Annotated in this window: 54 protein-coding genes, 4 tRNA genes and 1 other RNA gene (2 of these 59 only partly in view); 34 read left to right on the forward strand and 25 right to left on the reverse strand. The window is 63.7% G+C overall.

All coding sequences use genetic code 11. The features are described 5' to 3' along the window. On the reverse strand, positions 1-270 hold the 5' portion of the coding sequence (locus tag ACUJ47_RS01395) for a VOC family protein (protein ID WP_445536688.1). 114 nt of this gene lie to the left of the window's left edge; 270 of the gene's 384 nt are visible here — the first part of the coding sequence; its start codon is at positions 268-270; its stop codon lies off the left edge, out of view. Positions 271-399: 129 nt separating this feature from the next. Between ACUJ47_RS01395 and soxR the strand changes: the two genes are divergently transcribed. Beyond that, the gene (soxR, locus tag ACUJ47_RS01400) at positions 400-852 is read left to right on the forward strand and encodes a redox-sensitive transcriptional activator SoxR (protein ID WP_445536689.1); all 453 of its coding nucleotides are present in this window, start codon (positions 400-402) and stop codon (positions 850-852) included. Here the strand turns inward: soxR and ACUJ47_RS01405 are convergent. Then, positions 849-1376 carry a SixA phosphatase family protein gene (locus ACUJ47_RS01405; protein ID WP_445536690.1) on the reverse strand — a complete coding sequence of 176 codons (528 nt, stop codon included), beginning with the start codon at positions 1374-1376 and terminating at the stop codon, positions 849-851. The two genes, soxR and ACUJ47_RS01405, sit on opposite strands and share 4 nt — an antisense overlap. A gap of 15 nt (positions 1377-1391) precedes the next feature. Then, positions 1392-4139, reverse strand: a complete 2748-nt coding sequence (locus ACUJ47_RS01410) for an ATP-dependent DNA helicase (RefSeq protein ID WP_445536691.1) — start codon at positions 4137-4139, stop codon at positions 1392-1394. 124 nt (positions 4140-4263) lie between these two features. Here ACUJ47_RS01410 and ACUJ47_RS01415 point away from each other — a divergent pair, with 124 nt between their 5' ends. Together ACUJ47_RS01415 and ACUJ47_RS01420 are read left to right on the forward strand one after the other, a co-directional pair. Further along, on the forward strand, positions 4264-5895 hold the full coding sequence (locus ACUJ47_RS01415; RefSeq protein WP_445536692.1) for a lysine--tRNA ligase: 1632 nt from the start codon (positions 4264-4266) through the stop codon (positions 5893-5895). Between the two features lie 10 nt (positions 5896-5905). After that, positions 5906-6439, forward strand: a complete 534-nt coding sequence (locus tag ACUJ47_RS01420) for a DUF1003 domain-containing protein (RefSeq protein ID WP_445536693.1) — start codon at positions 5906-5908, stop codon at positions 6437-6439. A 19-nt stretch (positions 6440-6458) separates the two neighbouring features. On the opposite strand, the gene ACUJ47_RS01425 is transcribed toward ACUJ47_RS01420, so the two are convergent. Then, on the reverse strand, positions 6459-7130 hold the full coding sequence (locus tag ACUJ47_RS01425; RefSeq protein ID WP_445536694.1) for a prolyl hydroxylase family protein: 672 nt from the start codon (positions 7128-7130) through the stop codon (positions 6459-6461). A gap of 118 nt (positions 7131-7248) precedes the next feature. On the opposite strand from ACUJ47_RS01425, the gene ACUJ47_RS01430 reads away from it, so the two are divergent. Further along, the gene (locus tag ACUJ47_RS01430; RefSeq protein ID WP_445536695.1) at positions 7249-7806 is read left to right on the forward strand and encodes a cytochrome b; all 558 of its coding nucleotides are present in this window, start codon (positions 7249-7251) and stop codon (positions 7804-7806) included. A gap of 83 nt (positions 7807-7889) precedes the next feature. Here ACUJ47_RS01430 and ACUJ47_RS01435 read toward each other — a convergent pair whose 3' ends face one another. Together ACUJ47_RS01435 and ACUJ47_RS01440 are read right to left on the reverse strand one after the other, a co-directional pair. Then, positions 7890-8906 carry an RcnB family protein gene (locus ACUJ47_RS01435; protein WP_445536696.1) on the reverse strand — a complete coding sequence of 339 codons (1017 nt, stop codon included), beginning with the start codon at positions 8904-8906 and terminating at the stop codon, positions 7890-7892. 134 nt (positions 8907-9040) lie between these two features. Then, positions 9041-9700, reverse strand: a complete 660-nt coding sequence (locus ACUJ47_RS01440; protein ID WP_445536697.1) for a DUF3108 domain-containing protein — start codon at positions 9698-9700, stop codon at positions 9041-9043. Between the two features lie 357 nt (positions 9701-10057). Here ACUJ47_RS01440 and ACUJ47_RS01445 point away from each other — a divergent pair, with 357 nt between their 5' ends. After that, positions 10058-10567 (forward strand): YybH family protein, encoded by a 510-nt coding sequence (locus ACUJ47_RS01445; protein ID WP_445536698.1) that lies wholly within the window; start codon positions 10058-10060, stop codon positions 10565-10567. Positions 10568-10611: 44 nt separating this feature from the next. On the opposite strand, the gene ettA is transcribed toward ACUJ47_RS01445, so the two are convergent. Next, positions 10612-12285: an energy-dependent translational throttle protein EttA gene (ettA, locus tag ACUJ47_RS01450; RefSeq protein WP_445536699.1), complete on the reverse strand. Its 1674-nt coding sequence runs from the start codon at positions 12283-12285 to the stop codon at positions 10612-10614. Positions 12286-12410: 125 nt separating this feature from the next. On the opposite strand from ettA, the gene ACUJ47_RS01455 reads away from it, so the two are divergent. Further along, on the forward strand, positions 12411-13817 hold the full coding sequence (locus tag ACUJ47_RS01455) for a M20/M25/M40 family metallo-hydrolase (RefSeq protein WP_445536700.1): 1407 nt from the start codon (positions 12411-12413) through the stop codon (positions 13815-13817). 215 nt (positions 13818-14032) lie between these two features. Next, entirely contained in the window at positions 14033-16306 is a 2274-nt protein-coding gene (locus ACUJ47_RS01460; protein ID WP_445536701.1) for a TonB-dependent receptor, read from the forward strand. Between the two features lie 56 nt (positions 16307-16362). Here ACUJ47_RS01460 and ACUJ47_RS01465 read toward each other — a convergent pair whose 3' ends face one another. From ACUJ47_RS01465 to ACUJ47_RS01480, 4 genes are all read right to left on the reverse strand, one after another. Beyond that, the gene (locus ACUJ47_RS01465; protein ID WP_445536702.1) at positions 16363-17697 is read right to left on the reverse strand and encodes an MATE family efflux transporter; all 1335 of its coding nucleotides are present in this window, start codon (positions 17695-17697) and stop codon (positions 16363-16365) included. 76 nt (positions 17698-17773) lie between these two features. After that, a tRNA-Pro gene (locus ACUJ47_RS01470) sits at positions 17774-17850 on the reverse strand. Positions 17851-17888: 38 nt separating this feature from the next. Then, positions 17889-17964, reverse strand: a tRNA-Ile gene (locus ACUJ47_RS01475). A gap of 72 nt (positions 17965-18036) precedes the next feature. Beyond that, positions 18037-19890, reverse strand: coding sequence for a histidine kinase dimerization/phospho-acceptor domain-containing protein (locus tag ACUJ47_RS01480; protein WP_445536703.1), 1854 nt, complete (start codon positions 19888-19890; stop codon positions 18037-18039). A 174-nt stretch (positions 19891-20064) separates the two neighbouring features. Between ACUJ47_RS01480 and ACUJ47_RS01485 the strand changes: the two genes are divergently transcribed. Both ACUJ47_RS01485 and ACUJ47_RS01490 read left to right on the forward strand, forming a co-directional pair. Further along, complete coding sequence (locus ACUJ47_RS01485; RefSeq protein WP_354144666.1) at positions 20065-20529, forward strand: Lrp/AsnC family transcriptional regulator; 465 nt, start codon at positions 20065-20067, stop codon at positions 20527-20529. 3 nt (positions 20530-20532) lie between these two features. Further along, positions 20533-20979, forward strand: coding sequence for a GFA family protein (locus ACUJ47_RS01490; RefSeq protein ID WP_445536704.1), 447 nt, complete (start codon positions 20533-20535; stop codon positions 20977-20979). Positions 20980-20995: 16 nt separating this feature from the next. On the opposite strand, the gene accC is transcribed toward ACUJ47_RS01490, so the two are convergent. From accC to ACUJ47_RS01520, 6 genes are all read right to left on the reverse strand, one after another. Then, entirely contained in the window at positions 20996-22345 is a 1350-nt protein-coding gene (gene accC, locus ACUJ47_RS01495; RefSeq protein WP_445536705.1) for an acetyl-CoA carboxylase biotin carboxylase subunit, read from the reverse strand. A 3-nt stretch (positions 22346-22348) separates the two neighbouring features. Beyond that, positions 22349-22837 carry an acetyl-CoA carboxylase biotin carboxyl carrier protein gene (gene accB, locus ACUJ47_RS01500; protein ID WP_445536706.1) on the reverse strand — a complete coding sequence of 163 codons (489 nt, stop codon included), beginning with the start codon at positions 22835-22837 and terminating at the stop codon, positions 22349-22351. A gap of 68 nt (positions 22838-22905) precedes the next feature. Beyond that, on the reverse strand, positions 22906-23355 hold the full coding sequence (locus ACUJ47_RS01505) for a type II 3-dehydroquinate dehydratase (protein ID WP_445536707.1): 450 nt from the start codon (positions 23353-23355) through the stop codon (positions 22906-22908). A 25-nt stretch (positions 23356-23380) separates the two neighbouring features. Further along, entirely contained in the window at positions 23381-23794 is a 414-nt protein-coding gene (locus tag ACUJ47_RS01510) for a holin family protein (RefSeq protein WP_354144282.1), read from the reverse strand. 61 nt (positions 23795-23855) lie between these two features. After that, on the reverse strand, positions 23856-24776 hold the full coding sequence (locus ACUJ47_RS01515; protein WP_445536708.1) for an HpcH/HpaI aldolase/citrate lyase family protein: 921 nt from the start codon (positions 24774-24776) through the stop codon (positions 23856-23858). A gap of 76 nt (positions 24777-24852) precedes the next feature. After that, positions 24853-24929: transfer RNA gene (locus ACUJ47_RS01520), tRNA-Pro, on the reverse strand. 237 nt (positions 24930-25166) lie between these two features. Here ACUJ47_RS01520 and yajC point away from each other — a divergent pair. The 3 genes from yajC to secF are packed head-to-tail and all read left to right on the forward strand — an operon-like array spanning position 25167 to position 28121. Beyond that, on the forward strand, positions 25167-25487 hold the full coding sequence (gene yajC / locus ACUJ47_RS01525; RefSeq protein WP_445536709.1) for a preprotein translocase subunit YajC: 321 nt from the start codon (positions 25167-25169) through the stop codon (positions 25485-25487). Between the two features lie 41 nt (positions 25488-25528). Beyond that, the gene (secD, locus tag ACUJ47_RS01530; protein ID WP_445536710.1) at positions 25529-27127 is read left to right on the forward strand and encodes a protein translocase subunit SecD; all 1599 of its coding nucleotides are present in this window, start codon (positions 25529-25531) and stop codon (positions 27125-27127) included. Positions 27128-27140: 13 nt separating this feature from the next. Then, positions 27141-28121: a protein translocase subunit SecF gene (gene secF, locus ACUJ47_RS01535; protein WP_445536711.1), complete on the forward strand. Its 981-nt coding sequence runs from the start codon at positions 27141-27143 to the stop codon at positions 28119-28121. 4 nt (positions 28122-28125) lie between these two features. Here secF and ACUJ47_RS01540 read toward each other — a convergent pair whose 3' ends face one another. Then, complete coding sequence (locus tag ACUJ47_RS01540; RefSeq protein WP_445536712.1) at positions 28126-28698, reverse strand: helix-turn-helix domain-containing protein; 573 nt, start codon at positions 28696-28698, stop codon at positions 28126-28128. A gap of 104 nt (positions 28699-28802) precedes the next feature. Here ACUJ47_RS01540 and ACUJ47_RS01545 point away from each other — a divergent pair, with 104 nt between their 5' ends. Further along, positions 28803-29276, forward strand: coding sequence for a DUF6456 domain-containing protein (locus ACUJ47_RS01545; RefSeq protein ID WP_445536713.1), 474 nt, complete (start codon positions 28803-28805; stop codon positions 29274-29276). Positions 29277-29285: 9 nt separating this feature from the next. Here ACUJ47_RS01545 and ACUJ47_RS01550 read toward each other — a convergent pair whose 3' ends face one another. Together ACUJ47_RS01550 and ACUJ47_RS01555 are read right to left on the reverse strand one after the other, a co-directional pair. Beyond that, entirely contained in the window at positions 29286-31094 is a 1809-nt protein-coding gene (locus ACUJ47_RS01550; protein ID WP_445536714.1) for an ABC-F family ATP-binding cassette domain-containing protein, read from the reverse strand. Positions 31095-31142: 48 nt separating this feature from the next. Then, positions 31143-32732, reverse strand: coding sequence for an amidohydrolase family protein (locus ACUJ47_RS01555; RefSeq protein WP_445536715.1), 1590 nt, complete (start codon positions 32730-32732; stop codon positions 31143-31145). A 146-nt stretch (positions 32733-32878) separates the two neighbouring features. On the opposite strand from ACUJ47_RS01555, the gene ACUJ47_RS01560 reads away from it, so the two are divergent. The 4 genes from ACUJ47_RS01560 to ACUJ47_RS01575 all read left to right on the forward strand — a co-directional run bounded on the left by ACUJ47_RS01560 (position 32879) and on the right by ACUJ47_RS01575 (position 36204). Next, on the forward strand, positions 32879-33577 hold the full coding sequence (locus ACUJ47_RS01560; RefSeq protein ID WP_445536716.1) for an SIMPL domain-containing protein: 699 nt from the start codon (positions 32879-32881) through the stop codon (positions 33575-33577). Positions 33578-33653: 76 nt separating this feature from the next. Then, complete coding sequence (locus tag ACUJ47_RS01565) at positions 33654-33962, forward strand: PepSY domain-containing protein (protein WP_445536717.1); 309 nt, start codon at positions 33654-33656, stop codon at positions 33960-33962. Between the two features lie 102 nt (positions 33963-34064). Beyond that, the gene (locus ACUJ47_RS01570) at positions 34065-34742 is read left to right on the forward strand and encodes a response regulator transcription factor (protein WP_354144658.1); all 678 of its coding nucleotides are present in this window, start codon (positions 34065-34067) and stop codon (positions 34740-34742) included. A 124-nt stretch (positions 34743-34866) separates the two neighbouring features. Then, positions 34867-36204, forward strand: coding sequence for a sensor histidine kinase (locus ACUJ47_RS01575; protein ID WP_445538835.1), 1338 nt, complete (start codon positions 34867-34869; stop codon positions 36202-36204). A gap of 19 nt (positions 36205-36223) precedes the next feature. On the opposite strand, the gene ACUJ47_RS01580 is transcribed toward ACUJ47_RS01575, so the two are convergent. Further along, positions 36224-36541, reverse strand: a complete 318-nt coding sequence (locus ACUJ47_RS01580; protein WP_445536718.1) for a chorismate mutase — start codon at positions 36539-36541, stop codon at positions 36224-36226. A 67-nt stretch (positions 36542-36608) separates the two neighbouring features. Between ACUJ47_RS01580 and ACUJ47_RS01585 the strand changes: the two genes are divergently transcribed. From ACUJ47_RS01585 to ffs, 5 genes are all read left to right on the forward strand, one after another. Further along, positions 36609-37622 (forward strand): polyprenyl synthetase family protein, encoded by a 1014-nt coding sequence (locus ACUJ47_RS01585; RefSeq protein ID WP_445536719.1) that lies wholly within the window; start codon positions 36609-36611, stop codon positions 37620-37622. Continuing rightward, a complete protein-coding gene (hrpB, locus tag ACUJ47_RS01590; RefSeq protein WP_445536720.1) occupies positions 37619-40051 on the forward strand; it encodes an ATP-dependent helicase HrpB in 2433 nt (810 codons plus the stop codon). The genes ACUJ47_RS01585 and hrpB overlap by 4 nt, the downstream gene beginning before the upstream one ends. 15 nt (positions 40052-40066) lie before the next feature. After that, positions 40067-40345, forward strand: a complete 279-nt coding sequence (locus ACUJ47_RS01595) for an ETC complex I subunit (RefSeq protein WP_354144653.1) — start codon at positions 40067-40069, stop codon at positions 40343-40345. Between the two features lie 124 nt (positions 40346-40469). After that, positions 40470-41096, forward strand: coding sequence for a hypothetical protein (locus ACUJ47_RS01600; RefSeq protein ID WP_445536721.1), 627 nt, complete (start codon positions 40470-40472; stop codon positions 41094-41096). Positions 41097-41151: 55 nt separating this feature from the next. After that, an RNA gene (ffs, locus tag ACUJ47_RS01605) (signal recognition particle sRNA small type) lies at positions 41152-41246 on the forward strand. 14 nt (positions 41247-41260) lie between these two features. Here the strand turns inward: ffs and ACUJ47_RS01610 are convergent. Continuing rightward, complete coding sequence (locus ACUJ47_RS01610; protein WP_445536722.1) at positions 41261-41746, reverse strand: DUF4188 domain-containing protein; 486 nt, start codon at positions 41744-41746, stop codon at positions 41261-41263. 87 nt (positions 41747-41833) lie between these two features. Between ACUJ47_RS01610 and ACUJ47_RS01615 the strand changes: the two genes are divergently transcribed. The 6 genes from ACUJ47_RS01615 to ACUJ47_RS01640 all read left to right on the forward strand — a co-directional run bounded on the left by ACUJ47_RS01615 (position 41834) and on the right by ACUJ47_RS01640 (position 48757). Beyond that, positions 41834-43639 carry a DNA polymerase III subunit gamma/tau gene (locus ACUJ47_RS01615; RefSeq protein ID WP_445536723.1) on the forward strand — a complete coding sequence of 602 codons (1806 nt, stop codon included), beginning with the start codon at positions 41834-41836 and terminating at the stop codon, positions 43637-43639. A gap of 1 nt (position 43640) precedes the next feature. Further along, entirely contained in the window at positions 43641-43982 is a 342-nt protein-coding gene (locus ACUJ47_RS01620) for a YbaB/EbfC family nucleoid-associated protein (protein ID WP_445536724.1), read from the forward strand. A 47-nt stretch (positions 43983-44029) separates the two neighbouring features. Then, positions 44030-44824: a class II aldolase/adducin family protein gene (locus ACUJ47_RS01625; protein WP_445536725.1), complete on the forward strand. Its 795-nt coding sequence runs from the start codon at positions 44030-44032 to the stop codon at positions 44822-44824. 63 nt (positions 44825-44887) lie between these two features. Beyond that, positions 44888-45703: a hypothetical protein gene (locus tag ACUJ47_RS01630; RefSeq protein WP_445536726.1), complete on the forward strand. Its 816-nt coding sequence runs from the start codon at positions 44888-44890 to the stop codon at positions 45701-45703. Positions 45704-45828: 125 nt separating this feature from the next. Beyond that, positions 45829-48225, forward strand: coding sequence for an endopeptidase La (gene lon, locus ACUJ47_RS01635; RefSeq protein WP_445536727.1), 2397 nt, complete (start codon positions 45829-45831; stop codon positions 48223-48225). A gap of 148 nt (positions 48226-48373) precedes the next feature. Then, the gene (locus ACUJ47_RS01640; RefSeq protein WP_445536728.1) at positions 48374-48757 is read left to right on the forward strand and encodes an HU family DNA-binding protein; all 384 of its coding nucleotides are present in this window, start codon (positions 48374-48376) and stop codon (positions 48755-48757) included. A 103-nt stretch (positions 48758-48860) separates the two neighbouring features. On the opposite strand, the gene ACUJ47_RS01645 is transcribed toward ACUJ47_RS01640, so the two are convergent. Together ACUJ47_RS01645 and rlmB are read right to left on the reverse strand one after the other, a co-directional pair. Next, positions 48861-49736: a hypothetical protein gene (locus ACUJ47_RS01645; protein ID WP_445536729.1), complete on the reverse strand. Its 876-nt coding sequence runs from the start codon at positions 49734-49736 to the stop codon at positions 48861-48863. Between the two features lie 22 nt (positions 49737-49758). Beyond that, complete coding sequence (rlmB, locus tag ACUJ47_RS01650; protein WP_445538836.1) at positions 49759-50553, reverse strand: 23S rRNA (guanosine(2251)-2'-O)-methyltransferase RlmB; 795 nt, start codon at positions 50551-50553, stop codon at positions 49759-49761. 138 nt (positions 50554-50691) lie between these two features. Here rlmB and ACUJ47_RS01655 point away from each other — a divergent pair. The 4 genes from ACUJ47_RS01655 (at position 50692) to pssA (ending at position 53875) form a co-directional block, all read left to right on the forward strand. After that, positions 50692-50777, forward strand: a tRNA-Tyr gene (locus ACUJ47_RS01655). Between the two features lie 314 nt (positions 50778-51091). Beyond that, the gene (locus ACUJ47_RS01660; RefSeq protein WP_445536730.1) at positions 51092-52222 is read left to right on the forward strand and encodes a beta-ketoacyl-ACP synthase III; all 1131 of its coding nucleotides are present in this window, start codon (positions 51092-51094) and stop codon (positions 52220-52222) included. 55 nt (positions 52223-52277) lie between these two features. Next, positions 52278-53030: a phosphatidylserine decarboxylase gene (locus tag ACUJ47_RS01665; protein WP_445536731.1), complete on the forward strand. Its 753-nt coding sequence runs from the start codon at positions 52278-52280 to the stop codon at positions 53028-53030. Positions 53031-53101: 71 nt separating this feature from the next. Beyond that, on the forward strand, positions 53102-53875 hold the full coding sequence (pssA, locus tag ACUJ47_RS01670; protein WP_445538837.1) for a CDP-diacylglycerol--serine O-phosphatidyltransferase: 774 nt from the start codon (positions 53102-53104) through the stop codon (positions 53873-53875). Here the strand turns inward: pssA and ACUJ47_RS01675 are convergent. Next, the gene (locus tag ACUJ47_RS01675) at positions 53832-54269 is read right to left on the reverse strand and encodes a hypothetical protein (RefSeq protein WP_445536732.1); all 438 of its coding nucleotides are present in this window, start codon (positions 54267-54269) and stop codon (positions 53832-53834) included. The genes pssA and ACUJ47_RS01675 overlap by 44 nt on opposite strands. Before the next feature lie 118 nt (positions 54270-54387). Here ACUJ47_RS01675 and rpsB point away from each other — a divergent pair, with 118 nt between their 5' ends. Together rpsB and tsf are read left to right on the forward strand one after the other, a co-directional pair. Further along, entirely contained in the window at positions 54388-55137 is a 750-nt protein-coding gene (gene rpsB / locus ACUJ47_RS01680) for a 30S ribosomal protein S2 (RefSeq protein WP_445536733.1), read from the forward strand. Between the two features lie 102 nt (positions 55138-55239). Next, positions 55240-55785, forward strand: partial view of a translation elongation factor Ts gene (gene tsf / locus ACUJ47_RS01685; protein WP_445536734.1) — the 5' portion only. The gene runs 381 nt beyond the window's last position; the window shows 546 of its 927 coding nt (coding positions 1-546); it begins with the start codon at positions 55240-55242; the stop codon falls past the right edge of the window.

Raw genomic sequence — 55785 nt, forward strand, 5'->3', positions numbered from 1 at the left:
TTCGATCACTACCTGCTCGGCAGCGTCCAGATCGTCGACCAGCAGGCCCACGTGATTGAGCGGGGCGCCCTTTGCATAGCCGCCCTTGGCCTTCTCATTGGTGTAGACCGCCAGATAGGTCGTCTCGTCGCCGACATGTATGGTCCAGCCGCCGAGCTGCGAAGGCCCGCGCCAGCGTTCGTGCCAGCCGCACAATTTCTTGAGCAGCTCCGCGCTGCGATCGGGATCGGTAACGGTCAGATTGGCGTGTTCGAGTTGGCCCTTGGGCATTTCAAATCTCCTTTTGATCGATGGCGAGCCGGCGAATGAAGAGGCGGGCCGAATCACCTTGCTTGCCCATCGTGCAATCTTAAGCTAACTTGAGGTCAAGGAATAAATTGACCCCGTTTGGAGAACTTCATGCAACGCCGTTTGCGCACCACCGACCTCTTGCCGATCGGCGATCTCGCACGCCGCACGGGCCTGTCGGTCTCGGCAATCCGTTTCTACGAGGATAAGGGGCTGGTCGAACCGATCCGCACGAGCGGGAACCAGCGCCGCTTCCTGCGGAGCGACATACGGCGGCTCAGCTTCATCCTGATCGCGCAGCAACTTGGCCTCGCGCTGTCGGAAATCGAGACCGAACTGGCCAAGCTTCCTCATGGCCGCACGCCTACGGCGGGCGACTGGCAGGCCATCAGCCAGTCGATCAGGGGGCAGCTCGACGCCAAAATCACGCAGCTCGAGCGGACGCGCGACAAGCTTGACGGGTGCATCGGCTGCGGCTGCCTGAGCCTCAAGCACTGCAAGCTCTACAATCCGGATGACGAGCTCGCCGCCGAAGGGCCCGGTCCGCGAAAGCTGTTGGGCTAGTCTTCCGGGCCGAGTTCGGGATCGAGATCGCGCGGGCGGGCGAGATAGACCAGCGTCCCGCAGCCACTCGCCAGTTCCGACCAGTCGTCGATATCGAGTTCGAGCACGGCATAGGCCGCGGTCGGGAACTTGCGCGCGGCTTCGAAGAACAGCGCGTTCTCCTTGGCATGCGGCACAAGCTCGAACAGCACCTCCTGCAGGCCGGGATTGTGGCCTGCGACGAGCACGGCCTTTGCATCGCCCGCCTTGTCCATCACTGTTTCCAGGATGGTATCCGCACTCGCGAGATAGATCCGCTGGTCATAAACGGGCTCGATCTCGGGCAACGCCGCTTCGAGCGTCTGCTTGACCCTTTCGGCAGGACTGGCGACCAGCACGTCCCACTTGATGCCGTGATCGCGAATGTGCTCTCCCATCAGCACTGCGCCCCTGCGCCCGCGATCGTTCAGCCCGCGGTCGAAATCGCGCTTCGCCAGATCGTCCCAATCGGACTTGGCATGTCGGAAGAGGCCCAGAATCTTCATGTCTGCGGTTTCACCTCAGGCAGGTTCCTCTCCGACGGATTCGTTCACGCCAGTGGCGGGATTGCCCGCACCGAAAACACCACTGGCGATGCGTTGTAAAGCCTCCTCAAGTGTCAGCCTGAGGACAGGGGTGCCGGGCGGGAAGGCGGTCAGCAAGCGAGTGGGGAAGGCGGGTGAGAGCACCACGAAATGCCCGGCATCCTCCTTGCTGCGGATCAAACGACCGAACGCCTGCGCCAGCCGCGCACGGATGATCCGGTCGTCATAGGCATTGCCGCCGCCCGCCAGCCGCCGCGCCTTGTGCAATATGTCGGGGCGCGGCCAGGGCACTTGCTCCATCACCACGCAGCGCAGCGAATGGCCGGGCACGTCCACCCCGTCGCGCAGCGCATCGGTGCCAAGCAGCGAAGCGCGCGGATCGTCGCGGAAGATGTCGACCAGCGTGCCGGTGTCGATCGGGTCGACATGCTGGGCGTAGAGCGGCAGGCCTTCGCGTGCGAGCCGGTCTGCAATGCGGCCATGCACCGCGCGAAGCCGCCGGATTGCGGTGAACAGGCCCAGCACGCCGCCGCCCGATGCCTCGATCAGCCGGGCATAGGCCCCGGCCAGCGCGGGCAAGTCCCCCTTGCGGATATCGGTGACGATCAGCACTTCGGCGCGGCTGGCATAGTCGAAGGGGCTGTCGGCGGCGGTGAGCCGGGGAGGTACTTCAAGCCATGCCGCGCCGGATCGCGCAACGGCGCTGCCCCATTCCGGCCCGGCTTCGCTGCGGTCGGTCAGCGTGGCGCTGGTCAGCATCACCCCATGCGCGGGCTCAAGCACCACCTTGGCGAATGGCTTCATCGGGTCGAGCCAGTGGCGATGGATGCCGACGTCGAATTCGCGCGCTTCGCTTCGATCTACCGCAAGCCAGTCGACGAATTCGGGGTCGGTCGGCCCGCCGAGCCGCTCCAGCAGGGCTTCCCACGCCGCGAGAGTGTCGATCCGCCATGCGAGCGAATGGCGCGCGCCTTCGATCCGTGCGCGGCCCTGCGCGTCGAGCCAGTCGGGCGCATCCGCCAATATCGCTTCGAGCCGTGTGCCGAGCTTCATCAGCGGGGCACGGATTGCAGCAAGCGCTTCTTCCGCATCGCCTGCGGCCTCGATCAGCTCGCCCGGTAGCCCTGCGGCTTCGGTCTCGATCCCGTATCCGGCCTCCTGCCCGCCCGATTCATCGCGCGCATAGGTGGCGGTGCGCACTTGCGCCAGCAGGGCCTCGACCGGGCCCGATGGCGCGCCTTCATGGATGCGCTGCAGCCAGCCGTCCGAAGGCAAGGCATGCGCGGCTTCGAGTGCGGCCTCCACTGCGTCACCGCCCGCCTCGTCATAGCTAGAGACATCCGCAAGGCGCGCAGCGAGCCCGCGCCGCCGCCCGCGGCTGTTACGCTCGGGCCCGATGATCCAGCGCCGCAGCTCGATCGCTTCCTGCCCGGTGAGCGCTGCGGCAAAGGTCGAGTCCGCCGCTTCGAACACGTGATGGCCTTCGTCGAAGATGATCCGCGTCGGGCGCTGGCCGGTGTCGCGCCCGCGCGCGGAATTGACCATCACCAGCGCGTGGTTGGCGATGACCAGATCGGCCTGCGCGGAGGAGCGCGCGGCCCGTTCGATGAAGCACTTCCGGTAATGCGGGCAACCGGCATAGACGCATTCGCCGCGCTGGTCGGTCAGCGCCGCGACACCGCGCTTGCGGAACAGCGTGCCGAGCCAGCCGGGCAAGTCGCCGCCGATCATGTCGCCGTCTTGCGAATAGGCCGCCCAGCGCGCCACAAGCTGCGCCAATATGGCGGCGCGCCCTGCAAAGCCGCCTTGCAGCGCATCTTCGAGGTTGAGCAGGCACAAATAGTTCTCGCGCCCCTTGCGCACCACCACCGGCGGTGAGCCGTCGGGCCGCTCGGCGGGCCACGCCCGGCGGCTTTCCTGCCGCAATTGGCGCTGCAGATTCTTGGTATAGGTCGATACCCACACGGTGCCGCCCGATTCTTCCGCCCAGAGCGAGGCGGGGGCGAGATAGCCCAGCGTCTTGCCGATCCCGGTGCCCGCCTGCGCCAGTAGCAAGTGCGGTTCGCCGCGCTTGTCGCGCGGGGAAAACACCTGCGCAGCGTCGCGCGCATAGGCGCGCTGCCCCTCGCGCTGTTCGGCGCCCGCGCCAGTCAATTGATCGAGCCGGGCCAGCACCGCTGCGGGGGAAAGCTCCGTCTGGCGCGGGGCGGGGCGCTCGGGCGCTTCCTCCCATTCGGGCAGCTTCGAGAACAGCCAGCGTTCGGCCTTCGCCGGTCGCGCGAGAAATGGGCCAAGCACTTGCGCCCACGGCCAGCGCAGCCGGACGAGGTTCTGCAGCGCGCTCCATGCGCCTTCGCGCTCGGTCCATTCGGCACTTTCGCAAATCGCCATCAACGCCCCCGCAGCCGCTTGCAGGAAAGCCGGGACGTTCTCGTCGCCCTGCGGTTCCTCCAGCCCCAGCGCCTCGGCCAGGCCACGCGGCGTCGGCACGCAGAAACGGGCCGGATGCACGAATGCGAACAATTCGAGCAGGTCGAGCCCCGAGAGGTCGGGATAGCCCAGCCTGCTTGCGACCAACGGCGCATTGAGGAGCAGCACCGGCGTGTCCGCCGCCGCCATGATCGCGTCGCCTTTCGATACCGTGCTCGTCACGCCATTGGCGGGCCTCAGCCACGTGCCCGAATGGCTGGCATGGAGTGCGGGAAGGGGAAACGGCGAACTCACCCGACCAGCGTTAGAACGGATGCGGAACGGAGCGCAAGCGCCGGCGGGCCATTGTGCAGCGATCATTTGCGCTGGCTCTGTTCGCGCTTGCAACATGCGCCGCCTTGCGCATAGGGCGAGCCGCATGAGCATGAACGATCTTATCGCCGCCGCGCGCGTCAACAAGGCCTGGCCATTCCAGGAGGCCCAGCGGCTGCTCAAACGCTATCCCGAAGGCACGAAGCCCGATGGCTCGCCCGTGCTGTTCGAAACCGGCTATGGCCCGTCGGGCCTGCCGCATATCGGCACGTTCCAGGAAGTGCTGCGCACCACGCTGGTGCGGCGCGCATATGAAGCGCTGATCGGCGCGCGCCCGGAAGACGGCAAGACGCGGCTGGTTGCCTTCAGCGACGATATGGACGGGCTGCGCAAGGTGCCCGACAATGTGCCAAACCAGGCGCTGCTGACGCAGCATCTCGGCATGCCGCTGTCGCGCATCCCCGATCCCTTCGAAAAGGGGCATGAAAGCTTTGCCGCGCACAATAATGCCATGCTGCGCGCCTTCCTCGACCGGTTCGGCTTCGATTACGAATTCGTCGCCTCGAACGACATGTACAATTCAGGCCGCTTCGATCCGGCGCTGAAGCAGGTGCTGCGGCACAATCAGGACATTCTCGACATCATGCTGCCGACGCTGCGCGAAGAGCGTCGCCGCACCTATTCGCCGATCCTGCCGATCTCGCCCAGCACGGGCCGGGTGTTGCAGGTTCCGGTCGAAGTGGTCGATGCCGATACGGGGCTGATCCGCTTCGAGGACGAGGATGGCTCAACCATCGAGCAATCGGTGCTGGGCGGCATGGCCAAGCTGCAGTGGAAGGTCGACTGGGCGATGCGCTGGTATGCGCTGGGCGTCGACTACGAGATGTACGGCAAGGATCTGACCGACAGCGGCGTGCAGTCGGGCAAGATCGTCGAAGTGCTGGGCGGCCGCAAGCCAGAGGGCCTGATCTACGAGCTGTTCCTCGATGCCAATGGCGAGAAGATATCCAAGTCCAAGGGCAATGGCCTGACGATCGAGGAATGGCTAACCTATGGCTCCGAAGAGAGCCTGGGTTTCTACATCTTCCCCAATCCCAAGAGCGCCAAGCAGCTGCATGTCGGCGTGATCCCGCGCGCGGTCGACGACTACTGGCAGTTCCGCGAGCGGCTGGCCGAGCAGGACCTCGACAAGCAGCTCGGCAATCCCGTTTGGCACCTGCTGCGCGCCAATGGCGGCTGGCAGGCAGAGGAAGCACCCGGGGCAGGCGACACCCTGCCGGTGACCTATGGCCTGCTGCTCAACCTCGTTGGCGTGCTCGGCGCCGAGGCCGACCGGGATTCGGTCTGGTCCTATCTCGGCAATTATGTCGCGGATGCCGATCCGGCGAAGCACCCCGAGCTTGACGTGCTGGTGACGACTGCGCTCGCCTATAACCGCGATTTCGTGGCGCCCACGCTGAACAAGCGCGCGCCGAAGGAAAACGAGCGCGAAGCATTGCGGGCGCTCGACTGCGCGCTTTCCATCATGAACCCGGAGACGCCCGGCGAGGATATCCAGACGATCGTCTACGAGATCGGAAAGCGCGAGGAATTCGGCTTCGAAAATTTGCGCGACTGGTTCAAATGCCTATACGAAACCTTGCTCGGCAGCGAGCAGGGGCCCCGGATGGGCAGTTTCATCGCTCTCTATGGCGTTGAAAACAGCCGCAAGCTGATTGCCGAGGCGCTCGAGAGATAGGGAGTGGCGCATGACTCGCGAAGCCGATCCGCACAAGCTGGCGCGCGAGTTGCTCGGTCGCGATTACGACGATCTCGAAGCCGATGAACAGCGCGTACTGAAGCGTGTCGCGGCGGAAACCTTCACCGGGCGCGATGCCGACGAACTGGCCCATGCACATGAGACCGTCGGCGACCGGCTGGCCGATCGGGTGGCGGCGATCGGCGGCAGCTGGGGCTTCATCTCTGCCTTTGCCGTGGTGCTGTTCGTGTGGATGCTGATCAACAGCCGGACGCTCGAGCGCCTCGGCTTCCATCCCTTCGACCAATACCCCTACATCTTCCTGAACCTGATGCTGTCGATGCTGGCTGCGGTGCAGGCGCCGATCATCCTGATGAGCCAGAACCGGCAGGCCGCGAAAGACCGGATCACCGCGCGCCACGACTATGAAGTCAATTTGCGCACCCAGCTGGAAATCTTGCGGCTGTCACGCAAGGTGGACAAGCTGGTTCACAAACTGGATCACGCGGGCCTTGGGGCCACGCATTCGGAGCGCGAATCCTGACCTAGGGTAGTGCGCCGCTTCAGCGCCACTTGCGGGTGCGATACCATTTGGTGATCACATATTTGCTGCCCTTCACTACGGGCGTGCCTGCATGGATTGTGTCTTCATTGGGCGTGCCATCGGGCAGGGCGTTGTTCCACACCATCAGCACACCGGGCCGGGGCTGGATCTTGATCCCGACATTGGTGAAGTGGGTTTCCCCGCCTTCCTCGACATCGTTGAGGAAAGCCATGGCGGTCCAGCACCGCTGGCCGCCGCGCTTGCGCTCAAGCTCCCAATATTTCTCGGTCGTATAGAACCAGTCGTTATGCGGCTTGAACTGCTGACCGGGGAGGTAGCGTTGCCCCTGTATCGCCTCCCCCCATTCCGGGTTCAGGCCAAGCAAGTCGTCGATCCGCCGCGAAATTCCCATCACGAAGGGATCGTAGGGATCGAGATCGCCCGAATAGGAGGTACGAAAGCCGCTCGAATAATCCTGTTCGTGCAGGGTCGACGGCTTGGCCGTGTCGTCGATCATCATGCACAGTCGCACACATTCGGCGGCGGTCAGGAAATCGCCGAATGCGAAGATCTCGGCCAGGTCCGTATCCACCGTATAGGCTCCCGGATCGGCAGCGAGCCGCGTGCGCACTGCTTCGCCCGCGCTTTTCATCGCGTCTTGGTCGGGAATGATGTCCTGCTTGGGCGTCATGGCGCGGGCTTAGCAAAGCCGCCTCAAGGTGCAAGCCCGCGCGGTACAGGCCGATCGGCTTGCTCGCGTGGATCGAACCGTTACTATGGCGCTGCAAACTGACGGGGAGATACGCGTCATGACGGAAGGAAGTTCAAGGCGTTATAGTGGTGTTGCAATGTTGCTCCACTGGCTGGTCGCCATCGCGGTGATCGCCAACTGGCGGATTGCCGAAGCGGGCGAGCATGCCGCCACCCAGGAAGCGAAGAGCGAGATAATGAGCAATCACTTCTCGATCGGCGTGATAATACTGGCGCTGATCCTGCTCCGCTTTGTCTGGCGTTTCATCCGCAAGCCCCCCCCGCTTTCGAGCGGCCTTGCGGGATGGGAACGGATGCTGGCGAAGGGAACGCACATCGCGTTCTACGTGCTGCTGACCGTCATGCCGATTGCCGGCTGGTTCGCGATGTCGAAATATGGCGCACCGATCAGCGTGTTCGGCCTGTTCGAACTGCCGCCGCTGCCGGTCGCTCCCGACCCGGATGGAGCCAAAGCGATCTTCGAATCCCACGCGGCTGCGGGCACGGTGCTGCTCGTGCTGGTGGCAGTTCACATCCTCGGCACGCTGAAGCACACCTTCATCGACAAAGACGGCAATATCTTCCGGATGCTTCCTTTCGGCGAGCCCAAAGCCTGACCGAAACGCAAGAACCCCCGCTGGCCTGGGCTGGCGGGGGTTCCTCGTGGCCGGAATGCGCAACCGGCCGCTCGCTGAAGCGATTACCAGAAGAAGTCGTAAATCACGTCCACCACTTCGCCGGTGTAGATATCGACCAGCAGGACATCGTCGTAATAGCGCACCCAGCGATAGGGTCCGTAGACTGCTGGCAAGCGATATTGCCACGGATCGTTGATCCAGTAGCGCGATCCGAAGAACAGGCCGTCGAGGTAGAAACCTATGCTGATCCGGCTGTAATAGTGGCTGCGATAGGGGGCATAATAATGGCCCAGGCGGAAGACGCTCCGGTGCGAATGGCGATAGTTATACCAGTTGTACCGGTTGTTGTTGCGCCACCGCTTACGGTCCCAGCGGTCGTACCGGCCCGAGTAGTGGCCGCGGTCGTAATAGCGCCGGTCGCGATAGACATGACGCTGCCCGTCACGATAGCCGTCGCGATAGTCGCGCCGGTCTTCATAGCGGTCGCGGTTGCGCTCGTCGCGGCGACCGTCGCGATAGGCGTCCCGCCGAGCATCGCGCACCCTATCGTCGCGCCAGTCTGAACGCCGTTCGGCCTGCCGGTCATCGCTCTGGGCATCGCGCCGATTATCGCGATAGTCGCGGTTGCGGCTCCCGTCTGAATATGATTGGTTGCGCCGACCATCATTCGACTGCTGCTCGCGGCGTTCGGTGCGATATTCCTCGCGAGCAATGCGCCGCTCGCTGCCCGGCTGATTCTCGGCCGGACGGTAAGCTTCCCGCGTGCTGCGATTTTCGCGCTGCTGCTGGTACGAAGCGGCCCGCTGCTCGCGAGCCTGCTGTCTGTCGACTTGCTGGACGCGGCGCTCGCCTTCGTAATTCTGGCGCTGCGAGCTCTGGGGGCGAGCTTCGCGGCGCTCGCTGCGATTTTCCTGCCGGAATTCGCGGCGCTGGCCCGAGTTCTGCCGGGCTTGCTGGCGCTCTGATTTGCTTTCGGCCTGGCGTTCTTGCGCGGAAGCGGCGGTGGGGATTGCGGAGAAGGAAAGTGCAGCCGCAATGGCGGCAAAGGCGCTACCCTTCATCAGTCTGGCTATAGTCATGGATCGGCTCCTGTTGCTGCCGCTCCACCACCTGCGGCACCGTTCGATGCCTCTGGTTACGACTCGATCGCTGTCATCAAACTGAACCGGACGCGTAGCCTCCCGTTAATATTTGGGGTGATTTGACTGAACGTCTATTCGCCGGCCAGTGCGCTGCAATCGCCGCCGGGGCTCTGCACGATCGCCCCGCCGGAATAGCCCAGCTCTTCGGCAGCGTCCTTGGCGATCAAATAGCGCGCCTTGCGCCCGCTGCCGGGATCGGCCTCGACGACCCATGCCGCGCGCCCGGCCACATCCTCGCTTCCCACAACGTCCAGCGTGAAGTGGCCGAAGCCCTTGTCATAGTGGAAATATGGAAGCTCGAAATGGGCGCTGTCGGCCAGCGGCAGCGCGGCAAAGGTCAGGCCCCATAAATTTCCGTCCCACACCGGGCCTGGTAATGGCTCTACCATCGATGCGGTGCCGGGCCTGATCGTTTCGACCTGCTCCGCGCCATAAAGCACTCGTACCTGTTCTTCGCCCGATCTGAAGCTGGTCATGCGGATTGGGCGCAAGTCGGATCGGCGCAGTATGAATACGTCACGCATGTCGAATGACTTATAGGTCATAATTTGCCGTACGGTAATTTCCCACACTGGAATATCGCCGTCCTCCGCCGCGCGCACGCTTTGCCAGGTAAAGCCGAGTGGCTGATCGCCCGCGGAAAAGGCATAGCAAGCGTCGCCTTCTTTCAGCCGCGTGCCATCGGGGGTAGCATTGGCTGCCAGCGCGATCGGGGCGAGGAATTCGAGCATTAATTGGCACTTCCGCAATGTATCGTGGGCGAGGCTAGGCGGTGGTGCAGCTTTCAGACACGCGCAGCGGTGTAGCAGTGCGTCAAAGGGGCGAAAGCTGCACCGTAAGATGATGCCATTCCGGTTTTCCTACAGCTCCGCGATCTGGCAAGAGCGTAGCGCTCTTTGCCATCGTTATATCCCCACAGTCCAAGCAGTAGCGGCCAGATGCGGGAGGAGTTTTTTCTCTTTCAGGACTATGTCGCATGTGTCGCATGGGTCACCGATGTGACGGCCAAACATGGCGAGCATTGCATTCTACCGCTGCGGCGGATTCCGTGGTAATTTCGAGCCATCATGCTCTTGGGGAGGGATGCCATGAAAATCCGCCTGCTGCTGCTTACCGCGAGCGCCTTGCTCATCTCGTCATGCGATGCCGGAAAAGAGAACACGAACGCCGCGTCTAACGACGCCGCCGCAACCACTGCGAGCGCTGCCGACGAGGATGCCATTCGCGGCCAGGTCGCTCGTTGGCTCGAGCTTATCAAGTCCAAGGACGCCGCCGCAATTGCCCAGATGTATACCGAAGACGGCGCCTTCATGCCCGCCAATGCTCCGATCGGCAAAGGACGGGCGGCTATTCAGGAGAACTGGGCGGCGATGATGAGCACGCCCGGCTTCGACCTCACCTTCGCTCCGGAACAGATCATCGTGTCAGCGTCAGGCGACATGGCGCTCGATCGCGGAACCTATCGCCTTTCGGTTGCACCCGACGGCACGGAACAGATCGAAATCGGCAAGTACGTCGTCGTTTGGCGGAAGGTCGATGGCGAGTGGAAGGCCGCTGCGGACATAATCAACAGCGACCTGCCAGCCGGAGGAGGCTGACCCGGCCTGGCGCTCACAGGCCGCCAGCGTCCCCTAGCGCCAGATCACCGCGTCAGTTTCTTGTAGGCCAGCCTCGTCGGGCGATCCGCAGCATCGCCGAGGCGACGGCGCTTGTCTTCCTCATAGGCTTCGAAATTGCCTTCGAACCATTCGACATGGCTGTTGCCTTCGAAGGCGAGGATATGCGTCGCCAAGCGGTCGAGGAAGAAGCGGTCGTGCGAGATGACCACGGCACAGCCGGCGAAATTCTCGATCGCGTCTTCGAGCGCGGCGAGCGTTTCGACGTCGAGGTCGTTGGTCGGTTCGTCCAGCAGCAGCACATTGCCGCCTGCCTTCAGCATCTTGGCCATGTGCACGCGGTTGCGTTCACCGCCCGACAGCTTGCCGACATTCTTCTGCTGGTCTGCGCCCTTGAAGTTGAACGCGCCGACATAGGCGCGCGTGCTCATGTCCTGCCCATTGACCTTCATGTAATCGAGCCCGTCGGAGATTTCCTCCCACACATTGTGCTTGGGATCGAGGTGGTCGCGGCTCTGGTCGACATAACCCAGCCGTACGGTCGAACCGATCTCGATCGTGCCGCTGTCGGGCTGTTCCTTGCCGGTAATGATCTTGAACAGGGTGGATTTACCCGCGCCGTTCGGCCCGATCACACCCACGATGCCGCCCGGGGGCAGGGTGAAGCTGAGGTTCTCGAACAGCAGCTTGTCGCCATAGGCCTTTGAAATGTTCTTGGCTTCGATCACCTTGCCGCCGAGGCGCTCGGGAACCTGGATGACGATCTGGGCCTTGCCGACCGCGCGATTGTCTTGCGCGTTCTGCAGTTCCTCGAACTTGCGGATACGCGCCTTGCTCTTCGTCTGGCGCGCGGCGGGCGTCTGCCGGATCCATTCGAGTTCGCGCTGCAGCGCCTTCTGCTTGCCCGATTCCTCGCGGCTTTCCTGCTCCAGGCGCTTGGCCTTCTTCTCGAGATAGGTCGAGTAATTGCCTTCGTAGGGATAGTAGGAGCCACGGTCGAGTTCGAGGATCCAGCCCACCACATTGTCGAGGAAATAGCGGTCGTGGGTGATCATCAGCACCGCGCCGGCATATTCCTTGAGGTGGTTTTCCAGCCACTGGACGCTTTCGGCGTCGAGGTGGTTGGTCGGTTCGTCGAGCAGCAGGATCGAAGGCTTCTGGATCAGCAGGCGGGTCAGCGCGACGCGGCGCTTTTCACCGCCCGAAAGGGTTTCGACGCCCATGTCACCCGGCGGGCAGCGCAGGGCCTCCATCGCCACTTCGAGCTGGTTGTCGAGCGTCCACCCGTCGACCGCGTCGATCTTGTCCTGAAGTTCGCCCATTTCCGCGCCAAGCGCGTCGAAATCGGCGTCCGGCTCGCACATCAGCGCGCTGATTTCGTTGAAGCGCGCGACCAGGTCGGCGGTCTCCCTTGCGCCTTCGCGCACGTTTTCGAGCACGGTCTTGGTCGGATCTAGCTCGGGCTCCTGTTCGAGATAACCGACGGTGATGTTCTCGCCCGGCCATGCTTCGCCCGTGAAGTCCTTGTCGATCCCCGCCATGATCTTGATCAGGGTGGACTTACCCGCGCCGTTCGGGCCCACGATGCCGATCTTGGCGCCCTGGTAGAACTGCAGGTTGATGTTGTTCAGCACCGGTTTCTGCGCACCGGGGAAGGTCTTCGTCATGTTCTTCATGACGTATGCGTACTGGGCGGCCATTGGGGTTCCTTGGGGTCGTCCTTTAAGGGAATTTCGCGTGAACGGAATTTGGCTGCGCAGATAGGGACTGCGCAGGGCAAGGGCAAGCTGGACTTGGGGAACGCGCGGGATTAGCAGCACCGCATATGAAAACTCCGCTCCTCGCGCTTGCCGCGCTTTCGCTCGCCACCGCTGCCCATGCCACCAAGCCGACGCCTTCTCTTGAAGAGCAGGCCGACCATGCGCTCGCGGGTGATGGCTGGGCGTGGGACTTCGTCGAAGGCATCACCACGGAAGTGGGGCCGCGACAGGCGGGTACCGAGGCCGAAGCGCGCGGACGGGCATGGGCCATGCGTTGGCTGAAGGGGCATGGATTCGCCAATGTCGCCGACGAACCCTATGACATGCCGACCTGGGTGCGCGGCGAGGAACGGGCTTGGGTCATTGCGCCTTTCTCCCAGCCGATGCACATCACCGCGCTCGGCAATTCGGCTTCGACCGGAGCCGAAGGGATTGAGGCTGAAGTCGTCTATTTCCCGAGCTATGCCGATCTCGCCGCAGCACCGGCAGGCAGTCTTGCGGGCAAGATCGCCTTCATCAGCCATGACATGCGGCCCACGCAGGACGGATCGAGCTATGGCTTTGCCGGCCCCGCGCGCTGGACCGGGCCGAGCCTCGCCGCGACCAAGGGCGCGATTGCAACGGTGATCCGCTCGATCGGGACCGAGAACCACCGCACGCCGCATACCGGCGGAACCAATTTTGCCGAAGGCGTCGATCCGATTCCGGCAGGCGCGATCAGCAATCCCGATGCCGACAATCTGGAGCGGATTTTCGCCCGCGCTGATGGCAGGCCGGTCCGCATGAAGCTGGTGCTGACGCCGCAACTCCTCGGAACCACCAAGAGCGGCAATGTTGTTGGCGAGATTCTGGGGCGCGATCCTTCGCTGCCTCCGGTGCTGGTTGCGTGCCATCTCGACAGCTGGGATCTGGGCACAGGCGCGATCGACGACGGTGCTGGATGCGGGATCGTTGCAGCGGCGGCGCTTCATGTCCAGCGTAGCGGACAGCCGCTGCGGACTGTGCGCGTGCTCTTTGCCGGGGCTGAAGAGACCGGCCTGTGGGGCAGCAAGGCCTATGCCGCGGCGCATCGGGACGAACCGATCGGAGTAGGGCTGGAGAGCGACTTCGGGGCAGACCGGATCTGGCGCTTCGATAGCAATTTCAGCACCGCCAATGCCGGATTGCATCGGCGGATCGCGCAGGCCGTGGCGCGTTTCGGCGTAGCGACATCGAACAATGTCGCGAATGGCGGAGCGGATATCAACATTGCGCGCGAGCAGAACACTGCGATCATCGATCTCAAGCAGGACGGCACTCGCTATTTCGACCTGCACCACACGCCGGACGATACGCTCGACAAGATCGATCCGGTGCAGCTGCGGCAGAATGTGGCGGTGTGGACCCAGGTGGTCGGAATCCTCGCCAATGAGGCTGAACCGATCAAGCCGACGCCGGTCAAGCCCGACGCTCCGGCGATCATGGGCCAGTAATCGCTCGCTAATTCAGGTCTTGCAGCGCGGATTCGTGGCCATTTCGCAACGCGTGACAGAATAGAGACAGCGTTTCTCCCGCTGCAAATTGACCTCGCGCAGTTTTGCGGACAGAGCGCGTGCCAGTTTCAGACTACCAATGGGTCCAATCGCCCGGATCGACGCTGACTCTCTCCATTTTGCAGCTCGATCCCGCCAACAGGGGTACATCGACCATGCGTAACACGCGTCTTCTCGCCACTGCGGCCAGCGCCGCCATCGCCACCACTCTTTTCAGCGCCGCACCCGCCCTTGCGCAGGATACCGGTGCCACTGCCGAAAGCCAGGACGGCGTCGGCGTCATCATCGTGACCGCGCAGCGCCGCGAAGAGAACCTGCAGGAAATCCCGGTCTCGGTCGGCACGCTCGGCGGCGAAGCGCTGCAAGTCGTGACCAGCACAGGTGCCGATATCCGCGCGCTTTCGGGCCGCGTGCCCAGCCTGAACATCGAAAGCTCGTTCGGCCGCACCTTCCCGCGCTTCTACATTCGCGGCCTCGGCAACACCGACTTCGACCTCAACGCGTCGCAGCCGGTCAGCCTCGTCTATGACGACGTCGTGCTGGAAAACCCGATCCTGAAGGGCTTCCCGATCTTCGACCTCGACCGCGTCGAAGTGCTGCGCGGCCCGCAGGGCACGCTGTTCGGCCGCAACACCCCGGCCGGTATCGTCAAGTTCGATACGGTGAAGCCGGGCAAGGGCGACAATTATATCCGCGGCAGTTACGGTCGCTTTGACTCGATCAATGTCGAAGGTGCGGTGGGTGGCCAGCTGAGCGACACTGTCGCGGTTCGTGCTTCGGGCCTCTACCAGGGCCGCAGCGACTGGGTCGACAATATCGACAATGGTCCGGGCGATGACCTTGAGGGTTATGATGAAGTGGCGCTGCGCCTGCAGCTCCAGCTTGATCCGACCGAGGATCTCTCGCTGCGCCTGATCGGCCAGTATCGCGATCTCGATGGCACCGCGCGCGTATTCCGCGCCAATGCCTTTGCCACCGGCAGCAACGACCTGATCGGCCTGGGCGGACCTTCGACCAAGTTCAAGCGCGGCGAAGTGCGCGCTGACGGGATCAATTTCCAGAACCTCGAAACCTATAACCTCGGCGCGGTGCTCGAATATGATTTCGGTGCCGTCACCCTGACGTCGGTGACCAGCTACTGGAACGGGAACCTCTATTCGCGCGGCGACATCGACGGCGGATACGGCAACGCCTTCGCCCCGGAAATGGGCCCGGGCGTGATCCCGTTCTCGGCCCAGTCGCAGGATAACATCCCCAGCCTCGACCAGTTCACACAGGAAGTGCGGATTGCCTCGAACGATGGCGGCCCGCTCGGTTACCAGGCCGGCGTGTTCTACTTCAACGAGAAGCTGGACATTGAGAGCTTCGACTTCGGCACGCCTGACGACACCTCGCCCGACGCGATCGCGCTGCAGCGCCAGGTCAGCGACGCATGGGGCGTGTTCGGCTCGCTGTTCTACGAATTCGACAACGGCATCCGCATTCAGGCGGGCGCGCGTTACAATGACGACAGCCGCGATTTCACGGCCTCGCGCCCGGTTGACACCCGTCCTGGCTTCCTCGGCTTCGGCGGCCCGGTGGCACCGATCTCGACGTCGGTCAGCGACAGCGTCCTGACCTGGGATCTGGCTGCGACCGTTCCGACTTCGGAAGACGTCAACTTCTACGCTCGTGTCGCTCGCGGCTACCGCGCTCCGTCGATCCAGGGCCGCCTGGCCTTTGGCCGCGACATCTCGGTCGCCGATAGCGAAACCACGATGAGCTATGAAGCGGGCGTCAAGACGATCCTCGCCGACGGCAAGGTTCGCTTCAACCTCGGCGGCTTCTACTTCACCACCGAAGACCTGCAGCTGACCGCTGTGGGCGGCGCCAACAACTTCACTACACTGCTCAATGCGGACCAGGTCGAAGGCTATGGCTTCGAAGCCGAACTGCAGGCACGCCCGATGGCCGGTGTCGAATTCGCTGCGGGCCTGTCGTATAATGACACGCAGATCAACGACCCGAACGCCTATGTCGCTGGTTGCGCAGCGCCGTGCACCGTGCTCGATCCCGAGCGTACGGTCGGCAGCGGCATCTACTCGATCGACGGCAACCGCTTGCCGCAGGCACCGAAGTGGACCGCCAACTGGTCGCTCGGCCTGAGCGAGAAGATCCCCGGCACGGCTGGCGAATTCTATCTCTTCACCGACTGGGCCTATCGCTCGAAGGTGCAGTTCTTCCTGTACCAGTCGGTCGAGTTCAGCGACGACTCGATGCTCGAAGGTGGCCTCCGCATCGGCTATCGCACCGATCGCTATGACTTCGCGCTGTTCGGCCGCAACATCACCAATGATGTCTCGGCAGTGTCGGGCATCGACTTCAACAACCTCACCGCGATGGTCAACGAACCGCGCATCTGGGGTGTGGAAGCCGGCATCACCTTCTGATCCCGGCCTGATACGAAGCTAAAGGGGCCGCGTGCTTTCGGGCGCGCGGCCCTTTTCTATTCGGGTTTCGACCCGCCAAAGCTCCGCTGCATCAGGCGCGGCATCTGGACCGCCTGCAGCCCTGCGCGCACCAGCAGGAACAGCACGAAGCTGCCCCACAGCGCGCCATTGCCGAGCGGCCAGCTGAGCCAGAGTGCGACTGCGAAGACCGCGGCTGCGCCTGCCATCGAGATCAGCATCGCGCGGGTCCAGCTGGCGCCCACGAACACGCCGTCGAACACGAAGCTGGAGACCCCTGCAAAGGGGATCGCGACAAGCCAGATCGCCTGTGCCTGGGCGATCTGCGCGACTTCGGGCGTAGCGGCGAAGCTGGCGAGGATCGGGTCTGCCAACAGGGTGAAGACAAATGCCACCACAGCCGCAGCGGCCAGGCCCCGGCACAATATCGCGCGGACATAGGCGGCGAAGCCTGCGCGGTCATGGGCACCCAGCCGCTCGCCATTGAGCACTTGCGCCGCGTTCTCGAACCCGTCGAGCAGCAGCGCGGTGAACACGAACAGCTGGTAGATGATTCCGTTGGCTGCCAGCACTTCAGGACCGCGTTCGGCGGAAAGGCGAGTGATCGCGGCGAGGGCGATCATCAGCACAAGCGTGCGCAGGAACAGGTCGCGATTAACGCCGAGAAATGGCCGCAGGGCCTGCCAGCTGAGCAATGCGCGATCGAACAGTGCAGCCAGCAATGCGCCACCTGCATTGCCTCGCAACACCAGCGCGCCAAGGATCGCAAGCTTGGCGTATTCGGCGATGAAGCTCGACCAGCCGATCCCGGCAATGCCCCATTCGAGCTGCAAGGCCAGAAGCAGTCCGAGCGCGACATTGACTACATTGTAGATCACTTCGATCGCCAGCACCTCGCCCATCTGCCTGCGCCCGACCAGGAAGCCGATCAGCGCGAGGTTGAGCATCACGCCGGGCGCGGTCCAGTATCGGATCTCGGCATAGACATGCGCGGCGCCCAGCACTTCTCCCCTGGCACCCAAGGCATCCAGCAGCGCAGGCATCAGCAGTGGCTTAAACAGCAGAAGCAGCGCGGCGATGGCAAGCCCGACTGCTATCCCGCGCGCCAGCATCGCGGCCTGGGCGTGGGGGCCGCTGCGCGTCCCTTCCTGCGCCACAAGGCCGGTGGTGCCTATCTTGAGGAAATTCATCACGGTGAACAGCATCGCGAACAGGCGCGCGCCCACATCCACTGCGCCTTGCGTTGCGGCATCTTCCAACCGACCGACAATCCACATGTCGCCGATACCGATCAGTGCGGTGGCGACATTGGTCAGCATGGCAGGGATCGCGATGGCCCAGATCGCGCGGGTTTCGAGGGAGGCTGGCTTCATCGTGGCACCTCCCGCGCTTCGCTTGGGAGCATTTCGGCCGACACCATCCCCCGGATGGTGTCGGGTCTCGAAATGCTGGTCGGGGAGACAGGATTCGAACCTGCGACCCCCTGTACCCAAAACAGGTGCGCTACCAGGCTGCGCCACTCCCCGACCGATTTCGTGCATTACCGGGCAAGACCCGCCGCCGCTGGTGGGCCCGGCAGGATTCGAACCCGCGACCTAGCCGTTATGAGCGGCCAGCTCTAACCGCTGAGCTACAGGCCCGAGCAGCGGTGCGTAATGCGGCTTGCGCCCTACATTGCAACTTCGCGCGAAACAAGCGCGCATCGCGAGCTTTCAGACGGCTTCGCTGCCGCGCGCATCTCCGGCCTCGCTGGCATCGCTCGGGCCGCTGCCCAGCGACACCGCCGTGAGCGGGAGCGAAAGGCAGACGCGATCCTCCACTTGCTGCAAATCGCCGCCAGTGCCGCGCGCCTCTGCACGCGCCAAGCGCAGGCTGAAACCTGCGCCGAACAGCCCGGCGCTGAGGCCAGTGGCGCCCGGTTTGATCTCGGCAGTGAAAACGTCATCCTCGGCGATCAGCTGCGCGGGAATCTGGCACCACAGCCGCGCCTGGTCCTGATCGACCTCGATCTCCGCGGCGAGCACTTCGCCCGCTGTGACTGCGCCCGCGAGTGTGGCGAGCATGCGCCACGCCAGCGCTTCGGCCTCGTCGCGATCGATCTCGACCCACAGGCTGCGTTCCGGCCCCTGTGCCAGGTCGATGCCCGCCATGCGCGGGGCAAGGACCAGTGCGATCTGCTCGGTCATGCGATGGGTGAGTTCGAGCAGGTCTGTCTTGCCGCCAGCAAGCGACATCGCACCGCTTTCGAGCTTGGCCAGCCGCTCAAGCTCGTCGAAGCCGGCAAGGATGCTGGCGGCGTCGCTGGCGATTGTGGCGGCCAATGCGCGATAGGCATTGGGCACCGGGCCATAGAGCTGCTGGTGGATCAGTTCGGCAAAGCCCTGAACCGCGTTCACCGGAGTGCGCAGCTCGTGGAGCAGCTGGCGAATCCGGTCCGCTTCGGTGGGCGTACCAGCAGCGTGCTTGCCGGGATCGAAGGGGCGGCGAAAGCGCCCGACATAGCCGAAGAAGCGCCCGCCGGTGCGCGAGAAGCGCGGGTGCGCGTCCACCACCCATTGGCCGCGGATCGTGCCTGCACCTTCAAGCGTCCGGAGAAGGCCTTCGATCGGTTGCTGCTGCGCAAAGGCGCTGGCAATTTCGCCTGCTGTGCCGCTGCCTTCGGCGCTGCGACGGTCGAACAGGCGCTGGCCGATCACCATCGGCGCTACTTCGGGATCGGCCCATTCGATCCGCCCGTCGACGTCGCTGGCGAAGGCAAAACCGGCAATCGCGTGCTCAGGCAGGGCGGCTTGCTCGCCCAGAGGCAGGCGCGGCGACAGGTCGCTGGCCAGCGGCTCTGCGCTGCGGTCGCGCCGGAATTGCGCAATCCGCTCGACCAGCGCCGCGATTTCGCTCTTTTCGTCTTGAGTGCCGGGCGCGGGTGGCGCGGGGCGCGGGCGGCGTGGCGGCGTGGCCGCGCGAACCTCCTCGGGCTCCAGCTCGGCCTCGGGGATCGGCGGCGCCTCGAAATCGTCGATGAGCGTTTCGTCTTCCGTCAGCTCGAGCGTTTGCGTGTCGATCCCCGCTTCGGCGTCGGGATGCGGCAGGCCGCGGTCATGGATGCCCAATCGCTCGAGCAGCGCCTCGGCACCAGGCGGCAGTCCCCTCCGCAGCCGCAGGAAGCCGCGCGCGCGGATCGGCAGGCGCGGGATCAGGGCAACCCAGTCTTCTTCGGCAAGATCGGCGCGTGACAATGCAGCGGCCGCCACTTCGGGCTCGTCCTCCGCCAAATGGACCGCGAGCTGCGGATTGCGGAAGCGCCAGCCCGGCTCGCGAATCATCCGTGCCCGCTCGGATGCCGGGATCTGTTCGCCCAATGCGCCGAGCCGCAGCCATGCGGCAGCCACCAGGCTGTCGTCACGTCCGTATTTGCGGTTTCCGAGGAGGTCGAGCAGCTGCCTGAATTGCGTGCGCGCGCCTCGCTCGCTGGTGGCGCGGTGGCGCAACACAGTGGCAAGGCGGTCGTCGAAAAACATCACGTCTCCAGGCAAGCGCGAATCGCGCAGGGCGGCGTTCGCACGGATCACGCCAAGCCTGTCCTAACAGCAAGCGGCTCGGCTTGCGGAGAGCGTTTCTCGATGCGTTGCAAAGCGGGACAATTGCTGGCAGGGATAATAATATTAGCTTTGACGCCCCATGAAGGCGGTTTGTGTTACTTTCCGGTTCGAAGCGGGCCGGATTTCCAGTGAAAGGCGCAATTTATGGCCAGTCTAGACGAGATCGATCGCCGGCTGCTTGCCGAATTGCAGCGCGAAGGTCGTGTCACCAACGTCGAATTGGCTCAGCGCGTGGGTCTTACCGCGCCGCCGTGCCTGCGGCGTGTGCGCGGGCTGGAAGAAGACGGGGTGATCAAGGGCTATCATGCAGAGCTCGATGCGTCGAAGCTCGGCTTCGCCATCACCGTCTTCGCCATGGTCAGCCTCAAGAGCCAGGCCGAGAGCGCGTTGCGAGAGTTTGAAGAGCATATGAAGGCGCTGCCCGAAGTGCGCGAGTGCCATATGCTCAATGGCGAGATCGACTTCATCCTGAAGGTTGTCAGCAAGGATCTGCAGAGCTTCCAGGAGTTCCTGACCAGCAAGCTCACGCCCGCCCCCAATGTGGAAAGCGTCAAGACCTCGCTGACGATCCGCACCGCGAAGCACGAGCCGGGCGTTCCTTTGGAGTAGGCGATGGCCGCTTCCGACATTGCCGACTGCGTTATCGACGGGCACTGCCTGTGCAAGGCGGTGAAGATCACGCTCAACCAGCCGAAGAAGCATGTCGAAATCTGCCAATGCGCCATGTGCAGGCGTTGGGGCGGGGCGTTCTATTCTGCGCTGAGTGGCGAGAGCTTTTCGATTGCCGGCGAAGACAGCGTCAGCGTGTATCGCTCAAGCGAATGGGCGGAACGGGCCTTCTGCAAGCAATGCGGCAGCAATCTCTGGTACAAATTCCTGCCGACCGGCAATCGCAGCTTCCTTGCGGGGCTGTTTGCTGACGCGGACCAATATCCAATCGAACGCGAGATATTCGCTGACGAAGCCGCGGCCTGGTGCAAGCTCGCCGGGGATCATCCCCGGCTAAGCGGTGCGGAAACGATTGCCGAAGCGAAGGAAGCAGGTTTCGATCTTGGCTGACGGCAGTGCGCGAGGGTTACCCCGCGCGCTTCGCCAGCCATTCCTCCAGCCATTTGATGCTGTAATCGCCATTGAGAATGTCGTCCTGCCGCAGCAGTTCCTGGTGCAGCGGGATGTTGGTCTTCACCCCTTCCACCACCATTTCCTCGAGCGCGCGGCGCAGGCGCATGATGCAGCCTTCGCGGGTGCGCCCATAGACGATGAGCTTGGCGATCATGCTGTCGTAATAGGGCGGGATCCGATAGCCGGCATAGAGCCCCGAATCGACCCGAACATGCATGCCGCCTGCCGCGTGATAGTAATTCACGGCGCCCGGCGAGGGCGCGAATGTGAACGGGTCTTCGGCGTTGATGCGACATTCGATCGCATGGCCGTGGAATTCGAGATCTTCCTGCGCCACCGACAGCGGCTTGCCTTCGGCAATGCGGATCTGCTCGCGCACCAGGTCGACGCCGGTGATCGCTTCGGTCACCGGATGCTCGACCTGCAGGCGAGTGTTCATCTCGATGAAGTAGAACTCGCCATTCTCCCACAGGAACTCGATCGTTCCTGCACCGCGATAACCCATGTCGCGCATCGCCTGCGCGCAGATTTCGCCCATGCGGTGGCGTTCCTCGGCCGAGATGACGGGCGAGGGCGCTTCTTCGAGCACTTTCTGGTGGCGGCGCTGGAGCGAGCAGTCGCGCTCGCCCAGATGGATCGCATTGCCATTGCCGTCGCCGAACACCTGGAATTCGATGTGGCGCGGATTGCCGAGATATTTCTCGATATAGACGGTCGCGTCGCCGAAGGCGGCCTTGGCCTCGCTTCCGGCCTGCTGCATCAGCGTTTCGAGCTGGTCCTCGCTTTGGCAGACCTTCATCCCGCGCCCGCCGCCGCCTGAAGCGGCCTTGATGATCACGGGATAGCCGATTTCCTTGGCGATCTTGCGCGCTTCGTCAAAGTCCGAAACCGCGCCGTCAGAGCCGGGCACCAGCGGAAGGCCAAGAGCGCCCGCAGTGCGCTTGGCCTCGACCTTGTCGCCCATCGTGCGGATATGTTCGGGCTTGGGCCCGATCCACGCGATGTCGTGCGCTTCAACGATCTCTGCGAACTTGGCGTTCTCCGAAAGGAAGCCATAGCCGGGGTGGATCGCATCGGCGTGCGTTACCTCTGCGGCAGAGATGATGGCGGCTACGTTGAGATAGCTGTCGCTGGCAGGCGGAGGGCCGATGCACACCGCCTGGTCGGCCAGCCGGACATGCATCGCATCGGCATCGGCGGTGGAATGCACCGCCACTGTCTCAATCCCCATTTCGTGTGCCGCGCGATGGATGCGCAGCGCGATTTCGCCGCGGTTGGCGATCAGGATACGTTTGATCGCCATTGCTTATCCGATGACGACGAGCGGCTGGTCAAATTCGACCGGTTGCCCGTTTTCAATCAGGATCGACTTGATCGTGCCGGCCTTGTTGGCGGTGATCGGGTTCATCACCTTCATCGCCTCGACGATCAGCAGCGTGTCGCCTTGCTTCACGCTGTCGCCCACCTTGATGAAATTGGCGGCGCCAGGCTCAGGCGCAAGATAGGCAGTGCCCACCATCGGCGACTTGAGTGCATCGGCATGGACTTCGGCAGCGGGTTCCGCTGCTGGAGCGGCAGCCGCCGGAGCTGCCGCAGGAGCAGCGACGGGAGCCGCCATCGGCGCCGCTATGGCAACCGTGCCACCGCGTGCGACGCGGATCTTGCGGTCGTTGTCCTCGACTTCGATTTCGGTGAGTCCGGTTTCGTTGAGCAGTTCCGCGAGCTCGCGTACCAGCTTGGTATCGACATTCATGCCAGACGTGTTGCGCCCGTCATTGGTCTTTCGTTCGGCCATTATCGCCCCTCAAACTTCAGCTGCGCGCGTGACTATTCGCGTGAATTGTGGCTGGCAAGAGGCGAAGCTCAGATTTCGCCCGACGCAACCGCCTCGAGCGCGATGATATAGCTCTGTGCGCCATGCCCCTGGACGCATTTGGCTGCCGCCATGCCGACGTAGGAAAGGTGGCGGAATCCCTCGCGCTTGGAGGGATCGGACAGGTGCACTTCGATCACCGGCGTGCGGATTGCCTTGATAGCGTCGAGCAGGGCGATCGAAGTGTGGGTATAGGCGGCTGCGTTGAGCAGCACGGCGCGCGCACCTTCTGCCTGCGCTTCATGCAACCAGTCGACCAGCATGCCTTCATGGTTGGTCTGGCGCATGTCGATTTCGAGCTCGAGCTCGCGACCGCGATCCTCCAGCATGCCCGCAATGTCGTCGAGCGTCGTGGTACCGTAGATTTCCGGTTCGCGTAGGCCGAGCAGGTTCAGATTGGGCCCGTTGAGGACATAGATCGTGTTGGACGTGGTGCTCATGCGTTCCGCATAGCGTGCGCCGGGCTCACCTGTCGACGCCTTTGACCTTTCCCCATTGGCGGGCGGCCGTATAGCCGAGGTAACCTGTGCCGAAGAGGGCGTAGAGCGGCTCTGGTAAGCCGTTGAGGTAGGCGTTCATGCCAGCGGCAATCTCCCGCGCGGCGGCCGGGTTGAAGGCAGCGAGCACGCCCATCGGCAGCGCCCATAGGATCATGGCATACATTATATAGAGGAAGCTCGGACGTGCGCGGCTGGTCCAGGGATCGGCGGAATTCGCCTCTGCCACGATCGCTTGTAGCCGCGCCTCGATCAGCTGCATTTCCTGCGTGCCTTCGAGCTTGAGCAGCTCAAGCTTGGCGCGCGCACGCGCCTCCTTGTCGGGAATGATCTTGTCGATGATCGAAGCGATCGGGCCGATCAGCGAGTCGAGTAGCGCCATGTTGCTTGCTCCTGCGAGATGATTCGCAGAGGCAGTAACCAAATAGGTTCGTGTAGGAAAATCAGGCGCTTTCGCCTGCTTCAGCCAGCAGTCTTTCAGCCAGGGCCAGATGCGGGCGGTCGAGCATTTGCCCGTCCAGCCCTACCGTCCCCGCGCCGGGATTGTCGGCAAAGGCCTGCACCACCGCGCGGGCGTGGGCGATCTCATCGGCGCTGGGGGTAAAGGCGTCATTGATCACATCGACCTGCGCCGGATGGATCGCCAGCATGCCGCGATAGCCCTGGCTGCGGACCATCAGCGCACGGTCGCGCAAGGCATTGAGGTCGCGGAATTCCGGCATCACGGTTTCGATCGGGGCAACCCCCGCCGCCACAGCGCCAAGCAGGCACAGGCTGCGGGCCAGTTCATAGGTCGGCATATAGGAACCGTCGGGCCGGTGCTGCACAAGCGCGCCGAGCGCCGATGACAGGTCTTCCGCGCCCCAGCTCATCGCAACGAGACGCTGCGAGCCCGGATAGTCGCCGGCATAGTCGCCGCAATGGAACATCGCTTTGGGCGTTTCGGTGACGAGCGCCGCTACGCGGGTTGAACCAGGGGCGAGCCCGTGCTGTGCTTCGCGCTCAGCCAGCATGGCGTCGAGCGTGGAGACATCTTCGCGCCCTTCGGCCTTGGGCAGGAATACGCCGCCCGGCGCCGCAGCCATAATCGCATCCAGGTCCGCCGCCGTCTCGCCTCCCGAGAGCGGGTTTACCCGCACCCAGATCCGCTGTCGATCAGCGCGGGTGGCCAGAAATGCGGCTACGGCTTCGCGCGCACCAGGTTTGCTTTCGGGAGTGACCGAATCCTCCAGGTCGAATAGCACGATGTCGGCGCCGCTTTCGCTGGCCTTCGCCATCTTGCGTTCGCTGTCGCCGGGCGCAAACAGCCAGCTGCGCATCCGCGGCGGCATCTGGCGGGAAGGGGTGGCGGCGGGCTCGCTCATGCAGGTAACTCCTCGCAGCGCGGGTTAGGGCGCGCGGGCAAGCGGTGCAACAGCAAGTTTAAAGGGGGTTTGCCACTGGTCGGGACGAGAGGATTCGAACCTCCGACCCCCACACCCCCAGTGTGATGCGCTACCAGGCTGCGCTACGTCCCGAGACCAGTGGAGGGCGGCCCTATAGGGCGGCGCCATTCGGCTTGCAAGCCACGATCGGGCCTTTGCGTTTGGCGCCGCGAGTTGCGGCATCGCAATTACCCAGAATAATTGCGACACGCTTGCAATGCTGCTAACCGCGCCCACTTATCGAAGCGGGGAGACATCGGGCGAACGGCATGGCCGCCGCCACTTGCAGCCCCGCCATGGTTGCAATTCCAGTCTGACAGGACTCACTCCATGCTTGAATTCCTTGCCGCAGCGGCCAGTGCCGAAGCACCGCCCGCCTGGATCCAGTGGCTGCCGATCGTAGGCATGATCGCGATCTTCTGGTTCCTTATCATTCGTCCGCAGATGAAGCGGCAGAAGGAACACCAGCAGAAGATTTCCGCTCTCAAGAAGGGCGATCAGGTGATCACCGCCGGCGGCCTCGTGGGCAAGGTGGCCAAAGTTGATGACGTCTATGCCGAGATCGACCTCGCGCAGGGTGTCCGCGTCAAGGCGGTGAAGAGCACCATTGGCGATATCATTCCGCCCGGCGGCAACCCCGCCAACGACTGACGCTTTGAACTCATTCCAACGAACGGACGGATCCTAACCCGATGCTCGATTTTCCGACCTGGAAAAAGGTTTGGCTGTGGGGGCTGACGCTGATCGCGGCAGCGGCGGCGCTGCCGTCGCTGCTTTCGGCCACCAGCGTCAAATGGCCCGATTTCCTGCCCGACCCGCAAGTGAACCTCGGTCTCGACCTTGCCGGTGGTAGCCACATCCTGCTTGAGGCCGATGCCAGCCAGGTTCAGGCGCAGCGGCTCGAGAACATGGAAGAATCGGCCCGTTCGGCGATGCGCAATGCCGAACCGCGCATCCGCATTGGCGACGTTTCGACTGCCGAAGGCAGGCTTAGCTTCATGCTCGACGATCCGGCCGATCTCGATCGTGCACGCGAGCGGCTGTTGCCGGTGATCAATGGCAACGGCCTTGTGCGCGAGTGGGATTTGTCGGTTGTCGATGGCCAGCGCATGATCCTTACGCCCACGCAAGACGGGATCGAAACCGCTGTGGCGCAGGCGATGGACAGCGCGACCGAAGTGGTCCGCAAGCGTATCGATGCGCTCGGAACGCGCGAGCCGACCATCATCCGCCAGGGCGATACGCGCATCGTGGTGCAGGTGCCCGGCCTGCAGGATCCCGACCAGCTCAAGAAACTGCTTGGCCAGACCGCAAAGCTCGAATTCAAGCTGGTCGATCCGACCGCACTGCCGAGCGATGTCGCGCAGGGCATTGCGCCTCTCGGCTCCGAGATTTTTCCCTATGCCGAGACCTCGGACTTTGCCGGCCAGGCGGTTGCTGTAAAGCGGCTTGGCGGCATTCGCGGCGACAGCCTGGTCAACGCTCAGCAGGGTTTCGACCAGCAGACCAATGAAGCAGTGGTCAACATCCAGTTCGACCAGCAGGGCGGCGCACGCTTTGCCACGTTGAGCACGGAAAACGTGGGCCGCGCCTTCGCCATCATCCTCGACGGCAAAGTGCTTTCGACGCCGAGCTTCCGTGAGCCGATCCTGGGCGGCAGTGCGCAGATCTCCGGCGGCTTCACGGTCGAGACCGCCAATAACCTGGCGATCTCGCTCCGTTCGGGTGCGTTGCCGGTCGACCTGAGCGTGATTGAGGAACGTACGGTCGGGCCTGACCTCGGCGCGGACTCGATCAAGCGCGGCCTGCTTGCGATGATGATCGGCTCGGTCGCGGTGATCGTGCTGATGATCGCGAGCTACGGTCGGTTCGGAGTCTATGCGACGATTGCGCTGGTGTTCAACGTGCTGATCATCCTGGGCATAATGGCCGGGCTCAACACCACGCTTACGCTGCCCGGCATCGCCGGCTTCGTGCTCACCATCGGCGCGGCGGTGGACGCCAACGTGCTGATCAACGAACGCATACGCGAAGAGCGGAAACGCGGGCGGCGCGTGGTGGCCGCGGTGGAAAATGGCTATAAGGAAGCCAGCCGTGCGATCTATGACGCGAACGTCACCAACTTTATCGCAGGCGTGTTGCTGTTCCTGTTCGGCTCTGGCCCGGTGCGCGGCTTCGCCGTGGTGCTGGTGATCGGCCTGTTCACCAGCGTCTTCACCGCCGTAACCTTGACCCGCATGTGGGTCGCCGGTTGGCTGCGCAAAGCGCGGCCGAGCGACATTAGTCTTTAAGGGGGGCAGGACGATGAGACTGTTGAAACTCGTCCCCGACGATACGAACATCAAGTTCCTCAAGTGGCGCGTGCCCTTCTTCGTGGTCAGCCTGCTGCTGATCGCCGCAAGCTGGGCGCTGGTGATGACCAAGGGCCTGAACTTCGGTGTCGATTTTGCCGGTGGCCAGGAAATCCGCGTGACCTTCACGGAAACTGCCGAGGCCCCTGTGGCCGAACTGAGGCAGACGGTCGGTTCGCTGGAAGGCATTGGCGATCCGGTTATCCAGCGCTTCGGCGCGCCCAATGAGGTGTCGATCCGCGTCAAGCTTCCACCCGAAGCCGAAGGCAATCCGGACTATGCCAACCAGATGACCACCCGGATCACCGACGCCCTGAAACAGGGGCATGCGGACTTGCGGATCGACGGGGTCGACTCCGTTTCGGGCAAGGTCTCGGGCGAATTCCGCAACGATGCAGTGCTGGCACTGCTCGCCGCCATGCTGGCAGTGGCGATCTACATCTGGATCCGCTTCGAATGGCAGTTCGGCGTGGGCGGCCTGTTCGCGCTCTTCCACGACGTGTCGCTGACGCTCGGCATGTTCGCGCTGTTCCAGCTCGAATTCAGCCTGCAGATCATCGCGGCGATCCTGGCGATCATCGGTTACTCGCTCAACGATACGATCGTCGTCTACGACCGCATTCGCGAGAACTTGAAGAAGTACCGCAAGATGGATGTGGCCGAATTGCTCGACCTGTCGGTGAACGAGACGCTGGCTCGCACCGTGATGACCAGCCTTACGCTGCTGGTTGCGCTGGTGCCGCTGCTGCTGTTCGGTCCCGCCAGCCTGTTCGGCCTGGTCGCGGCAATCACGCTGGGCATCTTCGTCGGCACTTACAGCTCGATCTACATGGCGGCGCCGTTGCTGGTGTGGATGGGCGTGACTTCGGACAGTTTCGTGCCGCAGGAAAGCGACATCGACAAGCAGGAGCGGATTGCGCGCGGCGAGCTCTGACTCGCTAGAGCTTCCGCACCAGCATTTCCGCCACGGCGATCCACGGCGGATTGTCGACTACTTGCTGCTTCTGCCCGCTGCCGGGCGGAAGCACGCCGATCAGCGTTCCCTGTCGATCGATCAGCCGCCCGAAAGCAAAGCGCCCGCCTGCGCGCGGCACCAGCACGTCGCGGTTGATCGCTTGCCCTGCGGCATCGGGCGCAAGCTGGCGCAACCAGATCAGGTCACCCGGGCGAAATTCTCCGACGCTTTCCTCGACACTGAGCACCGTCAATGCGCCTTCGCTGCCTAGTTCGCTTGGCAGGATCGCCTCGCGGGGCTTTGACAGCGCTTCGGGCCCTCCGGCGCGCAAGCTGGCAACCACCATCGGCGCCGGAGCCTCCTCCGATCGAACCAGCATTTCGGGCTCGACTTCGAGCGCGGCGGCGATCCGCTCCATCCATTTGAGCGACAGGCTGCGCATGCCCGTCTCGAGCCGACCGATGGTTTGCGGCGTGGTGGGCGGGCTGCACGCTTCCGCCAGTTCGGCGAGCGTAATGCCCTTGCTCTTGCGAATGTCGCGGATGCGATTGATCATCGGCAGCCTCCCGCTTCAAAAATAACCTGATTGGTGAATTTCCTTTCCTACACGAACCTTCGCGATGCAAGCCCGCGATCGGAATCATCAACAGGAGACAGGCAATGCGGCGCATGCTGGTGGAACGCGAACTGACGCTCGAGGGGCCGCTGCGCGGCGAGGGTGCGCGTGGGAAGCGGCGAACAGTCACGGTGAACCTGGCCGAATCCCCATTGAGCTGGCTCCATGCGCGTGGGCATTTGGACGACCGGCTGTTCGATGCAGGCGAACGACTGCGCAGCGACTATGAACGCGCGCAACTGGGGCCAAACGTCACCATGCGCTGGGAACCGGTGCGGGTGAAAGGGAGTGGGGACGTCGGCCTTTCGCCAACCGAGCGCCAGATTACAGCTAAGGCGCGCTTCGATGGCGCAATGCGCGAGGCGGGCAATGGGCTGCAGGACATCCTGTGGCGCGTGGTCTGCGCTGGCGAAGGCATTCCTGAAGCTGAAAAGCAGCTGGGCTGGCCGGCACGCAGCGGCAAGCTGGTGCTCAGGCTGGCACTGGAACGGGTTGCTTGCTTCTACATGATCGGGTGACCCGGCAGGTCAGCCTTCGACGCGTTCGGCCAGTTCAAGCCAGCGTTCTTCGGCTGCATCCTTTTCGGCACGTGCGTTTTCGATGCCCTTGCTGATGGTCGCGAACTTCTGCGGGTCCGAAGTGTAGAGATCGGGGTCCGATAGGATCGCTTCGCCTTTGGCGATCGCCGCTTCGAGTTCCTCGATCCGCGCAGGCAACAATTCGTAGTCGCGCTGGTCCTTGTAGGAGAGCTTGTCGGCGCGCGGCGGCGGTGGAGGTGGCGGTGCGGCTGATTTGCTCGCGGTCGAGACTGTCTTGGGCTTTGCCGCGCTCGGCTCGCGCCGCTTCTTCTCCCAATCCTCGTATCCGCCAGCGACGACATCGACCTTGCCCGAACCATCAAGGCCAAGCGTGATGGTGACGGTGCGGTCGAGGAAGTCGCGGTCGTGGCTGACGATCAGCACCGTTCCATCGAAATCGGCGATCACTTCCTGCAGCAGGTCGAGCGTTTCGAGATCGAGGTCATTGGTCGGCTCGTCGAGCACCAGAAGGTTTGCGGTGCGCGCGAATTCGCGTGCCAGCAGCAGGCGGCTGCGCTCACCACCGGAAAGTGCCCCGACCTTGGTGTCGACGATCTTGGGATCGAACAGGAAATCCTTGAGGTAACCCTGCACGTGCTTGCGCACACCGCGCACGTCGATCCAGTCGCCGCCCTCGGCCAGCACTTGCCGCACCGTGCGATCGGGTTCCATCAGGCTGCGCTGCTGGTCGATCATTACGCCTGAAAGCGTCTTGGCGATCGTGACGCTGCCCGTGTCGGGCGCCATTTCGCCGGTGAGCAGCTTGAGCAGCGTCGTCTTGCCCGCGCCATTGGCGCCGACGATGCCGATCCGGTCGCCGCGCTGGATGCGCAGGCTGAAGTCCTTGATCACCGCGCGCCCGTCGAAGCTCTTGCCGACCTTCTCGGCCACGATCACGGACTTGGACTTGAATTCCTCGTCGCTCGCGAGCTTGAGCTTGGCGGTGCCGCTTGACGAGATCATCGCTGCGCGCGCGGCGCGCATCTGCCACAGTTTTTCGAGCCGCCCCTGGTTGCGTTTGCGGCGTGCGGTTACTCCGCGCTCGAGCCAATGCGCTTCGATCTTGAGCTTGGCGTCGAGCCTTTCTGCATTGCGCGCCTCTTCGGCATAGACTTGCTCTTCCCACGCCTCATAGCCGCCGAAGCCCACTTCCTTGCGGCGAATGGTCCCTCGATCGAGCCACAAAGTAGCGCTGGTCAGCCGCTTCAGGAAGGTGCGGTCATGGCTGATCACCACGAATGCGCCGCGGTAGCGGGTCAGCCAATCCTCCAGCCAGTCGATTGCGCTCAGGTCGAGATGGTTGGTTGGCTCGTCCATCAGCAGAAGATCGGGATCCTGAGCCAGCGCGCGGGCGATTGCGGCGCGGCGCTTCTCGCCTCCACTAGCGGTGGCGGCAGGGGTCGCCATATCGATGCCAAGCTGGCCCGCGATGGCTTCCACCTCATGCGTTGCAGGCGGATGCTCGCCGCCCAGGGCAAAGTCCATCAGCGTGGCATAGCCGGTGAAATCCGGCTCCTGCTCTAGGAACACAATGCGCGTGCCCGGCTTGATCTTGCGCGTGCCGAGATCGGCCTCGATGCGATTGTCGATCAGGCGGAAGAGGGTGGTCTTGCCTGCACCATTGCGCCCGATCAGCGCTAGTCGGTCGCGCGGGCCGATATGCAGGTCTATCGGCGCACGCTCGGGGCCGCCAAGCAGCCAGCGGCCGCCTTGTTGCAGGCCAAGGCCTTCCCAGGAGAGGATCGGTGGTTGCGCCATAGGCCGCGCGCGTTAGGCGAGCACGCGGCCTGCGGCAAGATGCGGTTTCTATTGTGCGGCGATTGCGCCCTGCTTTCGCTTCTCCGCTTCGACCATTTGCGCCACGCTTTCGAGCAGGGCGGGGGCATCGAACACGACCCCGTCCTTGATCGTCCAGCGTACCCCGCCAACCGTTTCGAGCTGGTTGCTCTCGCGATTGAGGCGCCTGTGCCCGGTGCCGTAGAGCACCTTGAGGTTCGCCAGCGGATTTTCGGGCACGATCACGAGATCGGCCAGCTTCCCTTCGGCAATCGAACCGAATGCCGGTTCGCCGCCCTTGGGATCCTGCAACTCGCGCGCGCCGTCGATCGTTGCCGCGCGGATCACTTCGAGCGGGGTCAGGCCCGCTTCGCGCAGCATCTCAAGCTCGCCGATATAGGCGAAGCCCCAGGTTTGGTAGATATAGCCAGGGTCCGAACCGGCGGTGACGCGACCGCCGCGGTTCTTGAACTCGCGCGTCAGGTCGAACCACTTGCGATAGAAATTGCGCCAGGCGGTTTCATCCTCGCTGGTCCAGTCATGGTAATAGCTGCCGTGATTGGTCAGGCTGGGCGAATAGAACTGCATCAGCTGCGGCAGCGTGTATTTCTCGTGCCATTCGAGGTTGCGCGCACGCATCACGTCGCGGCTGGCGGAATAGATGTTGAACGTGGGGCTGAGCGTCACTTTGTGATCGATCAGGAAGTCGATGTAGTCGTTCCAGGCCTTGCTGCCCGGTTCGCCGACCTGGTCGGCCAGCCGCGCAACCCAGGCGAAGCGCGATTGCTCGTCCAAATAGTTGAAGTCCGCCGGATATTGCGGGATCGCGCTGCCATCGAGCAGGCTCTCGAAGTGGCCATAGAAGTGGGTGACGCCGTCCAGCCCCAGTTCGACCGCCTTGCGTGCATTGACTTCGGCCACGCCGCGCTGGCCCAGATGCGCTACCGTGCCCAGCTTCTGCTTCTCCGCTTCGTCGAGTATGGCGGCAAGGATGTGCGGCGGCTCGCTGTTGAAGAACTTGACCCCGTCATATCCGCGCGCGGCGATCCAGCGCACCCAGGCGCGGCCCTTTTCGGGCGTGTCGACCGCGCCTTCGGGCCAGACGTCACCCGGCACCGCATAGGCGAACAGGCGCGGTGCGGTGATGGTATTGGCGGCGCTGCGGCGCTTCTGGTCGATCGAGGGGTCGTTGGGGCCCCAGCCGAAGCCGACTCCGCGCACGGTGGTCACGCCATGCGCCAACCACAGCTTGAAGCCATAGGAGGGCTGCGGCGCCTTGTCCGGATCGCCATTATGGCCGTGAACGTCGACGAAACCGGGGAGGACATACATGCCGGTGGCATCGATCACCCGGTCGGCTGCGACGCGTGCATTTCCGCCGCGCACGATCCGCGCGATGCGATTGCCCTCTACCACGATGTCGACCGGCCCTTCCGGCGGGGCGCCGGTGCCGTCGATCAGCGTCGCACCGCGGATCAGCAGGGTCGTGAAGGGGCCTTCACCTTCGCCTGCCGGGCGATCGGGCACCCGTTCCATCTGCGGGCGGGCCTGCGCCCAGAGCGGCTGCGCGCTCGCAGCGCAGGCCGCAGCAGCACAAGCCAAAAGCAGTCTTTTCATCATCCGGCGATCTCCCCTTCCGCCAAGCCCTAGCGCGGAGATTTACGCTTGCAAACAGCTCCGTTCACCGGCTCGAAAGCCATCCCCATGCAGTTGGCGCGGGAAAGGAGAATTCCATGTTCCGTCCTGTTGCTATTGCGTTCGCCGCTATGTCGCTTGCTTCTGCTCCTGTGGTGCACGCCGCAGAGGTGCAACTGGCTGCCAATGGCCCGGTGGTCGAACTCGATATCTATGAAACGATCGAGCTTGAGCCTGACACGGCCACTGTCAGCGCCGGAGTGACCACCGATGCGGCGACTGCGGTGGAGGCCCTGCGCGCCAATTCGGTGGAGATGCAGCGTGTGGTCGAGCGGATCAAGGCGCTGGGGGTGGATGCCAAGGATATCCAGACCACCGGCATCAACCTTAGCCCGCGTTACGACTATGACAGCGCCAGCCAGCGGCCGGTGTTCCGCGGCTACCAGGCGTCAAACCGCGTTGCGGTGAAGCTGCGCAAGATCGAGCGCACCGGCGAAGTTCTCGATGCGCTGGTGGCGGCAGGCGCGACCGACATCGGCGGCCCGGCATTCTCGAAGGACGATGACAGCGATGCGCGTGAAGCGGCGAGGACACGCGCGATGCAGCGCGCGCGCGAGCGGGCGCTGCGCTATGCGGCGCTGGCCGGCTATGGCGATATCCGCCTCTTGTCGATCAGCGAATCCGTGATCGCGGGTGGGCCGATGCCAGTGATGGAAATGAGCGGCAAGGCCGCCGATGCCATCGCCGCGGCGCCGCCGGTCCAGCCGGGAATGATCAGCACCGGCGTGTCGATCAGCGTCAAGTACCAGATGGTGAAGGGCGGCGCCTGACGGCGGCTGGCTGAACGGCGGGGATGCGAACCATTCACACCTTGTTCAAAGCTGTACGCTTAGGCACAAGGCCATCATGAAGCGGTTCGCTTTCCTCCTTGCCCCCTTTGCGCTGGCGTTTACCAGCACTGCGGCGATGGCTTCGCTAGAAGCCCAGTCGCGCACCGACCAGGGTGAAGCGCGCAAGGAAATGCAGGCCGGCAACGTGCTCTCGCTGCGCGAGATCGAGCGCCGCGTCCTGCCGCAGATGCGTGGCAGCGAGTACCTTGGCCCGGCCTATGACGCGACGGCACGTGCCTATCGCCTGAAGTTCATCAAGGACGGTCGGGTCACCTATGTCGATGTCGACGCGCGCACCGGCCGCATCATCAATCGTTCAAACTGACCCGTCTGCGCCCGCAGGGTGGACAAATTTCCCATTTGCTTGACGCCCTTGGTGCAAAAGCCCAACACACCGGCGTAACGAAAACAGGACCAGCAGGTACATATGCGTATCCTCATCGTCGAAGACGAACCGACCTTGGGAAAGCAGCTCAAGTCGACGCTTGAGCAAACCGGCTATGCGGTCGATTTGTCGACCGATGGCGAAGACGGGCATTTCATGGGCTCGACCGAGGATTACGATGCCGTGATCCTCGATCTGGGCCTGCCCGAGATCGACGGCCTTACCGTGCTCGGCATGTGGCGCCGCGAAGGGCGGACCTTTCCGGTGCTGGTTCTGACCGCGCGCGACAGCTGGTCCGACAAGGTGGCCGGGCTCGACGCGGGTGCGGACGACTATCTCGCCAAGCCGTTCCAGACCGAAGAGCTGATCGCCCGCCTGCGCGCGCTGATCCGCCGCGCTTCGGGCAATACTTCGGCCGAACTGACCGCGGGCGACGTGCGGCTGGACACGCGTTCGGGTCGGGTCACGCTGAAGGGCGAGCCGGTCAAGCTCACCGCGCAAGAATACAAGTTGCTCAGCTATCTGATGCATCACAAGGGCAAGGTGGTGAGCCGCACCGAACTGATCGAGCATATTTACGATCAGGATTTCGACCGCGATTCGAACACGATCGAAGTGTTCGTCACGCGCATCCGCAAGAAGCTTGGCGCAGAAGTGATAACGACGATACGTGGCCTCGGATACAGCCTCGACGACCCCGCTGACAAACCGCGGGCCTGAGCCCGACGCGGCGGAAGAGCGCGAAGAGCTCGCCCAACCGCTTGCACCGGAACAGGCGCAGGCCTCTGCGGTCGCTCCGCTACGCGTGAAGCGCAAGGCCGGGCAAGGCAGCCTTGCGCGGCGCATGGCGGTTATTGCCGCCGGTTGGATCGCCGTGCTGTTGCTGGGCGGCGGATTGGCGCTCGACCGTACGCTCACCAGCCTCGTCTCGCGCAATTTCGATGAGCAACTCGAATATATGCTCACCGCGATGATCGCGTCGGCCGAGATCGAAGCGGGCGGCGAAGTCTATTTCTATCGTACGCTGGGCGACCAGCGCTTCCTAGAGCCCAACAGCGGGCTTTACTGGCAGATCGACGGGGAGGGATACGAGCCTTACCCGTCGCGCAGCCTGTGGGACCGCACGCTGACCCTGCGCGGCGACCATTTCGACAATGACGCGCATTTCTACAATTCCGACCAGTTCGCCGGCGAGCCGCTGCGCATGGCCGAACGGTCGGTGATCCTGCCGGGCAGCGACACCCGCTGGACCTTCGCCGTTGCCAGCGCAACGAAGGACCTCGACGCGCAGATCGCCGAAATTCGTTCGATCCTCGCATGGAGCTTTGCGGCACTGGGGCTCGGGCTATTCCTGATGGCGCTGTTCCAGATTCGCTATGGCCTCTCGCCGCTGCGGCGGGTGCGCGCGGCGATTCAGAAACTGCGCAACACCGGCGCGAACCGCATTGCCGAGCCGCTGCCCGAGGAAGTGCAGCCGCTGGTGCAGGAATTGAACGAACTGCTCGAACATTCCGAGCGGCAGGCGGAAGAGGCGCGCACCCATGCGGGCAATCTCGCCCATGCGCTCAAGACGCCGCTTACCGTCGTCAACAATGCGGCGACCGCGCATGCGCCCGATCTTGCCGAAACGGTGATCCGCGAGGCGCGGACTATGCGCCGCCATGTCGACCACCATTTGGCGCGGGCCCGCGCCGTGGGCCGCCGGGCGGTTGGCAGGGCACGCACGCCCGTTTGCGAGAGCGCGGAGGCAGTTCGGCGGGCGGTCGAGCGGCTCTATCCGCAAGTCCGCTTCGACATAGCCGGGAATCGCTCGGCTGCAGTGGCAATCGAGCGGCAGGATCTCGACGAGATTCTCGGCAATCTGATCGAGAACGCCGCCAAATACGGCGGCGGCAGCGTATTCGTGACGGTCGATGCCGAGCCCGAAGCGCAAATGTGCACGATCTGGGTCGAGGATGACGGCAAGGGCATCCCGGTGGACAAGCGCATCGAGATTTTCGACCGTGGGGCGCGGCTCGACACCGGCAAGCCCGGCACAGGGCTGGGGCTGGCAATCGTGCGCGACGTCGCCGAGATTTACGGCGGCAGCGTGGCGCTCGACGAGAGCGAGGATCTGGGCGGCTTGCTTGTGCGGCTGTCACTGCCGCGCGCAATTCCGGTGGAGGTCGAAGGGAAAGACTGACCCGCCCTTTCGGGGCAGGTCAGCTTCGTGCCCGCTCGTGGTGGCGGATCACTTCGTCGATAATGAAGCGGAGGAACTTCTCGCTGAACTCGGGATCGAGATCGGCTTCAACCGAGAGCTTGCGCAGCCTTGCGATCTGCCGCTCTTCCCGCTCCGGATCGGCGGGAGGCAGGGCGGTCTTCGCCTTGTATTCACCCACCGCCTGCGTAATGCGAAACCGCTCGGCCAGCATATGGATCAGTGCCGCATCGATATTGTCGATGCTCTTGCGGAAGCCGGCGAGAACCGGATCGGGGGCTGGCTTGGCCTTGGTTGCGCGAGGCGGATTGTTCGACATAGGCGCGCGAAGCTAGCAGCAAATCTGCGCTTGCCAAGCCGCGATCCTCGCCCCATTGGCCCAAGGCATGAGCGCCGATATCGTACCCCTGCCGCGCAAGCAGCCGCCTTCGCTCGAACCGATGCTGTCGCTGACGGCGAACGGCATGAATGCGGTGAACGCGGTCATCCTGGAGCGGATGCAGAGCGAAATCCCGCTGATCCCGCGCCTCGCCGGCTATCTCATTTCGGGCGGAGGCAAGCGGCTGCGCCCGATGCTGACGCTCGCAGGCGCGGCTCTGGTCGGATATGAGGGCACCCGTCATTACAAGCTCGCCGCGGCGGTCGAGTTCATCCACACAGCCACGCTGCTGCACGATGACGTGGTCGACGGCAGCGAATTGCGCCGCGGCAAGGCGGCAGCCAACATCATCTTCGGCAATCCCGCCACTGTGCTCGTCGGCGATTTCCTGTTCAGCCGCGCATTCGAGCTGATGACCGAAGACGGCAGCCTCAAGGTGCTGCGCATCCTCAGCAATGCCAGCGCGGTCATTGCCGAAGGCGAAGTGTCGCAGCTGACTGCGCAGCGCCAGATCGAGACCAGCGAAGAACGCTATCTCCACATTATCGGCGCCAAGACCGCCGCCCTATTCGCCGCCGCCAGCCAGATTAGCGCCGTCGTGGCCGAATGCGGCGAAGAGCAGGAGCGCGCGCTGGAAGATTATGGGCGCAACCTTGGTGTCGCCTTCCAGCTGGTCGATGACGCCATCGATTACGATTCCGACGCTGCTGAAATGGGCAAGGACCCGGGTGACGACTTCCGCGAAGGCAAGATGACCCTGCCGGTGATCCTCGCCTATGCGCGCGGGAGCGAGGACGAGCGCAAGTTCTGGAAAGACGCGATCATGGGCCACCGCACTTCGGATGCGGACCTTGCCCATGCGATCGAACTGATGGCGCGGCACAACGCGGTGCATGATACGCGCGAGCGCGCCCGCCATTTCGCGCAACGCGCGATCGACGCTATCTCGATCTTCCCCGATAGCAAGGCGCGCCAGGCGATGGCCGAAGCCGCGCAATTCGCGGTCGCGCGAGGGTATTGAGCGCCTCGCTTCCCATCCACGCTGTCTTGCCCGAGCTGCTGCGCGCGCTTGATGCCAGCGGCGCGGCGGTGTTGGTTGCACCTCCCGGTGCGGGCAAGACCACAGCGGTCGCGCCTGCATTGCTGGGAGAGGAATGGTGCAGCGGCCAGGTGATCCTCACCTCGCCTCGCCGGGTCGCGGCGAGGGCGGCGGCGGAGCGCATGGCCGAACTGCTGGGAGAGAGGCCGGGCGAGACGATCGGCTACCTCACCCGCCTCGATAGCAAGACGTCTGCGAAGACGCGCGTGATCGTCATGACCGAAGCGATCTTCGTCAATCGCATCCTTGAAGACCCGGAACTGGCGGGCGTTTCCGCCGTGCTGTTCGACGAAGCGCATGAACGGCATCTCGACAGCGATCTTGGCCTTGCGCTCGCTCTGGAAAGCCGCGCCGTGCTGCGCGAAGACCTGCGCGTGCTGGTGATGAGCGCCACGATCGACGGTGCACGCTTCTCCCGCTTGATGGGCGGGGGTACGCCCGTGATCGAGAGCGAAGGACGGGCTTACCCGCTGGATATTCGCTGGCTCGGTGCGCGGCCCGATGCGCGGATCGAAGATGCGATGGCCGATGCGGTGATGCAGGCCTGGCGCGAGCAGGAAGGGGACATTCTCGCTTTCCTGCCCGGCGTAGGCGAGATCGAGCGCACCCGCGAACGTCTCGAGGCGCGGCTGCCCGATGTTCCGGTGCTGCCGCTGCATGGGCAGGTCGAGCCTGCGGGGCAGCGCGCCGCGATCCGCCGCGATCCGCAAGGGCGTCGGCGGATCGTGCTGGCAACGGCCATCGCGGAAACCTCGCTCACGCTCGATGGCGTTTCGGTTGTGGTCGATAGTGGCCTCGCGCGCCATGCCGAATTCGACAAGGCCGCGGGGACCACGCATCTCGTCACGCGGCGGGCAAGCCAGGCGGCTGCGGCGCAAAGGGCAGGGCGCGCAGCGCGGCAGGGGCCGGGTGTCGCCTATCGCCTGTGGGAAGAGCACGGCCACGCCGGGCGTCCTGAATTCGATCCGCCGGAGATCGTCACTGCCGATCTTGCGCCGCTGGTGCTGGCACTGGCGAAATGGGGCACGGCAGACCCGGCATCGCTGATGTGGCTCGACGCGCCGCCTGCACCGGCGGTGGCAGCCGCGCGGAGCCAGCTTGAGCGCCTCGGCGCGCTCGGTCCGGATGGACGGATTACCGAACGCGGCCAGCAGATCGCTGCGCTTCCACTCGATCCCACCGGCACCGCCGCAGTGCTGTTCGGTGCCGAGGCGGGGCAGGCGGAACAGGCGGCGAGGCTGGTCCTGCTGTTGCAGGAGCGCGGGCTGGGCGGCCGCGGGGAGGACCTGCTGCAGCGGCTCTCACGCTGGGACGGCGAACGCGGAGCGCGCGCAGATGCGTCGCGCAAGCTGGCGCAGCGCTGGGCCAAGGCGGCCGAGCGGCTGGTTCCTTCAGGCCCCGCGAAGTCGCTCAACCCCGCACTCTACCTTGCCTTTGCGCGACCGGACTTCATTGCGAAGCGCCGCGACAAATCGGGCGAGCAATGGCTTTCGGCCGGGGGCAGGGGCTTCCAGCTCGATCCCGCATCGCCGCTCGCGCGGGCGGAGTGGCTGGTGATTGGCGATGCGCAGGGGCAGGCCAAGGGCGCGCGGATCACCGCGGCGGCCGAATTGACCGCGCAAGAGGTCGAAACCCATCTTCAGCCTCTGATCAAGAAACGTTCCGTAATACACTGGAATAATGAAGCTAAGCGGGTCGAGGCCAGGCTCGAAAGGCGGCTTGGCGCGATCACGCTTGCGAGCGGCCCCGACCCCGATCCCGATCCGGCGGCGCTTGTGGATAAGCTGGTGGAAAAGGCGGTGGACAGGCTGGGGGAAATCCTGCCTCCGGAGCTGCGGGCGCGCGCGCAATTCGTCGGGATCGAGGCGCTGGGGATCGAAGCGCTGAGGGAGAGCGCGGCGGAATGGCTTGCGCCGCTGCTGGCCGGGCGGCGCGATCTCGACCTTGCGAAAGGCAAGCTCACCGATGCCCTGCTGGGGCAGCTCGATTGGGACAGCCGGCAAAGGCTCGATCGGGAGGCACCGCGCGAATTCGCTTCGCCTGCGGGCACGCATCATGCGATCGACTATGCGGGAGACGACGCGCCGAGTGCGGAAGTGCGGGTGCAGGCGCTGTTTGGGCTGGACAGCCATCCGATGATCGGCCGCACGCCCTTGCTGCTCAAGCTCACCAGCCCGGCTGGCCGCCCGATCCAGTCGACCCGCGACCTGCCCGGTTTCTGGCGCGGCAGCTGGGCCGATGTGAAAAAGGACATGAAGGGGCGCTATCCCAAGCACCGCTGGCCGGACGAGCCCTGGGCGGAAAAGCCCAGCCTGAAGACCAAGAACGCCTTTTCACGCGACGATTCGTGAATTAGAGGGCCTCCCATGAGCGCACGTATTTACCAGCGACCGAAGAACGCCATGCAGTCGGGCAAGGCCCGCACGCAGGAATGGGTGCTTGAATTCGAGCAGTCCGAAGCGCGTCGGCCCGATCCCCTGATGGGCTGGACCGGCAGCGGCGATACGCAGGCGCAGGTGGTGCTGACCTTCAAGTGCAAGGAAGCGGCGCAGGACTATGCCGATCGCTATGGCATCGCCGCGCGCGTTCATGCGACCCCGCCAAAGGCGCTCAAACTGCAGGCCTACGCCGACAACTTCCGCTAGATCTGCAATTTGGCACGGCGATGCCTGCCGATGCACCGCTACATTTGAATTCTTGTGAGTCCGCTTTCGATCGCGGATCGATAGGCGGTTCGCCACGTAGTTGCCGTTCTTGTCGGGGAAATCCATGCTTCGCGTCCTTCTGATTGCGTCCCTGGTTGCGGCGTGTGCTCCGACGCAAGCTGGCAACCTCGCGCTTGAAACGAAGGCGGGTGCCGCCGAACCGGCTTACCAACAGGCGGGGGCCAAGAACCTGAAGCCGGTCCATCCCGGTGCTGTGTGGCTGCGGAAGGTCGATAATTTCCTGTCCAATTTCGACTGCGCGAAACCGGATTTTCGAGAAGATCTGCTCGCGCTGGAGAACCTCAAGGGGCTTGAGGACGTACTGAGCGAACATGTTGCTGAAGTACCCGATCTGCGGGCGGATGCCATATATGGCGAGATGCTTAAGGCATGGCTTCTCGACCAACTTCGCAACAAGGGTGGGCTGATCAATGAGCAAATCGAAAGCCTCCTCGAAGCCGATCCCGGCATCTCTAGGGCCGAGCAAGTTGCGGATTTCACACGGCAAGCGGAAATCGGTAACCGGCTCGGCGAGGCAGAAGATACGCGGAACGGTATGGCCATGTGCGAGGCAGTGCGAGATATCTATCTTTATGACTGGCAGGTCAGCAAGCGTCGCGCGGACCGGCTGGCCGTGCTAAATGCGGCGCTGGAAGCCGAAACGAAACGATTGGGAATCGCGCTCGACTAAACGCGCTATCCGGCAAGTGCCTTGCCAGACCGCATCTTCGCCGCCATATGCGCGCCCGGGAGTCGGTCGGACGTTTGCGTTCGCTCACCGGGTCAGGTCCGGAAGGAAGCAGCCCAGGTGGATTGCGACGGGTCGGCCGGCTCCTTTTTCACTACTTTGCCGGTTCAGTTCCCCGCGCTTGCACGCATGCGGTCGCGCGCTTCGTTGCGCGATCCCGTCGCAGGAACAAGGCCAGCCACTTTCCCAAGGCCCCAGTCGGGCATATTGCCATAGATCGTCTCGAACCCGCCTGCGGGAACGCTGTAGGTCTCGTGGAAAATGCCGACCGTGCCGTCGCTGCCGATCGCCTTGTTAAAGGCGGTCCAGGCGGGCCAGTGCTTCTGGTCGCGGTCGCGCGCGTAACTTTCGAGGCTCTCGAAATCGCGCCAATACTGGATCAGCAGCACGGTGCGCAGCCCTTGGCGCAGAGTTTCGGCGCCCAGGAAGCCGCTGCCTGGATCGGCGGCCAGTTCCTCGATCATCGGACGCATCGAACGGGCGACCGGCACCCATTTGCCGAACTTGAGGAAGTGGTTGATTCGCATTCCGATCACGAAGACGACGACCGGGCCCTGATAGTTGGCGGAGTACCGCTCGGCATTCACTGGCATGTGCCTCTCCCTGCATGCTGCAATTTGCGAGGATAGGCTGCAAAGGGGGCTTCGACAAATTCGATCGCAGCGCCTACCTAACTGCTTATGGGTGATTCACCGGAAAATGCGGATACCCCGCCCTGGGAACAGGAGCAGGAGGAAGCCAAGCCGAGCGCCGCCGAGCTCGAGGCTGCGGGCCAATCGGCCATGTTCGGCGATCCCGCGCCTGCTGCGGTGCCTGAGCCGACAGTTGCGCCTGTGGCGGCCAAGCCTGCCGCTCCGGCTGCCAACCAGCCCTATCGCGTGCTTGCCCGCAAATACCGGTCGCAGACCTTTGCCGAGCTGATCGGGCAGGACGCGATGGTCAAGACCCTCGCCAATGCGATCAAGCGCGACAGATTGGCGCATGCCTTCCTGATGACCGGCATTCGCGGGGTCGGGAAGACTTCGACCGCGCGGCTGATCGCCAAGGCGCTCAATTGCATCGGGCCGGACGGGCAGGGCGGGCCGACGATCGATCCGTGCGGCAAGTGCGAGCCATGCGTCGCCATCGCCGAGGGCCGCCATATCGACGTGATCGAGATGGACGCCGCCAGCCACACTGGCGTCGACGATGTGCGCGAGATCATCGAAGCGGTGCGCTATGCCGCCGTTTCGGCGCGCTACAAGATCTACATTATCGACGAAGTTCACATGCTCACACGCAATGCCTTCAACGCGTTGCTCAAGACGCTGGAAGAACCGCCTGCGCATGTGAAGTTCCTGTTCGCCACGACTGAAGTCGAGAAACTTCCGGTGACGGTGCTCAGCCGCACCCAGCGCTTCGACCTGCGCCGCATCCCGGCCGAACTGCTGCAGGAACATTTTGCCAATATCTGCGCCAAGGAAGGCGTCGAGGCAGAAGCCGAAGCGCTGCATATCATCGCCAATGCCGCCGAAGGATCGGTGCGCGACGGGCTCTCGATCCTGGACCAGGCGATCGCGCATGCCGATCTGGACGCCGAAGGAAAAGTCACGGCTGCGCGGGTGCGCGACATGCTGGGCCTGGCCGACAAAAGCGCGCAGCGCCGCCTGCTCGCGCATGTGCTCGAAGGAGACGCAAAGGCGCTGCTCGCCGCTGTGGGCGATCAATATGCGCTGGGGGTCGAGCCGCTGGCGCTGATGCGCGGGCTGATGGATTTGACGCACAAGATCACCGTGGCGCAGGTTTCGGGCGCGGAACCCGATGCGCCCACTGCCGAGGAACGCGCGGCGCTGGCCGACTTCGCGCAACGCCTGTCGGCAGCGCAGCTCCACCGCCTGTGGCAATTGCTGCTCAAGGGGCATGAGGAAGTGCGCCAGGCACCCGATCCGCTGGTTTCGGCGCAGATGGCGCTGCTGCGGGTGATGCATGCCGCCGACATGCCCGATCCGGGCAAGCTGGCAAAGAAGATCGAGGAACTGGCGGAGCATGGCGTGACAGTCGCCGCCGCTGCGGCTCCCGCTGGCGGAGACGCTTCGCAGCCGAGCGACGCGGCGCTTTCCGCCGGGGCGGACTGGGCCGGGCTGGTGCAACGGGTCGAAGACAGCGGGCAATTGCGGCTGGCGCAGTTGATGCGCGATTGGGTGCGTGTGGTCGAACTCACGCCGGGTCGGCTGGTCTATCAGGTCGCCGAAGGGCTTTCCGACGATCCCGGGGCGGAATTGCGTGATTGCCTGTTCCGCCTCACCGGGAGCCGCTGGACGGTCGAGCAAGGGCAGGGCGAGGCAGCTCCGACCTTGCGCGAGCAGGAGCAGGCGGCCAAGGAAAGCCGCGAAGCCGCGATCCGCGAGCATCCGCTAGTCAAGGCCACGTTCGAGGCCTTTCCCGAGGCGGAACTTCTGAGCGAGTCCGGCATTGCTGCCCAGGGCGGCGGAAAATGGAGTCGGTAAAGTGAAATCGATGGAAGAGATGATCCAGGCAGCCCAGAAGGCCGCCGAGACGATCCAGACCCAGATGAACGACATGCAGGCCAAGCTCGACGCGATCGAAGTCGAAGGGCAGGCGGGCGGCGGACTGGTGAAGGTGCGCGCCAGCGCGAAGGGCCGGATCCTGCGGGTCGAAATCGACGAGAGCCTTATGAAGCCCGAGGAGAAGCAGATGGTCGAGGATCTCGTCACTGCCGCCTTCAACGATGCGCGCGACAAGGCGGATCGGGTATCGAGCGAGGAGATGCGCAAGATCCAGGGCAGCATGGGTTTGCCGCCGGGATTCAATTTGCCAGGCATGGGTTGAGCGCGCTTGTGCTATAAGCCCGCAGGAAACCGAATGGAGAGATAGCGATGGCCACTCTGATGAACGACAATGGCGCCGGTTCGGATGCGAATGTGCGGGCGCAGGTGAGCGATGAGGAATGGAAAGTCCGCGTCGATCTTGCAGCGGCATACAGGCTGGTCGCGCTCTATGGCTGGGACGATCTGATCTTCACGCATCTTTCGGCGCGCGTTCCCGGGCCCGAGCATCATTTCCTGATCAACCCGTATGACATGATGTTCGAAGAGATTACCGCTTCGAGCCTGGTCAAGATCGACGTCGAAGGCCAGCCGGTGATCCCCACCTCGCATCCGGTCAACCCGGCCGGTTTCACCATCCATTCGGCGCTGCACATGAATTGCGAGGATGCGCATGCGGTGATGCATTTGCACACGCCCGCAGGTCAGGCCGTCAGCGCGATGAAGGAAGGCTTGCTCCCGCATACCCAGACCGGGATGATCGCCAGCTCGGATGTCGCCTATCATGAATATGAAGGCATCGCGACCGACCTGGATGAACGTGAGCGGCTGGTCGAGGACATGGGCGACAAGCATGTCATGATCCTGCGCAACCACGGCACGCTGGCAATTGGGAAGACTATCGGCGAATGCTTCCTGCGGCTCTATTTCGTTGAGCGCGCCTGCGATGCGCAGGTGAAAATGCTCTCTGCGGGGCGCGACTATCTCTACAACCCACCCCAGGGCACGCCGGAGAAGGTCAAGGCGCAAACACCGCCTGCGGGGATGGGGATGATCGCCAATGGCCTTGCCTGGCCGGCCCTGCTGCGCAAGCTCGACCGGATCGATCCCAGCTTCCGCAATTGAGTTCGCTGCGGCGCCCTTCGGGGCGCTTGCACACTGGACGACCAACTCCAACATCGAGGATCGATGGCAAAGTCGGACGATTCAAGACCCGCTTACGTGATCAAGGCCGAAGAGCTGGCGGCGGTGAACTATTTGCGAGACGATCACCCGCGTCCTGCGGCGGTCGAATGGATCAATCGCGGCACCGACCAGCAATTGCGCCCCACGACGCGCGACATGCTGCTGCGGACCTTGTTCCAGCCGGTCGAGACGCCCAGTATCGCCAAGCTGCATGAGACGTCGGGGCTGAGGGTGATCTTCCGCCGCGAATCCGAGCGAGAAGCATTTGCGGCGGCTTTCGAGGAAGCGCGCGCCAGCGAACAATCCGTGCGCGAGCACGTAGTCACTGCCTTGTTCGAAAATTTCGAGCAGGCAGAAGCGGCAATCGAAGGGCTGCGGGAGGCCGGAGTGGAACCCGATGCGATGTCGCTGCTGGGCCGGGCGAACCACTTCAGCGATCCCAATTCCGAATGGCCCGAAGGCCATAGCGCGCTCAGCGTTTCCGGGATCGTGGCGGGGAGCGGCGTGGCCGGCGCACTGTTCGGCCTTGCTGTCCTGCTGGTGCCCGGTGTTGGGCCAGTCGCGGCGGCAGGTGCGATCGCCACATCGGCACTGGCTTCGGTCGCTTCGGTTAGCGGCGTGATCGGCGCGACCGGCGGCGCGATCGCGAAGATGCTGACCGACCATGACGTCGACGGGGTTTCTGCCGAATATTACGATCGCCAGATCAAGCGTGGCAAGCTGCTGCTTTCGGTCGATACACGCATTGCCGGGGTCGAGCGCAAGCAGGCACTGGCGCTGCTACAGCAATACGGAGGCCGAAGCACGCAAGCGGGCTGACCGGGCGCTTTTCCGCAAGCGAGCGGGCGGCATCCACAGCTGAAGGAAGGGACCCCATTGCGGGCTGCCCGCGCGCTTCCCATATTCCGTGAAAGGCCCAGCCCCAATGGCGGCCGCGGATTATTATGACTCAACAATTTCCCCTTCTTCCCTTGCGCGACATCGTGGTTTTCCCCGGCATGGTGGTTCCGCTCTTCGTCGGGCGCGACAAATCGGTCGCGGCGCTCGAAGTTGCGATGGAAGCGAGCAAGGACATTTTCCTCCTCGCGCAGCTCGAACCGGGCTGCGACGATCCAGGGCGCGACGATCTCTACGACATCGGCGTCGTGGCGCAGGTGCTCCAACTGCTGAAGCTGCCTGACGGCACGGTTCGCGTGCTGGTGGAAGGCAAATCGCGCGCGCGGCTGACCGGCCTCAATGTCGAAGCGAACCATGTCATGGCCGAGGTCCAACTGATCGAAGGCGAGACCGTTTCGGGCAGCGAAGTGACCGCGCTGATGCGGCAGGTGGTCGAACAGTTCGGCGAATATGCCAAGCTCAACAAGAAGCTGGGCGACGATGCGGCGACCGACGTAAGCGATGTCGACGATGCCGGCGAACTGGCGGACACGATTGCGGCGGGGATCAGCGCCAAGGTTGCCGACAAGCAGGCCTTGCTGACCGAACCCAACCCGCTGAAGCGGCTCGAAATGGTTATGTCCTTCATGGAAGGCGAGCTGTCGGTGCTGCAGGTCGAGCGCAAGATCCGCGGCCGTGTGAAGCGCCAGATGGAGAAGACCCAGCGCGAATATTACCTCAACGAACAGCTCAAGGCGATCCAGAGCGAGCTGGGCGGTGGCGACGGCGAGGAAGGCGACGAGATCGCCGAGCTGACCGAGAAGATCGAGAAGACCAAGCTGTCGAAGGAAGCCCGTGCGAAGGCACAGGCCGAACTCAAGAAGCTCAAGAGCATGCAGCCGATGAGCGCTGAGGCGACCGTCATCCGCAACTATCTCGATGTGCTGCTGGGCCTGCCCTGGGGCAAGAAGAGCCGTCTCAAGAAGGACATCGGCCTGGCGCAGGAAATCCTCGACGCCGATCACTATGGCCTGGAGAAGGTAAAGGACCGGATCATCGAGTATCTGGCTGTGCAGGCGCGCACGAACAAGCTCAAGGGCCCGATCCTGTGCCTTGTCGGCCCTCCGGGTGTAGGCAAGACCTCGCTCGGCAAGTCGATCGCCAAGGCGACCGGGCGCCAGTTCGTCCGCCAGAGCCTTGGCGGCGTGCGCGACGAAGCCGAAATTCGTGGCCACCGCCGCACCTATATCGGCTCGCTGCCGGGCAAGATCGTGACCAACCTTCGCAAGGCCGGGGCATCGAACCCGCTGTTCCTGCTCGACGAGATCGACAAGCTGGGCCAGGATTTCCGCGGTGACCCTGCTTCGGCGCTGCTGGAAGTGCTCGACCCCGAACAGAACAGCAAATTCCAGGACCACTATCTGGAGCTCGACCTCGACCTGTCGGACGTCATGTTCGTGACCACTGCGAACAGCCTCAACCTGCCGCAGCCGCTGCTCGACCGGATGGAGATCATCCGGCTCGAAGGCTACACCGAGGATGAGAAGGTCGAGATCGCAAAGCGCCATCTGGTGCCCAAGCAGGTCAAGGCGCACGGGCTGAAGAAGGGCGAATTCGAGCTGACCGACGACGGTTTGCGCGACCTGATCCGGTACTACACCCGCGAAGCGGGCGTACGTACGCTGGAGCGTGAAGTCGCAAAGCTGTGCCGCAAGAGCCTGCGCCAGATTCTCGAGGGCAAGGCGCAGGGCGTGGTCATCACCCCGGAAAACCTCGGGGACTTCGCCGGGGTACGCAAGTTCAAGCACGGCGTGTCGGAGGTCGAACCGCAGGTCGGTGCAGTCACCGGCCTGGCCTGGACTTCGGTCGGCGGCGAGTTGCTGACCATCGAAAGCGTGACGACGCCGGGCAAGGGCGAGATCAAGTCGACCGGCAAGCTGGGCGACGTGATGAGCGAAAGCATTGCTGCGGCATTCAGCTTCGTGAAGGCGCGGGCACCCGCCTATGGCATCAAGCCCTCGCTGTTCCAGCGGCGCAACATCCATATCCACTTGCCTGAAGGCGCCGTGCCCAAGGACGGGCCGAGCGCGGGCATCGGCATGGTCACTTCGATCGTGTCGGCGCTCACCGGGATCGCAGTGCGCCCCGACATCGCGATGACCGGCGAGGTCACTTTGCGCGGTCGCGTGCTGGCGATCGGCGGATTGAAGGAAAAGCTGCTCGCGGCGCTGCGGGGCGGCATCAAGACGGTGCTGATCCCGGAAGAGAACGTGAAGGACCTGGCCGAAATTCCCGATAATGTGAAGGAAGGGCTGGAGATCATCCCGGTGAGCCATGTCGACGAAGTGCTCGAACGTGCCCTGACCGAACGGCTCGAGCCGATCGAGTGGAGCGAGGCCGACGATCTGGCGAGCCAGCCGAGCGTGGCCGGTCCGGGCGGCGAGGGCGTGCCCACCGCGCACTGAGGCGACCACGGCAATGGTGCAGCGCAGCGACTCGGAGCTGCGTTGCACCCCGGCGCTGCCGCTACGGCATGGTTAACCCCCGAACGTTCGCAAGCCGTTCCTGACGCTTCAGCGGAATCGGTCCGGGATTCCCCGAAAACGGCGCTTTTTGGGCCGATTTGCCTTTGACAGCCCCGTCAAAAACGTCTCAATTTGCGCGCTTCGTGGCGGGGTCCCGCCAAACAAAAAATCCACCGTCGAGTTACAGGGGTTTTCCATAATGAATAAAAACGATCTGATCAGCGCGGTCGCTGACGCCAGCGGCCTGTCAAAGAGCGATGCTTCGAGCGCGGTTGAGGGCGTGTTCGATTCCATCACCAAGGCACTGTCGAATGGCGACGAAGTGCGGCTGGTCGGTTTCGGTACTTTCTCTGTTGCCAAGCGCAAGGCTTCGACGGGGCGCAACCCCCGCACCGGCGAGCCGATGACGATCAAGGCATCGAACCAGCCCAAGTTCAAGGCGGGCAAGGGCCTGAAGGATTCGGTCAACTAAACCGATTGGCGAGCCCTGGCGCCTTTGCGCGGGCTCACAAAAAGAAACCCCGCCGGCAGCTAGCTGGCGGGGTTTTCCTTTGCCCTTGGCAGGGGGCGCCGGTTCAGCTTCCGAGCTTGATCAGCGCGGTGGGTGCGCTCTTGGTGCGCTGGTCGATCTTCCATTCGAGCCGCGACCGGCCCGAAGTTTCTGCCGGGCCTTCATCGGTGTTGTTGGCCAGGATTCGCCCGTTGGTAACGATGGCGAAGGTGCCGTCCATCATCGGGATATCCGCCATGTCGCCTGCTTCGCCGCCATTCTCCTTCATGGCGCCCATGGCAGCGAGTCCGGCCATCCCGCCACCCATGGCGGCCATCGGGTTGGAGTCATCCTGGGCGGCGAAGCCCGGTGCATTCACGCGAACGACATCGTCGTCGCGCAGGATCACTTGCACGAAGACATTGGCCGCGGGAAAATCCTCGATCACGGGGAACATGAAATCGTGGCTGAGGTGGCCGCTGGACGAATAGGAGACGTCGAACAGCCCGTCACCCTTGTGTTCCACCCGTTCCCATCCCTTGTGCCGAAGCAGCAGCTTGCGCATTTCCTCGACCGCAGCTGGATCGGTCGGATCGATGCCGCCCATCAGCTTGGCCATCTTCTGGGCCTCTTTCTTTGCCGATTCGGCCCGCTCAGCCGCTCCCGCTTCCCATTCGGCGCGCTGCTCGGCGATTTCTTCTGCGGTGCATTCCCGTTCGCTATATTCGTCGTCATAGCAGGTTGACGCTTCGAACTCCCCGTCGGTCATGCCCATCTGCGCCAGCTTGCTTAGGCCAAGGAAAAAGATTTCACCCTCATAGGTGAACTGGAAACTGCCATCACGGTCCAGCACCAGCTCGGAGGTGAATTTGCCCGGGCTCACGAAGCATCCGGTCAGGAGCAGTGAAAGTGCGGCGAGCGTTGCCGTTGCTGCGGCGCGAATGCGGGTGGGAGCAGTCATGGTTCTGTCCTCTCCATCTGGATCAAATCGGGCGGGTTGCCACGGCGTAAAGCGCAATGGCAGCGGCATTGCTGACATTGAGGCTTTCGACTGCGCGGGTAATGGGCAATTTGGCCAAGGCATCGCAATGCGCCTCGATATTCAGGCGCATCCCTGCGCCCTCTGCGCCCAGCACCAGCGCAACCGGGCCGGTCGGCAGGGCTTCGGCGAGTGTCGCTTCGGCATAGCCGGTCAGCCCGATGCGCCAATATCCGGCTTCCGCCATCTCTTCGAGCGCGCGCGAAAGGTTCACCACGCGCACCCACGGCACGACCTCGAGTGCGCCGGACGCTGACTTTGCGACCACGCCCGATTCGGGCGGAGCGTGCCGGTCTTGCGTCACGATCGCTGCTGCGCCGAAAGCGGCGGCCGAACGCAGGATCGCGCCGACATTGTGCGGATCGGTTACCTGGTCGAGGACGATGAGCGGGCGCGCCGCGTCCCCGTCCATCACTTCATCGAGGAATACATCCTCGAGCGCCGCACATTCGAGCACCAGCCCCTGGTGCGGCGCATCGCGCGCCACCAGCCGGCCGAGGTCGGCCGCATCGGCATATTCGACCGGGAAGTCGGCAGGCAGTTCGCCGTCGAGCGAATCGATCCCTTCGCGAGTCGCCCACAGCTTGCGGTGCTGGCGCGCCGGATTCTTGAGTGCGGCTTCGACCGCATGGCGGCCCCACAGCCGCACGCTGCCGGTGGAGGCGCGGCCCGAACCGCGCCCGCCCTTCATCCGTCCTGCTCGCCCCTTGAGCGCGCGCTTGCGCTCTCCCTTGGCCATCATCGATCTCCGCAAAGTGCTGTCTCGCGCTCCCCCTGCCAGCAGCACCATTGACAGGCAAGCGTCGCTTCGCCAAAGGGGCGCCTCTCGGCAAACGGGGCCGCCTGCGCGGCTCCGAATTTTCCGCCAGAATGGTGTGGACAGGTGGCCGAGTGGTTAAAGGCAGCAGACTGTAAATCTGCCCGTGCAAGCGTACGCTGGTTCGAATCCAGCCCTGTCCACCACCTCCTTCATTTCCGGCGAACCAGCGTTCGGTTTGCGCAGCAAACCGGCTGGTGCGGTTTCGAGGCGCAGCCGAGAAGACGCCGCAGGCGACGATCCAGCCCTGTCCACGACCTCCTTCATTTCCGGCGAACCAGCGTTCGGTTTGCTCAGCAAACCGGCTGGTGCGGTTTCGAGGCGCAGCCGAGAAGACGCCGCAGGCGACAATCCAGCCCTGTCCACCACCTTCCTGCCTGGCACTTGGCGTTCCTCGCAAAACCGCCAGGCTTGCGTTCGCGCCTTGCCGATCTCCGCCTGCGGGATTAACCACGCGAACATGGAACTGACCCACCGTCCCGTCATCTCGTCGACCGGCCTGTTCACGCCGGGTGACGTGATCACCAATGAGGAGCTGGTCGCCAGCTTCAACGCCTATGTCGAGCGCTTCAATGCCGAGCATGCCGCAGAGATAACGGCAGGCGAGGTCGAGCCGCTGCAGCCCAGCTCGGTCGAATTCATCGAGAAGGCGAGCGGGATCAAGGCGCGCCACGTGATGGCCAAGGAGCCCGTGCTGGACCCGGCGATCATGGCGCCGCGCTGGGACGAGCGCAGCAATGACGAGCTTTCGATCATGGCCGAAATCGGCGTGAAAGCGGCGCGGCAGGCGCTGGAACGCGCAGGCCGCGATCCGGCAGATGTCGATGCGGTGCTGTGTGCAGCCTCGAACATGCAGCGCGCCTATCCGGCGATGGCGATCGAAATCCAGAATGAACTGGGCATCGACGGCTTCGGCTTCGACATGAACGTCGCGTGCTCTTCTGCCACTTTCGGCATCCAGACCGCGGCGGACTATATCCGTGCGGGCAATGCGAAGAGCGTGCTGGTGGTGAGCCCCGAAATCACTTCGGGCCATCTCAACTGGCGCGATCGCGACAGCCACTTCATCTTCGGCGACGTCGCCACGGCGGTGCTGGTGGAAGATGCCGCGATCGCTCCGGCGGCGCATTGGGATATCCTGGGCACGAAGCTGAAGACGGTATTCTCGAACAACATCCGCAACAATTTCGGCTTCCTCAATCGCGCGCATCCGGACAGTGCGGGAACGGCAGACAAGCTGTTCGTCCAGGAAGGGCGCAAGGTATTCAAGGAAGTGGTGCCGATGGTCGCGCAGATGATCGTCGACGAAGCGGGGCGGCTGGGGATCGATCCGCAATCGCTGCGGCGGCTGTGGCTGCACCAGGCGAATGCGGGGATGAACCGGCTGATTTCGCACCGCGTGCTAGGCCATGAAGCGAATGAGGATGAAAGCCCCACCGTGCTCGATACCTATGCCAACACATCCAGCGCCGGCTCGATCATCGCGTTCCACCAGCACAGCGAGGATCTGGCGCCGGGCGACACCGGGCTGATCTGCAGCTTCGGTGCGGGCTATTCGGCGGGCACCGTCTTCGTGCGGAAGACCGCCTGAGCACAGCCGACAGGCTTCGCTTGCAGCGCCCCGCCACAGGCCCTAGATGCGGGGCATGGCAGGTCAATTACTAGATAATAAGGGTCGCGGCGAAGTCAGCTGGAGCTGGCCCTCGATCCACCCCGAAGGGCGCAAGTTCGGTCTGATCGCGATCGGACTCAGCCTGATTCCACTCCTTTTGCTCGATTGGGAAATCGTCGGCTGGCCGATGCTTTTGCTGTCGGCGGGGGTGTTCGCTTTCTTCCGCGATCCCGAACGCGTGGTGCCGCAGGGCGACAATGTGATTGTCGCTCCGGCTGACGGGCTCGTGTCGATGATCGCGCAGGTCGAACCGCCGGAGGAACTGCGGGTCGATGACGGTTCGGGCGCGCCGGGGCTGCCCGACGGGCCGGTCACGCGCATCTCGATTTTCATGAGCGTGTTCGATGTGCACATCAATCGCGCGCCGATCAGCGGCACCGTGCAGCGCCTGGTCTATATCCCGGGCAAGTTCATGAACGCCGACCTCGACAAGGCGAGTGAAGAGAACGAGCGCCAGCATTTCCTGATCGAACGGCAGGACGGGTTGAAGATCGGCTTCACCCAGATCGCCGGGCTGGTGGCGCGGCGCATCGTGCCTTTCGTAAAGCCGGGTGACATTGTGGCTGTGGGCCAGCGGGTCGGCCTGATCCGCTTCGGCAGCCGGGTTGACGTCTATCTGCCTGCAGGCACCGAACCCAAGGTGCTGATGGGGCAGAAGATCGTGGCGGGCGAGACGATTTTGGCCGAGCTCGGCAGCCAGAAGTTGCTCGAAGGCATCGCGCAGTGACTGAGGCGCCGCGCGAGGATGGCGCGGCAGAGGGCGCGCCGCGGGTCGGGCCCAAGGCGGCCGAGGATGAATTGCCGGTGGGCAAGCATCCGGGCGGGCTCTCGCTTCGCGCGATGCTTCCCAATGCGATTACCGCCGCGGCGCTGGCTTCCGGCCTCACCGGCATTCGCTTCGCCATATCGGGCGATTGGAACCTTGCGGTCTATGCGATCATCCTGGCGGGCCTGCTCGATGGGATCGACGGGCGCATCGCGCGGCTTTTGAAGGCGCAGTCGCGCTTCGGGGCGGAGCTCGACAGCCTGGCGGACTCCCTTTCATTCGGCGTGGCGCCCGCGCTGATCCTCTATCTCTGGTCGATCCAGGACTTGCCGCGCCTTGGCTGGTTCGCGTCGCTGGCCTTTGCGATTTGTTGTGCGCTGCGGCTTGCGCGGTTCAATGCGCAGATCGACACCGACGAGCAACCGCACAAATCCGCCGGATTCCTGACCGGTGTGCCGGCGCCCGTTGGTGCGGGCCTTGCCTTCGTGCCGTTCTACCTCTGGACCGCGACCGGCGTTGAGGAATTCCGCAACCCGGTTTTCGTGGCGATCTGGCTGGCTGCTGTCGGCGTGTTGATGATCTCGAACATCGCGACCTTCAGCTGGAAATCGATCCGGCCGCGGCGAAGCATCAGGCTTGAGGTGATTGCCGTATTCGCGCTGGCATTCGGCGCATTGTTGCAAGAGCCGTGGTGGACGCTTGCCGGGATCTGCGCGATCTATCTGGCGCTGATGCCGCTTGCGCTGATGCGCTACGGCAAGATCAGGCAGCAGCGGCGAGAGCTGCAGCGCGCATCCGCTGATTGACCGGTGCGACCGGGCGCAGCATCACGACTGCCCCGGCGCTGACACCCACAGGCACATTACGCACATTCGCCAGTTCGCGCTGCGCAGCTTTCCATGCGTGGCGGAACCGCAGGGCACTGTCGGCTAGAGAGACAGCTGCGGCGATGGCGGCCACAAGGAACAAGGCGATCAGCAAATAGCTCAGCATGGTTCTATCTCCCCGGTTTAGCGCCACTGCATTCACCTTGTGAGAGCCTGCAATAGCGATGTACCACGTTTGTTCCAGCATGTAGTTCCCTATTTGTTCCGGCCCGTCAAGCGGGAAAATCCCCGCGGAAGAGAAATTTCGCAAATCGGGCTGGATTTTTCGGGATTCCGCCGCTAGGGCGCGCGGCGTTCGCAAAGCAGGAAGCATGTCGTTTCCGTCAATGCGGGCAAATCCACATGGAAGGCGCACATACCGGTGCCTCTCGCGGGAATGACCGCAACGAGGTTCCAGCTTTCCAGAGGCATAACCGGAAAGGAATTTACTTATGGCGGCTCCTACCGTCACCATGCAGCAATTGATCGAGGCCGGCGCACACTTCGGCCACCAGACCCACCGCTGGAACCCGCGGATGAAGCCGTACATCTTCGGCGCCCGCAACGGTGTTCACATCATCGACCTGTCGCAGACCGTGCCGCTGATGGCGCGCGCGCTGGACTTCGTCGAGCAGACCGTCCGTGCAGGCGGCAAGGTGCTGTTCGTCGGCACCAAGCGCCAGGCGCAGGATCCGATCGCGCAGGCTGCGCGCCAGTCGGGCCAGCACTTCGTCAACCACCGCTGGCTGGGCGGCATGCTCACCAACTGGAAGACGATTTCGGGTTCGATCAAGCGCCTCAAGACGCTCGAGGAACAGCTTTCGGGCGACACCAGCGGCTTCACCAAGAAGGAAGTGCTGCAGCTGACTCGCGAACGCGAAAAGCTCGAAATGTCGCTTGGCGGCATCCGCGACATGGGCGGCATCCCCGACGTGATGTTCGTGATCGACGCCAACAAGGAAGACCTGGCGATCAAGGAAGCCGCAGTTCTCGGCATCCCCGTGATCGGGGTGCTCGACACCAATGTCGATCCGACCGGCATCGCTTTCCCGATTCCGGGCAATGACGACGCTGCCCGCGCAGTGCGCCTTTATTGCGACGCCATCGCCGGTGCGGCGATTGCCGGTCGCGGCGGCGCAGTGGCCGACAGCGGCGCCGACGTTGGCGCGATGGAACAGCCGCCGGCAGAAGTCGACGCCTGATCTCTTGGCGACGGGCCGCAACCGGCCCGTCACAATCCAGAACTAGCGCACCGGGCCATCTCCCTGGGCCCGGTGTCCAATTAATTTGAAAAGGAAATCACCATGGCTGCATTCACTGCCGCTGATGTGAAGGCCCTGCGCGAAAAGACCGGCGCGGGCATGATGGACGCCAAGAAGGCGCTCGAAGAAGCGAATGGCGACATTGAAGCCGCGATCGACGCGCTGCGTGCGAAGGGCCTCGCCACCGCACAGAAGAAGTCGAGCCGCACCGCTGCCGAAGGCCTCGTTGGCGTTGCCGTTGCCGGCACCAAGGGCGTTGCCGTCGAAGTAAACTCGGAAACGGACTTCGTCGCCAAGAACGACCAGTTCCAGGATTTCGTGCGTAAGGCCACTTCGGTCGCGCTGGGCCTGGGCGCTGACGACGTCGAAGCGCTCAAAGGCGCTGCCTATCCCGATGGCGGCACTGTGGCTGAAAAGCTGACCAACAACGTCGCGACCATCGGCGAGAACCAGCAGGTTCGCCGCATGAAGAGCGTCGCCGTGTCGCAGGGCGTGATCGTGCCTTACGTCCACAATGCGGCTGCCGAAGGCCTGGGCAAGATTGGCGTGCTTGTCGCGCTTGAAAGCGCGGCTTCGGCTGACGTGCTC

This window comes from Altererythrobacter sp. Z27 (assembly GCF_052683155.1).

Coding starts and splice junctions, on each gene's coding strand:
- ACUJ47_RS01505 (WP_445536707.1), bottom strand. CDS start 23,355: ATGAGCACCACGTCCAACACGATCTATGTCCTCAACGGGCCCAATCTG.
- ACUJ47_RS01600 (WP_445536721.1), top strand. CDS start 40,470: ATGCTTCGCGTCCTTCTGATTGCGTCCCTGGTTGCGGCGTGTGCTCCG.
- ACUJ47_RS01545 (WP_445536713.1), top strand. CDS start 28,803: ATGCGGCGCATGCTGGTGGAACGCGAACTGACGCTCGAGGGGCCGCTG.
- accB (WP_445536706.1), bottom strand. CDS start 22,837: ATGGCCGAACGAAAGACCAATGACGGGCGCAACACGTCTGGCATGAAT.
- ACUJ47_RS01550 (WP_445536714.1), bottom strand. CDS start 31,094: ATGGCGCAACCACCGATCCTCTCCTGGGAAGGCCTTGGCCTGCAACAA.
- ACUJ47_RS01615 (WP_445536723.1), top strand. CDS start 41,834: ATGGGTGATTCACCGGAAAATGCGGATACCCCGCCCTGGGAACAGGAG.
- ACUJ47_RS01540 (WP_445536712.1), bottom strand. CDS start 28,698: ATGATCAATCGCATCCGCGACATTCGCAAGAGCAAGGGCATTACGCTC.
- ACUJ47_RS01660 (WP_445536730.1), top strand. CDS start 51,092: ATGGAACTGACCCACCGTCCCGTCATCTCGTCGACCGGCCTGTTCACG.
- ACUJ47_RS01665 (WP_445536731.1), top strand. CDS start 52,278: ATGGCAGGTCAATTACTAGATAATAAGGGTCGCGGCGAAGTCAGCTGG.
- ACUJ47_RS01595 (WP_354144653.1), top strand. CDS start 40,067: ATGAGCGCACGTATTTACCAGCGACCGAAGAACGCCATGCAGTCGGGC.
- ACUJ47_RS01465 (WP_445536702.1), bottom strand. CDS start 17,697: ATGAAGCCAGCCTCCCTCGAAACCCGCGCGATCTGGGCCATCGCGATC.
- ACUJ47_RS01645 (WP_445536729.1), bottom strand. CDS start 49,736: ATGACTGCTCCCACCCGCATTCGCGCCGCAGCAACGGCAACGCTCGCC.
- ACUJ47_RS01445 (WP_445536698.1), top strand. CDS start 10,058: ATGAAAATCCGCCTGCTGCTGCTTACCGCGAGCGCCTTGCTCATCTCG.
- ACUJ47_RS01630 (WP_445536726.1), top strand. CDS start 44,888: ATGGCAAAGTCGGACGATTCAAGACCCGCTTACGTGATCAAGGCCGAA.
- ACUJ47_RS01570 (WP_354144658.1), top strand. CDS start 34,065: ATGCGTATCCTCATCGTCGAAGACGAACCGACCTTGGGAAAGCAGCTC.
- ettA (WP_445536699.1), bottom strand. CDS start 12,285: ATGGCCGCCCAGTACGCATACGTCATGAAGAACATGACGAAGACCTTC.
- ACUJ47_RS01585 (WP_445536719.1), top strand. CDS start 36,609: ATGAGCGCCGATATCGTACCCCTGCCGCGCAAGCAGCCGCCTTCGCTC.
- ACUJ47_RS01420 (WP_445536693.1), top strand. CDS start 5,906: ATGACTCGCGAAGCCGATCCGCACAAGCTGGCGCGCGAGTTGCTCGGT.
- yajC (WP_445536709.1), top strand. CDS start 25,167: ATGCTTGAATTCCTTGCCGCAGCGGCCAGTGCCGAAGCACCGCCCGCC.
- ACUJ47_RS01580 (WP_445536718.1), bottom strand. CDS start 36,541: ATGTCGAACAATCCGCCTCGCGCAACCAAGGCCAAGCCAGCCCCCGAT.
- soxR (WP_445536689.1), top strand. CDS start 400: ATGCAACGCCGTTTGCGCACCACCGACCTCTTGCCGATCGGCGATCTC.
- ACUJ47_RS01485 (WP_354144666.1), top strand. CDS start 20,065: ATGGCCAGTCTAGACGAGATCGATCGCCGGCTGCTTGCCGAATTGCAG.
- ACUJ47_RS01490 (WP_445536704.1), top strand. CDS start 20,533: ATGGCCGCTTCCGACATTGCCGACTGCGTTATCGACGGGCACTGCCTG.
- ACUJ47_RS01515 (WP_445536708.1), bottom strand. CDS start 24,776: ATGAGCGAGCCCGCCGCCACCCCTTCCCGCCAGATGCCGCCGCGGATG.
- ACUJ47_RS01565 (WP_445536717.1), top strand. CDS start 33,654: ATGAAGCGGTTCGCTTTCCTCCTTGCCCCCTTTGCGCTGGCGTTTACC.
- rlmB (WP_445538836.1), bottom strand. CDS start 50,553: ATGGCCAAGGGAGAGCGCAAGCGCGCGCTCAAGGGGCGAGCAGGACGG.
- ACUJ47_RS01625 (WP_445536725.1), top strand. CDS start 44,030: ATGGCCACTCTGATGAACGACAATGGCGCCGGTTCGGATGCGAATGTG.
- ACUJ47_RS01555 (WP_445536715.1), bottom strand. CDS start 32,732: ATGATGAAAAGACTGCTTTTGGCTTGTGCTGCTGCGGCCTGCGCTGCG.
- secD (WP_445536710.1), top strand. CDS start 25,529: ATGCTCGATTTTCCGACCTGGAAAAAGGTTTGGCTGTGGGGGCTGACG.
- ACUJ47_RS01675 (WP_445536732.1), bottom strand. CDS start 54,269: ATGCTTCCTGCTTTGCGAACGCCGCGCGCCCTAGCGGCGGAATCCCGA.
- ACUJ47_RS01510 (WP_354144282.1), bottom strand. CDS start 23,794: ATGGCGCTACTCGACTCGCTGATCGGCCCGATCGCTTCGATCATCGAC.
- ACUJ47_RS01560 (WP_445536716.1), top strand. CDS start 32,879: ATGTCGCTTGCTTCTGCTCCTGTGGTGCACGCCGCAGAGGTGCAACTG.
- ACUJ47_RS01455 (WP_445536700.1), top strand. CDS start 12,411: ATGAAAACTCCGCTCCTCGCGCTTGCCGCGCTTTCGCTCGCCACCGCT.
- ACUJ47_RS01430 (WP_445536695.1), top strand. CDS start 7,249: ATGACGGAAGGAAGTTCAAGGCGTTATAGTGGTGTTGCAATGTTGCTC.
- accC (WP_445536705.1), bottom strand. CDS start 22,345: ATGGCGATCAAACGTATCCTGATCGCCAACCGCGGCGAAATCGCGCTG.
- ACUJ47_RS01575 (WP_445538835.1), top strand. CDS start 34,867: ATGGCGGTTATTGCCGCCGGTTGGATCGCCGTGCTGTTGCTGGGCGGC.
- lon (WP_445536727.1), top strand. CDS start 45,829: ATGACTCAACAATTTCCCCTTCTTCCCTTGCGCGACATCGTGGTTTTC.
- ACUJ47_RS01405 (WP_445536690.1), bottom strand. CDS start 1,376: ATGAAGATTCTGGGCCTCTTCCGACATGCCAAGTCCGATTGGGACGAT.
- ACUJ47_RS01425 (WP_445536694.1), bottom strand. CDS start 7,130: ATGACGCCCAAGCAGGACATCATTCCCGACCAAGACGCGATGAAAAGC.
- ACUJ47_RS01440 (WP_445536697.1), bottom strand. CDS start 9,700: ATGCTCGAATTCCTCGCCCCGATCGCGCTGGCAGCCAATGCTACCCCC.
- rpsB (WP_445536733.1), top strand. CDS start 54,388: ATGGCGGCTCCTACCGTCACCATGCAGCAATTGATCGAGGCCGGCGCA.
- ACUJ47_RS01610 (WP_445536722.1), bottom strand. CDS start 41,746: ATGCCAGTGAATGCCGAGCGGTACTCCGCCAACTATCAGGGCCCGGTC.
- ACUJ47_RS01435 (WP_445536696.1), bottom strand. CDS start 8,906: ATGACTATAGCCAGACTGATGAAGGGTAGCGCCTTTGCCGCCATTGCG.
- secF (WP_445536711.1), top strand. CDS start 27,141: ATGAGACTGTTGAAACTCGTCCCCGACGATACGAACATCAAGTTCCTC.
- ACUJ47_RS01460 (WP_445536701.1), top strand. CDS start 14,033: ATGCGTAACACGCGTCTTCTCGCCACTGCGGCCAGCGCCGCCATCGCC.
- ACUJ47_RS01415 (WP_445536692.1), top strand. CDS start 4,264: ATGAGCATGAACGATCTTATCGCCGCCGCGCGCGTCAACAAGGCCTGG.